The sequence below is a fragment of the Actinomadura monticuli genome (assembly GCF_041463655.1).
Lineage (GTDB): Bacteria > Actinomycetota > Actinomycetes > Streptosporangiales > Streptosporangiaceae > Spirillospora > Spirillospora monticuli.
In genome coordinates this window covers 167486-222581 of the sequence record NZ_JAXCEI010000006.1, presented here as the reverse complement: position 1 = coordinate 222581, position 55096 = coordinate 167486, and the positions used below count along the sequence as shown (strand labels likewise).

The window sequence follows — 55096 nt, the reverse complement described above, 5'->3', positions numbered from 1 at the left end:
CAGGCCGTCGGGTCGGTGTGGACGTCGCAGCCGTCGAAGGCGTCCACGCAGGACCGGATCGACGCGCTCGTGGACGAGGACGTCGCCGCGCAGGCCATCCGCACCGTGCAGACGTCGTTCTACTGGGTGCTGTTCGCGACGCAGCTCGTCCTGTACGGGGTCGCCGTGCTCGCGCTGCGGCGCCTCGGCGGCGACCGCCGGTCGCGGGCGCGGATACTGGGCGGCACCCGCGTGATAGCGCTGCTGGGCGGGGCGGCGCCGGGCGCGTCGTTCCTCGCCGGGCTGCTGCCGTGGTGGCGGGCCGAGCACCCGACACCGGTGCTGATCTGCACCGTGCTGGGCTTCGCGGGGCTGCTGACCGGTGTGGCGCTGGCGGGTCCGTGGCGGCGCTCCGTGGTCGTCCCCGGGCTGGTGATCACCGGGGTGACGGGCACCGTCCTCGCGCTGGACGTGATGACCGGCTCCAACCTCCAGCTCAACACCCTGATGGGGTACACGGCGCTGGTCGCCGGCCGCTTCTACGGCTTCGGCAACCAGGCGTTCTCGCTGTTCGCGGTCGCCGCGATCCTGACGGCGGCATGGCTGACGGAGTATCCGCTGCGGCGGCGCCGCAAGGCGATCGCGGTCGGGATCGTCGCGGTGATCGGCGTGTTCGCCGTCGTCGTGGACGGCCTGCCCGCGTTCGGCAGCGACTTCGGCGGCGTGCTGGCGATCGTCCCGGCGTTCGCGATGCTCGGCCTGATGGTCGCCGGGCAGCGCGTCTCCGCGCTCCGGCTCGGGATCTTCTTCGCCGCCGGCGCGGCGATCGTGCTGTTCATCTCCTACCTGAACGCGCGCAGCGCCAACCCGACGCACCTCGGCCGGTTCTGGCAGGACCTCATGGACGGGGACGCCTGGGGCATCGTCACCCGCAAGTTCAACGCGATGCTGAACAGCCTCGGGTACTGGCCGTACACCCTCGCGGTCGCCGCGGCCGTCGTGTTCCTGTTCTTCGTCCTGGCGCGGCCGACGCGGTGGCGGGTGTCGCTGCTGCAGGGCGCCTACAAGCACAGCCTGTCGATGCGCCCGGCGCTGATCTGCGCGCTGGCCGTCGGCGTCATCGGAACGCTGGTGAACGACTCCGGCGTGGTGATCCTGTCGGTGGCGTTCAGCCTGGCGACCCCGCTGATGCTCGCGGCCGGGCTCCGGTCGCTGGAGATCGACCTGAGGAACGCAGACACGCCGCCACCAGGGCGGTCAGAATCGCGAGAAGCGTCCACGGGATCACCGTCGGCCTGACGACGGTGAACAGCCACTCCAGGTCGTCCGGGAGCCGGATGCGGGCGGGGGCGCGGGCCGGCAGGTAGGCGAGGCTGAGCGCCGCGGTGTGGGCGAGCAGGATCCAGTCGATCCGCGTCCAGGGCAGCAGCGCCAGCAGCGCCCAGCCGAACCCGTCGTACCAGGGCAGCGCGTAGGGCGCGACGAGGAGCCAGGCGAGGGCGAGCGCGGCGGCCACGCGGCGGTGCTCGCCCGCGTCGCCTCCCGTCCCGTCCCCCGCGGGCGGGTCCTCTCTGGGCAGGTCCTCTTTGGGGAGGGCCCGGATGAGCAGCAGGAACAGCACCAGCCCGAGCAGCAGCGCGCCCGTCTTGATGATGTCGCGCTGCGAGCCCTTGCCGAGCGACTCGTCCAGCAGGTGCCAGGGGGTCGCGAACGACACCATGTTGCTCGCCTCGCGGACCTGGTCGAGCGCGTGCGGCCCGGCGAGCGCGTACGAGGCCGCGATGACGGCCAGGGCGCCGCCGGCCAGCGCGACCAGGCCGCCGAGCGAGCGCCGGCTCCGCGCCCGGACCAGCGTCCAGGCGGGGCCGCCCGCGACGAGCACGGCCGGCAGCTTGATCGCGGCGCCGACGCCGGCGAGGGCTCCGGCGGCCAGGGCGCGCACCCAGCCGGCCCGGTGCCCGAAGACGGCGAGCGCCGCCACCATCGGCGCGATCGCGAGGACGTCGTTGTGCGCGCCCGCGACCAGGTGGAAGAGCACGAGCGGGTTGCACGTCCACAGCAGCGCGGTGCGGAGCCGCCGCTCCTCGCTCCGGGACGTCCGGTAGAGGATCAGCGCCGTCACCGCGAACGCGAGGACGTTCACCACCGACATGACGAACACGGTCAGCCGGACGGAGCCGTCACCCGCCCAGGCGGCGACCGCCTGCACGCCCGTCGCGATCGGCCCGTACACCGACGGCGTCGTCCGCCACTCCTCGGGCGCCCCGGCGACCGGGTCCCTGGGCAGGTCGTCGGCGCTGGTGGCGTACGGGTCGTGGCCCGTCGCCGCCATCCGTCCGTAGGAGGCGTAGTTCAGGTGGTCGGTGGACCCGACCGGCGGCATGCACATGAACGCGACCGCCGCCAGCAGCCCGGCCGCGACCAGCGCCCGCGCCGGGACGCGCCAGCCCTTCCGGACGGCGGCGAAGCACAGCCCGAGGCCCGCGGTGCTCGCGACGATCCCCGCGACGACCAGCCCGATCACCAGGTACGGCGACGGGTGGACGGCCAGCGCGTACGGCGGGTGGGCGCGCGATCCCTCCAGTTCGGGCTGGAACACCGACGGACCGAGGAGGGCGGTGCCGAGGAAGCAGGCGATGCCGGTCCCGAGGCCCCACAGCCCGCCCGTCCCGAGACGGGTCACGGGCGGCTGCCACGCGCCCGGCCGAGCCGCCGCGCCACCGCCGGCTCGCGGACGGCGAGCGCCCGCGCCACGTCCCGGAACTGGCGGCCGCGATGCAGCTGGGCCCGCCAGTCGGTACCGGTGGCGCGGTGCGCCAGCGGCACCTCGACCTCCCGCACCCGGAACCCCTGCCGCAGCAGGTCGATGGTGAGGGCGGTCTCGACGCCGAACCCGGCGGCGAGCGGCAGCGCCGCGTCGAACGCGGCCCGGGTGAGGCAGCGCTGGCCGTTGAGCGGGGCGTCCGGCTCCCAGCCGGTGGCGCGGCGGATGCCCTCGCGGGACAGCCGCACGACGAAGCCGTGCCCGCCGAGCTTCACCGTCGTGGTGAACACCGCGATCGTCATGTCGGCGTCGCCGGCCCGGACGGGTTCGACGAGCGGCGCCGCCTCGCGGGCGGTCTCGGCGAGGTCGGCGTCGAGGAAGAGCAGGTGGCGGGGCTGGTCGCGGCCGTCCGCGTCGATCCCGTCGAGCAGCCGCACGGCCTCGGCGCCGCTCTCCATCGCGGCGCCCTTGCCGCGGTTGCGGCTGTGCCGCACGACCCTGGCCCCGGCCTCGCGGGCCACCCGGCCGGTCGCGTCGGACGAGCCGTCGTCGACCACCACCACGAGGGCGGCGCCGGGCAGCTCCTGCGCGGCCTTGACCGTGGCCGCGATGCGGTCGGCTTCGTCCTTGGCCGGGATGATCACCGCTACGTCCTGCATATCGGCGATGGTAGTCGGGGACGGGCGCGCGGCGCGGCTCGGCACGGCATGCGGCGGCGAACCGTTACCGGCGCGCCGACGCGGCGACCCCCGGGGTTCATCCCGCGGGCCGCCCCAGTTCGGCGGGACGGATGTCCGGCGGTCAGCCGGCGTCCAGGACGGGCGCCGCCTTGGTCACGGTGAACACGGTGTCGAGCCCGGTGACCTGCAGGATCCGCCGCACGGCGGGACGCGGGGCGGCCAGCTCCAGCGAGCCGCCCTGCTCCTTGAGCCGCTTCATGGCGGAGAGCAGCACGTTCATTCCCGTCGAGTCGCAGAACTCGACGCCGCTCATGTCGACCACGATGCGGGTGGCCTGCTCGCGAAGCAGCCCCGCGAGGGCCGCCTGCAGCCTGGGCGCGGTGTACAGGTCCAGCTCGCCGGTCGCCGTGACGACGGCGTGACCCCCTTGAGACGCGGTCGAGACGTTTAGCTCCACGTTCGGCACACTATCTCGGGAACGGCACGGGAGCCAGGCGGTTCGCCAAGTCCCCTGTGGCGTGGGCGTTTCCGGGGCGTGTCGCCGCCTTGCCAGTCCCGCACGCTTTGATAACTACGTATGGTGATGACCCGGTTTCGGGTGCGGCGCCGCCTCGGCGCCGGTCGCGCGATCTCCCCGGTTCCCCTCTCACGGGGCCCGGGAGTGAGAGAGGCTGAGCACGTGCAACAGAAGGCCGATCCGAGAGAGACGCGGCTGCGCGAGCGCCTGGAGGCGATCCGGGCGCGGTCGGCGAAGTCGAGCTCGTGGCGGACGTCCACCCAGGTGCTGTCCCGGCTGGTGAACCGCAGCGGCTTCGTCCCCGTCCGGACGCGGCTGTCCCGCGAGGACCTCGCCTTCCTCGCCGGCGCCCGGGAGGAGGTCCTCGCGTTCGCCGACCTCGGCGTCCGGCTGCTCGACCTGCACCGCCCGCAGGAGGCCGGCGGCATCACCAGCGATCCCGAACGCCCCATCCGGCGCTGCCGGGCCTGCATGTCCCGCTGGCCCTGCCCCACCTTCCGCGCGATCGCCGAGTCCGTCGACCCCTGAGCGGCCGGGCGGCCCGCGCCCTCAGGCGGTGAGCGGCAGGCGGACCTCGAAGCGGCAGCCGGGGCCGTCGTTCGCGACGCCGATGCGTCCGGCGTGCGCCTCGACGATGCCGCGGGCGATGGCGAGGCCGAGGCCGGCGCCGCCGCCCGGGGTGCGGGCCGCCTCGCCGCGGAACGCCACGTCGAACACGCGCGGCAGGTCGTCCTCGGGGATGCCGCCGCAGGCGTCGGCCACCGTCACCCGCGCCTCCCCGCCGCGCACCTCGCCGATGATCTCGACGGCGCCGTCGCTCGGCGTGTGCCGGATCGCGTTGACGACGAGGTTGCGGAGCGCGCGGCCCAGCTCGCCCGCGTCCACCTGGACGGGCAGGCCCTCGCGGACGTCGCCGCGCAGCCGCACGCCCTTCGCGCGGGCGAGCGCCTCGGTGCCCGCGACCGCCTCCGCGACCAGGTCGGCGAGGCCGACCCGCGCGCGGGACAGGCGCAGCGCCCCCGCGTGGATCCGGGACAGCTCGAACAGGTCGTCCACCATCTCCGTGAGCCGCTCCACCTCGACCCGGATGCGCCCGTGGTAGCGCCGGACGGTCCGCTCGTCGGCGACGACCTCGTCCTCCAGGGCCTCGGCCATCGCGCGCAGGCCGGCCAGCGGGGTGCGCAGGTCGTGGCTCACCCAGGCGACCAGCTCGCGGCGGCTCGCCTCCAGGGCCTGCTCGCGCTCGTGGGACGCGGCCAGCCGGTCGTAGGCGGCCTCCAGCTCCCGCGACAGCTCGGCCAGCTCGGCGGGCAGCCGCGCGGCCGGCGGCCGGAACCGATCGGCGCGGACGGCCTCCACGAGCGTCCGGTTCGCGGCCACCAGGCGGCGCCCGAGCAGCACCGACACGGCCATCGCGACCAGGCCCGCGGACGTCACCACCGCGAGGACGACCGACCGGTCATGGTCGTTCAGCACCATCATGAACGAGATCACGAGGATGCCGGAGATCGTCGCCAGCACCGTCGCCACGCCCACCACGGTCAGCTGCGTGGCGACCGAGCGCCCGCGCAGCCCGTACAGGGCGGCGAGCGCCACGGCCGCGACGGTGAACGCGGCCAGCACCGCGTAGAAGACGACCCAGAGGAGATCTTCAAAGGGGATCATTCGTCGCCTTCTCGACTGGTTCGTAGCGGTAGCCGACGCCCCACACGGTGACGATGCGGCGCGGCGCCGTCGGATCGTCCTCGATCTTCTCGCGCAGCCGGCGCACGTGGACGGTCACCGTGGACGAGTCGCCGAACGTCCAGTCCCAGACGCGTTCGAGCAGCTCGTCGCGGGTGAACGCCTGCCTCGGGTGGCGCAGCAGGAACGCCAGCAGATCGAACTCGCGGGACGTGAGCGCGAGCCGCGCGCCGTTCAGCCCCGCCTCGTGCGCGCCGACGTCCACGACGAGGCCGCCGTCGCGCAGCGGCCCGGACGGCCCGGCCGGGACCAGCGCGCCGCGCGCCCGGCGCAGCACCGACCGCACGCGCAGCGCCAGCTCGCGCGGGCTGAACGGCTTGGTCACGTAGTCGTCGGCGCCGGTCTCCAGCCCGACGAGCCGGTCGGTCTCCGTGCCGAGCGCCGTCAGCATCACGATCGGGACGGCCGAGGTCTCGCGGAGCCTGCGGCACACCTCCAGGCCGTCCATGCCGGGCAGCATCAGGTCGAGGACGACGAGGTCCGGAGGGTGGTCGAGCGCCCTGCGCAGCGCGGCGGGGCCGTCGGCGACGCAGATCACCTCGTGCCCGTCGCGGGCCAAGTAGCGGGCGACGACCTCCGCCACGGTCGGGTCGTCGTCGACCACCAGGACGCGGCCGGCGGGGCTCACGGATTTCACTCCCTCACGCTAGGCGGCGGCCGGCGTTCCCGCGCGTCCCGTCACCACCTCGTAAGAAGTCGTGCCGGCGCCCGTCCCTGAAACGGGTCAGGGTGCGCCCTCGGGGTGCGTCAGGGTCGGGCTCCGCCGGACGGCGGGGACGAGCGCGTCCAGGGTCGTCCCCAAGGGTGATGCCCTCGGCGGGGACGCCGCATACGGTGGAGGCATGGGTAAGACGATTCTGACCATCATCGGTGTTGTGCTCGCGGTGTGGCTGGCCATGACGGTGGTCGGCGCCATCATCTCGATGCTGAAGTTCTTCTTCTTCATCGGACTCGTCGCCGTCATCGTGGTACTCGCCGTGACCGCCGTGTCCAAGATGTCCAAAAGCCACTGACAAGCAGCTCATTCCCCTTGCGGGGCGTCGCCGGTGACCGCATGATGCCGGAATAACCAGGCGGTCATCGGCGAAGGGACACACCGTGCCGGGTCTGACAGAGGTTCTGCGCGAACGCGCGCGCTCACATCCCGATCGCATCGCGTACGTCGCGGGCGACGCACAGATCACGTTCGGAGACTTCGACCGGCGCGCCGACCAGGTCGCCAACGCGCTCTCGGCCGCGGGCGTGGGGTACGGCGACCGGGTCGCGATCCTCGACAAGAACTCCCTCGAATACGCCGAGCAGCTGTTCGGCGCGGCGCGCATCGGCGCCGTCCAGGTCCCGGTGAACTACCGGCTGGCCCCCGACGAGGTCGCCTACATCGTCAACAACGCGCAGGCGAAGGTCGTCATCGTCGGGCCCGAGTTCGTCCCCGTCCTGGACGCGGTCGCCGGCAAGCTCGAACACACCACCCACATGGTGGTCATCGGCGGCTCCGGACACGCCTACGAGGACTACGCCGCCTGGATCGACGGGGCGCCCGACACCCCGCCCGACCACGAGCCCGAGACCTCGGACGTGTTCGTCCAGCTGTACTCGTCCGGCACGACGGGCCTGCCCAAGGGCGTCATGCTCACGCACGACAACTTCTTCGCGTCGCTGAGCGTGACCACCGACGTGTGGGACATCGACGACACGTCGGTGCTGATGGTCGCGATGCCGATGTACCACGTCGCGGGCAACGTCCTCACCGTGTCCGCCGTCTACAACACGATCACGGGCGTCATCGCGCGCGAGCCCGACCCGACCCTGATCGCCCACGCCATCGAGCGGAACCGGGTCACGCACATCTTCCTCGTCCCGGTCCTGCTGCAGTTCATGCAGCTGATCCCCGAGGTCGCCGAGTGCGACCTGTCGAGCCTGCGGCTCATGCTGTACGGCGCGTCCCCGATCAGCGAGGACGTGCTGCGCGGCGCCATGCGGATGCTGCCGAACACGCGGTTCATGCAGGTGTACGGGCTGACGGAGGTCACCGGCGCGATCACGATGCTGCCCGCCGACGACCACGACCCGGACGGCCCCAACCCGCACCGGCTGCGCAGCGCGGGGCTCGCCAACTCCACCACCACTCTCAAGATCGTCGACCCGGCGACGCAGGAGGAGGTGCCCCCCGGGCGGGTCGGCGAGATCCTCTGCCGGACCCCGCAGAACATGAAGGGGTACTGGGGGATGCCGGAGGCGACCGCCGCCGCGCTGTCCGAGGACAACTGGTTCCGCACCGGCGACGCCGGCTACCTCGACGAGGACGGCTACCTCTACATCCACGACCGGGTCAAGGACATGATCATCTCGGGCGGGGAGAACATCTACCCGGCGGAGGTCGAGAACGTCCTGATGAGCCACCCGGACATCTCCGACTGCGCCGTCATCGGCGTCCCGTCCGAGCGCTGGGGCGAGACCCCGAAGGCCATCGTCGTGCTGACGTCGGACGTCTCCGAGAAGGAGATCATCGACTACTGCCGCGAGCACCTGGCCCACTTCAAGTGCCCGACCTCCGTCGAACGCCGCGACGAGATCCCCCGCAACCCCACCGGCAAGATCCTCAAGCGCGAGCTCCGCGCCCCCTACTGGCAGGACGAGGACCGCGGGGTGCACTAGAGGGGTTCACCGGGACCGCGCACGGGGCCGCCGGGCCGGGTACGCCCCGGCGCCGGCGGCCTCGCCGGTTCAGTTGAAGCGGACCTCGGCGGACATGGGGCGGTGGTCGGACGCCTTGGTGGGGTTCGCGGGGACGCTGCAGGAGGCGGTGGCCGACTTCGTGATGAACAGGTAGTCGGTCTTCTCCACGGCGGTGCCCTGCCAGTTCTGCCGGGTCATCGCGCCGGTGCGGGACGAGCCGGACTGGTCGCACTCGGCGTAGGCGCCGTAGAGCGGGTCGAGGGCGGGGCTGTCGGGGCTGTCGGCGAAGTCGCCGCCGAGAAGGACGCGGCCGCCGCCGGCGAGGGTCGCGAGCGCGCGGGCCTCCTTCAGCCGCCAGTCGCCGCCCTCGGACGGGCTGAGCTGCGTGACGCACACGCGGGTCGTCCAGGAGGGGACCTCGCCGCACAGGGCGACGCGGGCCCGGCCGGCGGGCGCGGGGAGCTTGGCCTGGCGGGGCTCGGTGAGCGGGGCTTCGGTGCCGATGGCGACGCCGGACCGGCCCTGGCCCTGCGCGCAGGCCGCGCCGCCGGGGGACGCGGCGAACGCCCACGTCCAGGTGGCCATGGTCTTCTTGAAGGCGCGCACGTGGCCCTCGCAGACCTCCTGCAGGAGGACGGCGTTGGTCTTGACCTTGCGCCCGCCGACCTCGGTGGCGCGCGTCCGCTGCACGACCTGCTTGGTGAGCTTCGCGGGCGCGGCGCCGGACGGGCAGCCGGGGACGCCGCACACGTTCCAGGTGACCGCGTTGACCGTCACGGCGGCCGGGGGCTCGGCCGCCCCGTCGGCGTGGGCGGAGTCGCCGCCGCCCGGTAGGCCCTCGATGGTCGCGCCGGTGGCGGCCGCGGCGACGACCGCGGCGGCGGCGCAGACCGAGAGCAGAGGGATCAGGGCGCGGGGGGATCGCACACGTTCTCCAGAAAGGGGCTATCTGCGGGGGTAATGCCGGAATCCCACCACATCAAGATCGCATTCGCCAGTGCTTCGCGACCATGCGGTCACTCATGATGGGACTTTTCCGGCGTCCTCAAGGCTAGGGGGCCCGGCGGATGCCTCCGCCGGGCCCCCGCCCCGCGGCCGATCGGGCCGCTAGCCGATCAGCTCGGTGACCGTGCCGGCGCCGACCGTCCGGCCGCCCTCGCGGATCGCGAAGCCGAGCCCCTCGGTCATCGCGACCGGGCGGCCCAGCTCGACGGCCATCTCGACGGTGTCGCCGGGCAGCGCCATGCCGCCGTCGCCGCCGAGGTCGACGCCGCCGACCACGTCCGTCGTGCGGAAGTGGAACTGCGGCCGGTAGCCGTGGAAGAACGGCCTGGACCGTCCGCCCTCGCCGGCGGTCAGCACCCGGACCCGCGCCCGGAACCGCAGGTGCGGCCGGATCGCGCCCGGCGTGCTGATCACCTGCCCGCGCCGGACCTGGTCCCGCTTGACGCCGCGCAGCAGCATCGCCGTGTCGTCGCCGGCCTCGGCGCGGTCCATCGTCTGCCCGAACGTCTCCAGCCCCGTCGCGACGGAGCCGAACGTGTCGCCGAGCCCGACGACCTCGACCGCGTCCCCGACCCGGATCGAGCCCTGCGCCACGACCCCGGTCACGACGGTGCCGCGCCCGGTGATCGTGAGGACGCTCTCGACCGGCAGGAGGAACGGCTCGTCCAGCACCCGTCGCGGGACGGGCACGTAGCCGTCGATCGCGTCGAGCAGGTCGCCGATCCGCGCCGTCCAGTACGGGTCGCCCTCCAGCGCCCGCAGCCCGGACACGCGCACGATCGGCACCTCCTCGCCGGGGAACCCGTACTCGGACAGCAGGTCCCTGACCTCCAGCTCGACGAGGTCGAGGAGCTCGGTGTCCTCGACCATGTCGGCCTTGTTCAGCGCCACCACGATGTGCTCGACGCCGACCTGCCGCGCGAGGACGACGTGCTCCCGCGTCTGCGGCATGGCCCCGTCCTGCGCGGACACCACGAGGACGGCCCCGTCCACCTGCGCGGCACCGGAGATCATGTTCTTCATGTAGTCGGCATGGCCTGGCATGTCGACGTGGGCGTAGTGCCTGGTCGCGGTCGCGTACTGGACGTGCGCGGCGTTGATCGTGATGCCCCGGTCGCGCTCCTCGGGGGCGCGGTCGATGCGCTCGAACGGCACCGCGGACGCCAGCCCGCGCTCGGCGAGCACCTTCGTGATCGCCGCGGTCAGCGTCGTCTTGCCGTGGTCGACGTGCCCCATCGTCCCGATGTTGATGTGGGGCTTGTCGCGCTCGTAGACCTGCTTCGCCATCGTCGTCGTCCTCACTGGTGGATCCGGTGAGAACCCGTGCTTGCGACACCCCCCTCCGCTGGTTCTCCGGAGGGGCTGGACGGAGAGGGGTCAGCTTCGGACGAGCGCAGCGAACCGGGGGGTGTGGGGGGTCGTCCCACCACAGGCGACCCGCAGGCCGCCGGCGACGACCGCGTCCGCTGCGGCTGCCGAGAAGGCAGCCGGCACCGCGCTCAGCGGGCTGATGCCCGCGAGCGTCCTGGTGCCGGCTGCGAAGAACATGCTCCGCACCCTACGGACCGCCGCGCGCCGAGTCGACCGGTTTTCCACCGCGGCTATCCGCGCGGGCCGGCGCTCGACTCGTCCGGCGGAACGCGCAGAAGGAGGAAACCGGCCGCCGCGCCCGCGAACTGAAAGGCGGCGATCGCCAGGACCAGGCCGACGGGGCCGATCGCGTCCGCCGCGGCGGCCGTCAGCGCGGCGCCCACCGCCGACGCGCCGATCTTGAGGCTGCCTCCCGTCGTGTTGACCTGGCCGAGCCGGTCCGGCGGCGACTCGCGCTGCCGGAGCATCAGCGTCGCCGCGAACACCGGCCCCTCCGAGATCCCCGCCGCGACGAACGCCGCCGTCGCCCACGGCATCGACGGCGCCACGGCCAGCGCGGCGAGCGACGCCCCGAACGCGACCAGCCCGGCGAGCATGACCGGCTCCGCGTGCTTCGGCGTGAGCCACCGGCTGGACGCGAGCGACCCGATCAGCGACCCGACCGCCAGCGCCACGAGCAGCCGCCCGCCCGCGCTCGGCGCGGCCCCGATGTGCTCGGCGAGCAGCACGGCCGTCACCGCGACCCCGCCGAATCCCATCCAGGCGAGGGTGGTGGCCACGGTCAGCGCCCGCAGCACCCGCCCCTCGGCCAGCACGACGAGCCCGCCGGTGATCACCGAGAACCACGGGCCGGCCCGCGGCGTCCCCGCCTCCGCCTGGGCGGACGAGGCCATCTCCGCCGTGCTGCCCGCGTCCGCCCCGGCGACGCCGACCGCGCTCGCGGCCTTCGGGGGCTCCTCGTCCGGGGTGACGTCCGGGCCGGGGAAGGGGAGGAGCGGCAGTGCCAGCAGGCCCAGCACCCCGGCGGCGACCACGGCCGTGCCCGCGTACTGTCCCCCGGCCGCCCCGGCGAGCGCGGCGGCCAGACCCGGGCCCGCGATCCCGGCGAGGTTGTAGCTGGACGCCTCCAGGCCGTAAGCCCGCGACAGACGTCCGGCCGGGACGAACCGGGGCAGCAGACTGGTCAGCGCCACGACGATCGGCTCGGTGCAGCCGATCACGGCGGCGACGCAGAGCGCGAGGACCAGGGGCGAGCTTCCCGCCATCGCCAGCAGCACGCCGGTCGCGAGGGCGTAGCAGGCGGCGAGGGCCACCGCGACGGTACGCGGTCGCGCCACCCGGTCCAGCGCGTTGCCGATGATCGGGCCGCTGAGCACGTACGGCAGCGTCATGGCGGTCTGCAGGTATCCGGCGGTGGCGGCGTCGCCCGTCCGCGCCTGGACGGTCAGGACCAGCGCCGTCGCGACGCCCTCCGCCGACACGCGCAGCAGCGTCGCCGACGTGAGGTGAAGCGGCAGCGCCGCCGTCCTCCCGATCACTCCCGCATGGTGGCACACGCTTAGACTGCGAAGCGTGACGGCAGCGAAGGCAGTGCACGAGCACCGGGTCACCAGCGAGGTCGGACGGCTGCGGACCGTCCTGCTGCACCGTCCCGGCGCGGAGCTCAAGCGGCTCACCCCGCGCAACAGCGACAAGCTGCTGTTCGACGCGATCCCGTGGGCCGGCCGCGCCCAGGAGGAGCACGACGCGTTCGCTGAGGCCCTGCGCTCGCGCGGCGTCGAGGTCCTCTACCTGACCGAACTGCTGCAGGACGCGCTGGAGTACGAGGCGGCGCGCGATCAGGCGATCGCCGACGCCATCGTGGACCTCCGCCTCGGCGACCAGCTCCGCCGCATCGTCGAGGACCACCTGCGCGACCTCGACCCGGAGAACCTCACCCAGACGCTCATCGGCGGCCTGGCCCACGAGGAGCTGAAAGCCGGGCACGGGCTCGTCTACCGCCTCATGGACACGCTCGACTTCATCGTCGACCCCCTGCCCGGCCTGCTGTTCACCCGCGACAACAGCACCTGGATCGGCGACCGCGTGGCGGTGACGAGCCTCGCCATGGAGGCCCGGCGCCGCGAGTCGGCCCTGACCGGCCTCGTCTACGCCCACCACCCGCGCTTCGCCGGGGTCGAGCCGGTGTACTCGCCGTCCCTGGAACACGTCGAGGGCGGGGACGTCCTCCTCCTGGCCCCCGGCGTGATCGCGGTGGGAACCGGCGAGCGGACGACCCCCGCCGGCGTGGAGCGCCTGGCGCGCCAGGTCTTCGCCGCCGACCTGGCGCACACCGTCCTGGCGGTCCCGATCGCCCAGGAACGCGCGACCATGCATCTGGACACGGTCTGCACCATGGTCGACGTGGACACCGTCGTCATGTACCCGCCGGTCGCGCACTCCCTGATGGCCCACAAGGTCACCCTCGCCGACGGCGACCTGCGCGTCTCCGAACCACGCCCCTTCCTGGAGGCCGCCGCAGAGGCGATGCGAGTCGACCGCCTGAAGGTCATCGACACCGGCCTGGACCCGGTGACCGCCGAACGCGAGCAATGGGACGACGGCAACAACACCCTCGCCGTAGCCCCCCGCCTATGCGTCGCCTACGAACGCAACATCGAGACGAACGCCCAACTGGAGGCGTCCGGCATCGAGGTCATCCGCATCAGCGGCAGCGAACTGGGCACCGGCCGAGGCGGCCCCCGCTGCATGTCCTGCCCCACCCTCCGCGACGACATCTGACCCGCCGGTTCGCACACCCATAACGCGGTACAGAAGGACGCGGCAGCCGGTGCGGGCGCGCTGACATCGACCGGCGGCCGAACACCCGCAAGCCGCGAGGTGATCGTCCGTAAGCCGAGGTCGCGGGGAGCGGGACGTTGCGATCGCGTCCGAAGGCAGGTTTCGAGCCTGCGAGAAACCTGATCGCGCAGTGAGCCGCAAGGCGAGCCGAAGCGATGCAGCGATCGCACTTTGCTCGTTGAAGGAGGCCCCCCGGGCCGACGCCGAGAGCAAAGAAATATAAACAGCTCGGGCGGTGTCGACGGGGGCACGACAGCGCCCGAGCTTGGGAGGACCATACAAGGTAGGGCGGGGTTCCTTCCAGGCGGGGTCCTCTTACGCCGGATATGCCCTACTTGTAGCCGTTTCATTCCTGGTTTCGCGGCACAGATCTTCGTCCGTGTCGTCCAGGAGGTCCGGGAATTCGGCCAGATCGGGGACGACGGCGTGCATCCCGGCGGGGGCGGTACGTCCGGTGTCGCCCGATGACCTGGGAGTGCGCAGGACGGCCCAGACCGTCGTGGCGCCTTCCTCGTGGCGCACGCCCCAGCCGTCGGACAGGGCCTCGACGATGCCGAGCCCGCGCCCGCCGAGCGAGGAGAGCGTGCTCGGGCCGCGCCGCGGCTCGGTCATGGCGCCGCCGTCGCTGACCTCGAGTTCGAGGACGTCGCCGCGCCGCAGCCAGCAGACCCTGACCTGGCCGCACGGCAGCGGCCTGGCATGCCGGAGGGCGTTGCTGATGAGCTCGCTGACGATGACGCTCGCATCGTCCACGACGGACTCGTAGACGCCCGAGTCGACCAGCTCCGAGCTGAGGCGCCTGCGGGCGACCGCGACGCTGGACGGCGCGTGTGGCAGCAGTACGACGCTCGACGCCCTCACCTCCCCGTGGTTCCGTTTACTCGGACGAGTCCCGTCACCGCTCTTCCGGTACGACCGAAATGCCCTGATGGCCGTGACCGGAAACCCGGCCGATTCAGTTCATCACCAGCACAACGAGTCACCGGCCGTCCGGTCACGGTGATCACCCCCGGAGCGGAATCTCGTCGCCAACGGCAACCATCAAAGGATCTATCCAGCCAACGGCGGACTTACTCCTCACGCACGCGTTTCGTCCGTCACACGCCGCGGTCACCGTACTTTCTCGCACCAGCCCAGGTTGCCACCCGTTGAGACCGCAAAACGCCCAGGTCACAACGGTCTCACCCGGTCGCACCCGAGGCAGTGTCGTCACGGTGAGTGACCACGGCGGGTCATTCGGCGCTCCGCAGCACGAGGCGCATGCAGGTTCCGTCGCCCGCACGCGCGCCACCTGCGGGTCCGCGGCCGGCCGCGGACTGGAGAAGCGTGTTCGGACGGTGAGTGGCCCGTTCCATTTCGGCTCCTTCACGGCCTATCGAAGCCTTGCCGATGTGAGTGTGATATCTCTCACGTTCTGCGGAATGGGCTGAGATTCTCCCGCCTTGTGCTTCTGTGAGCCGTTTGACGATGTACAGGCCGAGCCCGATGCCGCCGAAACGCCGGCGGTCGCCGGACTCGCCCTGGACGAACCGCTCGAAGATCCGCTCATGGTCGCCGGCGGGGATGCCGATCCCCTCGTCCTCGACCGTCACGACGATGTCGGCGCCCTCGCACTGGGCGCGGACGCTGACCGTCCCGCCGTCCGGTGAGTACTTGAACGCGTTCTCCAGGAGCTGCCCGAGAACGATGTCGGTCGCCATCGCGTCCCCCCGGCAGGACGGCAGGCCGGGCGCGATCTCCAGCTCCACGCGGTGCAGGGGCGACAGGGACCGGAACCCCGCGACGACCCCTTCCAGAACCCGGGTCAGGTCGAACGACTCGATCGTCACGGCCAGCTCGTCGGCGCCCGCGCGCGAGCCGAGGAGGAGGTGCTCGACGAGGCGGCCGAGGGACTGGGCGCGCTCGGCGATCGTGGCGACGGCCGCGCGGCGGTCGCCGTCGACCATCTCGTCCCACCGGTTGACCAGCGTGGACGCGAAGCCCTGCACGACCGTGATGGGCGTGCGCAGCTCGTGGCTGGTGGTGGCGAGGAACAGGTCCTTGGCCTCCTCCAGGGCCTTCGCCTCGGACACGTCGCGGAAGTCGACGACCAGCTCGCCGGTCTCCTCGATCTCTGCGGCCAGCACGTTCAGCCACGTCCCGGACTCCAGCCGGAACGTGAGCATCTCGCCGAGCGCGGGCATGCCGAACGCCAGCGGGCGGCCGATCGCGTCCTGCGGCGGGATGCCGGTGAGGGCGTGCGCCGCCGGGTTCCACTGCCGGACGACGAGGTCCTGGTCGAGCACCGCGATGCCGTCGGCGCTGGAGTCGATCACCGCGCGCTCGTGCGCCCGCTGCCGGACGACCTCCGCGTACGCGACGGCGTTGCCGACCGCGACCCCGGCGTGCCCGGCGAGCAGTTCCAGCAGTTCGAGCTCGGTGTGTCCGGCCTTGCTGCCGGAGAAGAGCGCGTAGAGCGCGCCGTACGGCCGGTTCTGCAGGTAGGACAGGCCCAGCGCGATCGTGTGCAGACCGGGCAGTTCAGACCAGATCAGGTCGCTGAGCCGCTGCTCTCCGGTCGCGAGCTTGACCGTCTTGCCGGACCGCAGCAGTTCGCCGACCAGGCTCGTCCGCAGCTCCGCCGCCCGTCCGCGCATGTGCTCGGGCAGCCCGGACATGCTGACCAGCCGCAGCCGGTCGCCCTCGATCCGGACGAACCCGGCCGCGTCGGCGCCGGTCAGCTCGATGAGCGCGGCGGTGATCCGGTCGAGGACGACGCCGAGGTCGAGCTCGGCGTTCAGGTCGGCGATGATGTCGTTCAGCCGCCGGACGAGCCGGGCCCGCTCGGCCATGTGGTGCTGGACGATCTCGTCCTCCTCGACCGGGTGGTACACGCCCACCCAGCCGAGCAGCGTCCCGTTCGGGTCCTTCAGCAGGCTCGTGTCGATGCGCACGTCGATGAGGCGGCCGTCCCGGTGGAAGCGGCGGGTCGCGATCGAGATCTGGCCGCTCTCGCCCTCGCCGGCGGGCCGGGTGAGGAGCCGTTCCTGGACGGCGTTGTGCTCGGCCTTCAGCTCGTCCGGGACGATCGGCGGAACGCGCCCGGCCATCTCCGCGGCGCTCCAGCCGAACATGCGCTCGGCGGCCGGGTTCCACACGGTCACGCGATGCCGCTGGTCGACGGCCACGATGGCGTCGGCGGCGCTCTCGATGACGGCCCGCGCGATCGGATCGTGGACGTGCTGGTACACGCCTGTCATCGTGCCACCGGACTCCGGCACGCCGCCGGGTAACTTGCATCGAAAGTTGCCACGTGAACCTTACCTTTTGGTAAGGCTACCGCCTGGTAATCCGCCCGATGAGGAGGGCCGCGACCGCGGCGACCAGGAACGACAGCAGCGAGGCGCTCATCCAGCTCTGCGGAGCGAAGTGCAGCACGTCCCGCACGTCCCGCCAGAACCCCGCCCAGCGCGCGACCGTGCCCGGGTTGATCAGCTGGTAGACGACGAACCCGACCGCCCAGGCCGCGATCATCCCCCACCGCGACGGCGCCCGCCGCGACACGTCCCACCCGTCCAGCCGTGCCGCGGCCTCCCGCCCGGACGGGGATTCCGCGTCCGCGCCGGACGGGGCGGCGGCGCGTGCGCGGCGGCCGAGGAAGAAGTCGGCCGCCAGGACGCCCAGCATCGGGACGAAGACCGAGCCGATCAGGGTGAGGAAGCCCGCGTAGTCGCCGATGTCCAGGACCAGCGCGAGGACGGTGATGCCGGCGCCGAGCAGGACGCTCAGCACGCGGCGGTCGGCGCGCGGGAACAGGTTCTGGATGGACACGGCGGTCGAGTAGGTGTCGGCGAACGACTGGTCCGCCTCCCGCAGCACGAAGATCGCGAAGAAGACCACGCCGAGCGTGGCGCCGAGGAAGGGGTCGAAGATCCGGGTGCTGTCGCCCGCCACCAGCGCGAGCGCCAGCAGGCCGAGGACGTAGGCGACGATCTGCGTGACCGAGTAGCCGACGGACGCGGCGCCGAACGCCGCCCGTTCCGTCCGGGAATGCCGGGTGTAGTCGGCGGCGACCGGCACCCAGGAGATCGACACCGCCAGCGCCGCGTCCGCCCCGATCCAGAAGCCGCCCCACGACCCCTGCGTCAGGTCGGGCAGCGGCTGCCGGACGAGTTCGACATAGAAGTAGACGAGCGCGATCGCCACCGCGACCGTCACGTAGCGGCGCAGCAGGCGGACCGAGCCGAGCGGCCAGATGGTCAGCACCGTGGTGATCGCCCCGGCGGCGACCACGTAGCCCCAGCGCGGCACCCCGTCCCACAGCTCGCGGGCCGCGTCCGCGATGACGATCAGCTCGAACGTCCCCCAGCCGACGAGCTGCGCGACGTTCAGGACCGTCGGCGCGTACGACAGCCGCGCGCCGAACAGGCCGCGCAGCAGCACCATGGCAGGCTGGCCGGTGCGCGCGCCGGGGACGGCGGCGAGACCGAGCATCAGCCCGCCGATGGCCGTCCCGACGGCCATCGCGACGATGCCCGCCGTGATCGAGATGGTCGGCCGCCCGTCCGCGCCCGGCGCGAGGACGGTGTAGGCCCCGGAGAAGGCCAGAAGGCTGACCCCGAGGTTGGCCCAGAACGCGCTCTGGTCCCAGAACCCGAGGACCTTGGGGGCGGGTTCGTCGAGGGTGAAGGGGGCCTCGTTGCTCGGGCGATCGCCCGCAGGGCGCTTCTCGACATCGGACGTCACGGGACGCACACTCCCTACGCCGGCATTACCCGGACAGGTTCCTGCGGTCGGCGACGCCCTGGAGGCCGCCCTCTCAGCCCGGCTTGTGGCCCGAGCTCCCGCGGTTATCGGTCGGTCCCGATCGTACAACCGCCCGTCATCCCTCAAAAGAGGGCATACAGGGTGAGGTCAGGCGACGAACGGCGGGCCGTCGCCGGCGCCCTCCATCGGCCGCCCGGCCTGAGCCCAGCCCTGCATCCCGCCGTCGACGTTCCGCGCCAGCCAGCCCGCCTGGTTGAGCGCGACCGTCACCTGCGCGGACCGCGCGCCCGACCGGCAGATCACGTAGACCTCCCGGTCGCGGGGGATCTCACCGGCGCGGTCGCCCAGCTGCCGCATCGGGATGTGGACGGCCTCGGGCGCGTGGCCCGCGTCCCACTCGTCCTGCTCCCGGACGTCCAGCAGGTAGCCGTCCTGCGGGACGTCCGCCGCGACCACGGCCGGTACGTCTTCCCCGAAATTCATCACACCCCCATGGAACCGCGCGAACCCGCCCCGCGTCGAATCACGCATGCGGTATCGGACGCTCCTTTTCGCAGCGCCCGGGCTGGCCATGCTCCTGAGCCTGGCGGCCTGCGGCGACGAACAGGCCAACGGAAACCCCGCCGCGGAGCCCTCGGGCACCACGTCCGTGCAGCCCTCCGGCACCTCGGCGGAATCGCTCACCATCACCGTCAGGGCCTCCGCGGAGGCCCCCGCCACGTCCTGGAAGCTGACCTGCGATCCTCCAGGCGGCACCCATCCGAAGGCCGCCGACGCGTGCGCGGCCCTGACCAAGGCCAAGGAACCCTTCAAGCCCGTCCCCAAGGACGCGATGTGCACCAAGATCTACGGCGGTCCTGAGATCGCCACGGTCAAGGGCACCTGGCAGGGCAAGGACGTCGACACGAAGTTCACCCGCCAGGACGGCTGCCAGCTCCACCGCTGGACGCAGGTCGCTCCCGTCTTCGGCGAGGTCCCGAAGGTCCGCTGAACGAGCCATCCCCGTTCCGGCTCCGTTCACCGCCACAGGCCCCGGCTTCCCGGCCGGGGCCTGTGGCGTTCACGGCCTCCGGGTGCCGGGGGGCACCGGGTGACGGCGCCGAGGGGCCTTGGCGGCGCCGCCATCCGATGCGGTCTCCATGGGGCCGCCTAGAGCCAGCCGCCGATGCTGCGGTTCTGGGAGACGGCGGTGTCGAAGGCCAGCGGGCAGGCCAGCAGCAGCGTGCGCATCGGTTCCGCCTGCTGGGCGTACATCCGCAGGACGTAGCGGTCGGCGCCGGTGAACATCTGGGAGAGCAGCTCGCCCATGCCGTCGAAGCCGCGCTGGATGCGGGCGATCTCCTGCTGCTGCCAGTCGGTGACCCGGCCGCTCAGCAACTCGTAGTAGCCGATCTGCTGCTCCTGGGCGGTGAGGATCTCCCAGCCGCGCATCGCGCGCTTGCGCAGGTGGCCGATGAGGCCGCCCTGCGCGGTGAGCACCTGCATCCTGGGCGTGCCCATGAACCCGTACGGCTTGTAGAAGTGGAAGTACGGCATGCCGTCGGGACGGTAGATCGTCAGCTTGCGCTCGGCCTTGGTCTGGCTGGCCTGGTTGATGACCCGGAACGCCTTCTTGGCGCCGCTCACGCCTTCTTCCCGGACGTGGGCGGCGGGCTGCCCCTGCGGGCTCCAGATCGTGTAGTTGGCCTCGGTCGAGAAGAACTGCGCCGGCTGGTCGTAGACGAGGATCGGCGAGGCGTAGATGTCGGGGGCGGCATGCTGGGGCACCTGCTGCTGCGGGTAGCCCGCCTGCTGGGGCGGGTACCCCTGCTGCTGCGCATACCCCTGGGGCGGATATGCCTGCTGCTGCGGATATGCCTGCTGCGGTGGCGGGTAGCCGCCCTGCTGCGGCGGAGGCCCGTACCCGGGAGCGGGACGTCCGGGCGCGTACGGCTGCGCGGGCGGGGCGCCGTGCTGGTATCCGCCGTAGCCGGGGGGCGGTGGGCCGTAGCCGGGGCCGCCGGGAGCGGCGGGTGGGGGTGGGGGGTATCCCATGACGGCTCCTGAGCGAGGCGATCACCGGGGTTGTCTCGCGACACGATACGCCGCCTCCCCGCGCCGTCCCGGCCGGGCGGGCCCTTCACCCGGGGCGGCTCACTTGAGCAGCCGGGACATGCGGCGGTCGGCGAGGGGCTTGCCGCCAGTCTGGCATGTCGGGCAGTACTGCAACGCCGAATCCGCGAACGACACCTCCCGGATCGTGTCGCCGCAGACCGGGCATTTCTGGCCGGCCTTCCCGTGCACGCGGAGCCCGGTCTTCTTCTCGCCCTTGAGGTCCTGGGCCTCCAGGCCACGCGAGCGCTCCACCGCGTCCCGGAGGGTGGTGACGATCGCCTCGTGCAGGACGGCGACGTCCTCCTCGGTCAGCGACACGGCGATCTTGAAGGGGGACATCTTCGCCGCGTGCAGCACCTCGTCGGAGTAGGCGTTGCCGATGCCGGCGATCACCTTCTGGTCGCGCAGCAGCCCCTTGATCTGGGTGCGCTTGCCGCCCACGATCCCGCCCAGGGCCGCGGCGGTGAACGTGTCGTCCAGCGGGTCGGGGCCGAGGGTGGCGACGCCGGGCACGTCCGACGGGTCGCGGACGACGTAGACCGCGAGGCCCTTCTTCGTCCCGGCCTCGGTGAGGTCGAAGCCCGAGCCGTCGTCCAGGTGGACGCGCAGGGCGAGGGGGTTCTTGCCCCCGGGCCGGACGGGCCGGGACGGGATCTCCTCCCGCCAGCGCAGCCAGCCGGCGCGGGCCAGGTGGATCACGAGGTGGAGCCCGTCGACGTCCAGGTCGAGGAACTTGCCGTGCCGGGCGGCGCCGGTGACGGTGAGCCCGCCGAGCGCGGTCACCGGCGGGTCGTAGGTCTTCAGGGCGGAGATGGCGAGAACATCGACGCGCGCGATGACGTGGCCGACCACGCGCTCCCGCAGGAACCCCGCCAGCGCCTCGACCTCAGGTAGCTCAGGCATGCCACCAGTATCGGCGAAACGGGCGACAGGTCGTCCACAGGGCTGTGGACGCCTGTGGAAAACCCTGGCGAGCGTGTGACCGGGATCTCGAAATAACCCATAGGGGGTACCGGTTGCCAGAGGCGAAGCGTTATGACAGCATGAGGATCGTCAGATACCCCCCAGGGGTAACAGCGAAGGAGACGCCGATGAGCACCGCCACCTACACCGTCACCGGGATGACCTGCGGCCACTGCGTGAGCTCGGTCACCGAGGAGGTCGAGCAGATCGCCGGCGTGACCGCCGTCGACGTCGACCTGAAGACCGGGAGGGTCACCGTCACCAGCGAGACGCCCCTCGACGACGCCCGGGTCAAGGACGCCGTCGAAGAGGCCGGCTACCAGCTGCAGTCATGACCGGCGCGCGCCCCCGCACCCAGGGGGCGCGCCCGGACGCGCATCGAGTGGAGTGAATCGGCATGAACAGCGCGACCAAGGTGGGGGCGTACGCCCTGGGCCTCGCGGTCGTCTTCGGCGGCGCCGCCGGGATCGGCAAGGCGGCCGGGCCCATCGGCGGCACCGCGGAGATGACGTCCCATGAGGGAGACGGCGGCGGGCACGACAGCGGCGGCGCCACGACGCGCACCCCGGGCGGCCTCCAGGTGTCCGAGGAGGGCTACACGCTGACCCCGCGCAAGACGACCTTGACCCCCGGCAAGAAGACCGACTTCCGGTTCACCATCGACGGACCGGACGGCAAGCCCGTCACCGGCTTCAAGCCCCTGCACGGCAAGCGCCTGCACCTGATCGTCGCGCAGCGCGACCTGTCCGGCTTCCAGCACCTGCACCCGACCGAGATCGGGGGCGGCGTGTGGACCGTCCCGATCGAGCTGCCGAAGCCCGGTGTGTACCGGTTCTTCACCGACATCCAGCCGGACGGCGCGACGCGGCAGCTCACCCTCGGCACCGACGTCATCGCCCCGGGCGACCTGCGGCGCACGCCGCTGCCGAAGCCCGAGCAGGTCGCGAAGGTGGACGGGTACGAGGTCGCGCTCGCCGGCGGCCTCACTCCCGGCAAGTCCAGCGAAATCACCCTCACGGTGAGCAAGGACGGCAAGCCGGTCACCGACCTGCAGCCGTACCTGGAGGCGTACGGGCACCTGGTCGCGCTGCGGCAGGGCGACCTCGCCTACCTCCACGTCCACCCGGACGGGGAGCCGGGCGACGGCAAGACGAAGCCGGGCCCCGGCATCACATTCTTCGTCGAAGCGCCCAGCACCGGCGCATACCGTCTGTACCTGGACTTCAAGCACGGTGGCGAGGTCCGCACGGCCGAGTTCACCGTCCACGCCGGCGGCGCCGTGCCACCGGCCGAAGAGCCGGAGCCCGGGCATGACGACCAGCCCCACACGCACTGACCGCACGATCGAGGCAGAGGAGGAGCGATGAGCACGGACACCGCGTCCGGGCATATCGAGCTGGCGATCGGCGGGATGACGTGCGCGTCGTGCGCCAACCGCATCGAGCGGAAGCTCAACAAGATGGACGGCGTGACCGCGACGGTCAACTACGCCACCGAGAAGGCCAGCGTCGAGTTCTCCCCGGCCGTGTCGCCGGACGAGCTGATCGCCACGGTCGAGAAGGCCGGCTACAGCGCCGAGCTGCCGGCGGCGCCCGCGGAGGGCTCGGAGGGCGCGGAACCGGAGCCGGACGACGGGCTGCGCCCGCTGCGTCAGCGGCTGATCACCTCGGTGGTCCTGTCGGTGCCGGTCATCGCGCTGGCGATGATCCCGGCGATCCAGTTCGACGCGTGGCAGTGGCTGTCGCTGACGCTCGCCGCGCCGGTCGTCGTGTACGCGGGCTGGCCGTTCCACCGGGCCGCGGCGATCAACCTGCGGCACGGCGCGGCGACCATGGACACGCTGATCTCGCTCGGCACGATCGCGGCGTTCGGCTGGTCGCTGTGGGCGCTGTTCTTCGGCACCGCCGGCGAGATCGGGATCAAGCACGGCTTCGAGTTCTCGATGACCCGCTCGGACGGGTCGATGAACATCTACCTCGAGGCCGCCGCCGGCGTGACCATGTTCATCCTGGCCGGACGCTACTTCGAGACCCGCTCCAAGCGCCGCGCCGGGGCCGCCCTGCGCGCCCTGCTCGACATGGGCGCGAAGGAGGTCTCGGTCGTCCGGGACGGGCGCGAGGAGCGCGTCCCGGTCGACTCCCTCTCGGCGGGGGACGTGTTCGTCGTCCGTCCCGGCGAGAAGATCGCCACGGACGGGACGGTCGAGGAGGGCTCGTCCGCGGTGGACGCGTCCATGCTGACGGGCGAGTCGGTCCCGGTCGAGGTCGGGCCGGGCGACACCGTGGTCGGCGCGACCGTCAACGCGGGCGGACGCCTGCTGGTCCGCGCGACCCGCGTCGGCGCCGAGACCCAGCTCGCGCAGATGGCGCGCCTGGTGGAGGAGGCGCAGACCGGCAAGGCGCAGGTGCAGCGGCTCGCCGACCGGATCTCCGGGATCTTCGTCCCGATCGTGATCGCGCTCGCGGTCGGCACGCTCGGCTTCTGGATCGGCACCGGCGAGCCCCTCGCGGGCGCGTTCACCGCCGCGGTCGCCGTGCTGATCATCGCCTGCCCGTGCGCGCTCGGCCTCGCCACCCCGACCGCCCTCCTGGTCGGGACGGGACGCGGCGCGCAGCTCGGCATCCTGATCAAGGGACCGGAGGTGCTGGAGTCGACCCGCGCCATCGACACGGTCGTCCTGGACAAGACCGGCACGGTCACCACCGGCCGCATGGCCCTGGTCGACGTCGTCACGGCGGACGGCGTGTCCGAGGCCGACGTGCTGCGCCTGGCGGGGGCGCTGGAGAACGCCTCCGAGCACCCGATCGCCCAGGCGATCGCCAAGGGCGCGCTGGAGCGGACCGGTGAGCTGGGCACGGTCGAGGACTTCGCGAACGTCGAGGGCCTCGGCGTCCAGGGGATGGTGGACGGCCACGGCGTGCTCGCCGGACGCCCGCAGCTCCTGGCGGAGTGGTCGCAGCACCTGACGCCCGCTCTGGAGGCCGCCATGCGGGAGGCGCAGTCGCTCGGCCGCACCGCCGTCGCGGTCGGCTGGGACGGCGCGGCCCGCGCGGTGATCACGGTCGCCGACCAGGTCAAGCCGACCTCGCGCGAGGCGATCGAGCGGCTGCGGGCGCTCGGGCTGCGTCCCGTCCTGCTGACCGGCGACAACGAGACGGTGGCCCGCACGGTCGCGGACGCGGTCGGCATCGACGAGGTGATCGCCGAGGTCCTGCCGCAGGACAAGGTGGACGTCGTCAAGCGCCTCCAGTCCGAGGGCCGGACGGTCGCGATGGTCGGCGACGGGGTCAACGACGCCGCCGCGCTCGCCCAGGCCGACCTCGGCCTGGCGATGGGCACCGGGACGGACGTGGCGATCGAGGCGTCCGACCTGACCCTGGTGCGCGGCGACCTGCGGGCGGCGGCGGACGCGATCCGGCTGTCGCGCCGCACGCTCGGCACGATCAAGGGCAACCTGTTCTGGGCGTTCGCCTACAACGTGGCGGCCCTGCCGCTGGCGGCGACCGGCCTGCTGACCCCGATGATCGCCGGCGGGGCGATGGCGTTCTCGTCGGTCTTCGTGGTCAGCAACAGCCTCCGCCTGCGTCGCTTCAAGGCGCTGACCGGCGCCCCGGACGGCTCCGCCCCGGCGACCGCCGAGCCGGGCCGCCGGGAGGTTCCGGCGGCGAGCTGACCCGCATGCGAGCGCGCGGCCCCCGGCGCGGGGGCCGCGCGCTCACGGGCGCAGGACGGTCAGCATCGGCGCGATCGCGGGGTCTCGCGCGGCCTCGTCGAGGGCTTCGGTGAGGGTTTCGGCGTAGGTGGGGGCGGCCTTCTCCTGGACGGCGCGCCCCTCCTCGGTGATGACGGTGTAGACGCCGCGGCGGTCCTTCGGGCACATGTCGCGGCGGGTGAGGCCCGCGGACTCCAGCCGGGCGACCAGCCGGCTGACGGAGCTCTGGTTGAGGCCGATGAGGTCGGCGAGCTCCTGCATGCGCAGCTCGCCGTCGTCGGCGCGGGACAGCCGGCACAGGGCCCGGAACTCCGACAGGCCCAGGCCGTGGCGGCTCTGCAGCGCCTTGGCGAGCCGATGCTCGACGCGGCCGTGCAGCGTCACGATGCCGTCCCAGAGCCGACCGTCGGTCTTCTCGCCAGCGCTCATTCCGCACCGCCTTCCGGTTGACACCAGCGTACATGCAATGCGAATATCTGCATGCACATACAAGACATGCATGTACATGCAATTTGGAGGTCGCCGTGATCGAACGCATCGCCACCGTCCCCGACTGGTACGAGCCGTACCGGATCTCGCAGGCGATCCGGGCCGTCGCGGTCGAGAGGTGAACACGATGACCGGCACGCTGCTGACCCCCTACGAAGGCACGCACCTCGCGCTGCCCAACCGGATCGTGATGGCGCCGATGACGCGCGGGCGCGCGGACGACGCGACCGGCGTCCCGCATCCGCTGACCGCCGCCTACTACGCGCAGCGCGCGACGGCCGGGCTGATCGTCACCGAGGGGCTGTGGCCGCACGTCCTCGGCAAGGGCGGGCCCGGCATCCCCGGACTGGTCACCGACGCGCAGGTCGCCGGGTGGCGCGAGGTCACCGCGGCCGTCCACGCGGCCGGCGGGACGGTCTTCGCCCAGCTCTGGCATGTGGGACGGATGACGCACCCGCTCAACCTGCCGGACGGCGCGACGCCCGTCGCCCCCTCGGCCGTCCGGATCGAGGGCGAGCCGATCTACACCCGCGCCGGCGACGTCGAGCACGTCACGCCGCGCCCCATGACCACCGCCGAGGCGGAGGGGGCGGTCGAGGACTTCGCGGCGGCGGCCCGCAACGCGATCCGCGCCGGGTTCGACGGCGTGGAGGTGCACGGCGCGAACGGCTACCTCGTCCAGCAGTTCCTGGCCGAGAACACCAACCGGCGCACCGACCGCTTCGGCGGCTCGCGCAACGGGCGGTTGCGGTTCGCCCTGGACGTGGTGGAGGCCGTGGCCGCCGAGGTGGGCACCGAGCGGGTCGGCCTGCGCGTCTCCCCGCACAACCCGGAGAACGAGATCGCCGAGGAGGACCCGCAGGGCACCTACCGGGCGCTGGTCGACGCCCTCGACCCGCTCGGCCTCGGCTACCTCCACGTGATCGAGCGGGGCGCCTACGGGGCGCTGGCCGATCTGCGACCGCGCTGGTCGGGCACCCTGATCGGGAACTTCAACGGGCCGGAGCCGACGACGCGGGAGGCCGGTGAGCAGGTCGTGGCGGTGGGGCTCGCCGACCTGTTCTCCTTCGGGCGGCTGTTCATCTCCAACCCCGACCTCCCGGCCCGCTTCGCCGCGGACGCGCCGCTCAACCGGCACGCCCCCGAGCTGGTCTACGGCGGTGGCGGGGAAGGCTACGTCGACTACCCGGCTCTGACCGCCGCGCACTGACCGCCAGGGGATGTAGGCGGCGTAGGCGGGGCCTAGAGCGGGACGTCCCAGAAGGCCAGTTCGTGGCGCATGCCCTCCAGGAAGAGACGTTCGGCGGTGCGGGGGTCGGCGCCGGACTCGTCGATCATCTGGGCTATGCGGGCGGTCAGCTCGGCGAAGCCGGGGTCGGCGTAGGTGTCGACCCAGCGGCGGTAGCGCGGCTCCGCCGGCGGGTTCTCGGCAAGGCGCTGCCCGAGCGTGGAGTAGCCCCACATGCAGGGGTAGAGGGCGGCGAGACCTTCGGAATAGACGGCGGCGCCGTCCAGGAGGAAGGACGTGTAGGCGGCGCAGGCCGGGCCCATCTTCGCGCCGTCCAGGTCGGCGCCGAACTCGGCGGACAGGGAGCGGTGCAGTTCCATCTCGTCGTGGAAGGTCGAGTAGGCGAGATCCACGAGGTCGCCCAGATGCGCGTCGGGGGCCTGCCAGGCGAGGCGGGAGAAGACGCGCACGTAGTCGTGCAGGTAGAGGTAGTCCTGTTCGAGCCAGGAGCGGAAGACCGCCTCGTCCAGGTTCCCTTGGGCGATGCCCGCCACGGTTGGGTGCCTGAGCTGTTCCTCGACGAGGGGGCGGCCGAGTTCTTCCAGATGCGCGGCGAGACTCATACCGGTCAGTCTGCCCCAGACACGACCAGACCCCGCCGAGTCATACGACCCGGCGGGGCCCTGGTCTTGCGGCCGGTGTGTGGGTCGCCTCTCGGCGAAAGGCACAACACGGCTCCAGCCGAACGGTATTCCGTGAAGGCGAAAGGTGAGGCCCGGGGACACCAGGCACACCGGCTGTCATGTGTAACCGACGGGTCCCCGGGATTGTTCCCGGGGTCCGGCGAACGTTCCCGTCCGGACGATGGTGTGCCAGCCCAGGCGCGACCCCAGCAGCGCGGTCACCACCGATTGGACGACCACCAGGTACATGAGCTGCCGGTAGACGAACTGCTGGAGCGGCAGCGCCCACAGCGGGCGGATGGGTTCGCCGTCCAGCCAGAGGGCGTAGGCGCCGGCGGCGGCCTGCGCGGCCACGAAGGCCGTCCAGGTGAGGACGGGCATGGCCGGGTCCAGGAAGAACAAGCCGAACAGGGCGAAGAGGTCCACGGCCGGGGCGAAGAGGGGAAGGAGCACCTGGAACACGGTCAGGTAGGGGAGGCAGCGGCGTCCGAAGCGTCCCGAGCCGCCCGTCTCGATGAGGGAGCGGCGGTGCTTCCACATCGCCTGCATCGTCCCGTAGCACCAGCGGTAGCGCTGCCTCCACAGCTGCCGCAGCGACGACGGCGTCTCCGTCCAGGCGAGGGCCTTCTCCTCGTAGACGACGCGCGCCCCGGTGCGGCAGATCGCCATGGTGAGGTCGGTGTCCTCGGCCAGGGTGTCGCCCGGCACGCCGCCCACCTCGGCTAGGACCGACCTCCGGAACGCGCCGATCGCGCCGGGAACGGTCGGCATGCATTGCAGGATGTCGAACATCCGCCGGTCGAGGTTGAATCCGATGACGTACTCGATGTGCTGCCAGCGTCCGAGGATGCCGCCCCGGTTGGCGACCTTGGTGTTGCCGCTGACCGCGCCCACCGACGGGTCCGCGAACGGCGCGACGAGGTTCCGGAGGGTGTCGCGCTGGAAGACGGTGTCGCCGTCCACCAGCACGAGGATCTCGGCACGGGCCGCGAACATCCCGGCGTTGAGCGCGCTGGGCTTGCCGCCGTTCGGCTTGCGGAGCAGATGCACGCCCGGCAGGCGGATGCCCTCGACGATGGCGGCGGTGGCGTCGGTGGAGCCGTCGTCCACCACGATCACTTCGACGGTGCCCGGGTAGTCGGTGTCGAGGAGGGACGCGATCGTCGCCGCGATGCCCACCTCCTCGTTGTAGGCGGGGACGACCACCGACACGGGCGGGAACGGATCGGGCGGCAGCTCCCCGACCTCCGTCATCTCCGGCATGACGGGCGGCCTCGGGCGGCGGACGCGGCGCATGTGCACGTGCGCGAACAGCAACAGCAGCACGAGCCGCAGCACGTACAGCATCCCGGCGACGGCGAACAGGGCGCCCATCGTCCCGGTGAGCGCGGACGCGGCGCGCTGGGCGGCGACCAGCGTCCAGCCGACGGCCCGCTCGGGCGCGGCCACCGGGACCTCGGCCGGGGGCGTCCCGAGAGCCCGCGTGAGCGTGGTGAACCGGTACCCCTGCGGCTGGAGCCGCTCGATGATCTGCTCGACGGCCGCGACCGTCGCGGCCCGGTCGCCGCCCGAGTCGTGCAGCATCACGACCGCGCCCTCGTTGCGCCGGCCCGCCGCCAGCGCCTCCTGGACGATCTTCGCGGTGCCGGGGCGGGACCAGTCCTCGGTGTCGCGGTCGGTGAGGACGACGATGTACCCGGCCGCCCCGGCCCGCTCGGCCGCGCGCCACTCCGGCGCCGTCAGGCCGTCCGGACGGGACGAGTACGGCATCCGCATCAGCCGCGTGTGGACGCCCGCCGCGCCCGCCAGCGCCCGCTGCGTGAGGTCCATTTCGAGGCGGCCCCGCCATGCGGGCGCGGCGGCCAGGTCGACGTGCGTGTAGGTGTGCGAACCGATGTCGTGGCCCTCGTCGAGGACGCGGCGGGTCAGCCCCGGGTTCTCGGCCACGTGCGCGCCGACGGTGAAGAACGTGGCGTGCGCGCCGTGCCGGCGCAGGACGTCCAGGATCCGCGGCGTCCATTCGGGGTCGGGGCCGTCGTCGAACGTCAGCGCGATCGTCTTCGCCGGCATGCGGCGGCTGCCCACCGTGCCGTCCGCGAGGTTGAGGACGGGTCCGCCGGAGCGAACCTGCGACGGAGCCGGCACGGGACGCTTCGGGACGTCCCTGGCCGCCTCACCGACGGCGCCGTGCGCGAAGCCGTCCAGCAGAAGGAGCACGGTGAGCGCCAGCCCGCCGAGCAGGAGCAGGACCCAGTGTCCGCGTGGCTCGCTGCGTCGCACGGTCAGGGGCTCTTCTTCTTGCGTCCCCAAGCGGGCGGTTCCGCTGTGGAGTTGCCCGGATGGCCCGTGGACGCGACCCCAGTCGGCGCTGACGTGGGTGTAGACGCCGGTGTGGGCGCCGCAGAGGGCGCGGGAGCCACGCCCTCTCTGCTGGGCAGCGGCCTAGTGGCGGAGGGAGCTTCGGACGATCTGGTCGGCGTGACTTGGGGATGGCTCACTTTCACACGTGGATGCGGGGACGGCTCGCTCCACGGCGTCAACGGCATGTCCGGGCCCGTCGTCATGCCAAGGCCCAACGCCCCCAGGAACACGATGAGAAGCGCTCCGGCGAGCAGGCCGAGCCGCCGTCCGAGCCGCGCCCGCCATCCGGACGCGTCGACGAAGACGGGCGGTGCCTCTGTCAACGGCCGCGTCTCGGTGAGGGGCTCGGACAGCGGCCCCGCGACCGGCGGTATGCCGGTGACGAGGAGCCGATCCCGGTCTTGCGAGGAGTTACCGATCATCTTCGTCCAGTAATCGGAGCGGGGAGGCGACGTCCCGGCGAGGGGGACGTCATTCGTTCAGCGCGAACCCGGGCGTACGTGTCACACCACGGGGAGAATTTCTGCACAATGGCGCGATGGACGAGGACGCACTCGGTCGTGCGCTGCGAGCGGCGCAGGACGGCGACGAGGAGTCCTTCCGCATGCTCTACCGCGATGTCCAGCCCCGCCTGATCCGGTTCGCGGGGGCGCTCGTCGGCGCCGATGCCGAGGACGTGACGTCGGAGGCGTGGCTGCAGATCGCCCGCGACCTGCGCTCCTTCCGCGGCGACCTCGACGGCTTCCGCGGCTGGACCGCGACGATCACCCGGCATCGCGCGCTGGACCACCTGCGCCGCAAGTCCCGCCGCCCCAACTCCGACCTGCCCGTCGAGGAACTGGTCACGATGGCCGCGGCCGGCGACACCGAGATCGACGCCCTGGAGGGCATCGCCACCGAGGAGGCACTGCGGCTGATCTCCGAACTCCCCCGAGACCAGGCCGAGGCGGTGCTGCTGCGCGTTGTCGTCGGCCTGAACGCCAAGTCGGCCGGGAAGGTCCTCGGCAAGCGCTCGGGCGCCGTCCGCACCGCCGCCTATCGCGGTCTGCGCCGCCTCGCCGTCCGGCTGTCGGAGGCCGGCGCCGACCGCCCGGCCGAGACCGGCACAGCCCGTGCGGCGGAGGCCGGCAGCGTGCCGATGCCGGACGCGGGCGCCGCACGACCGCTGGTACGCGGTGACAAAAGCGGCGGTACCGGCGCTGAAGGGGTGATATGAGCGACCACACCGAGGCCGGACGGCTCGATCGGCGCGCCGCAGACCGACTGCTCGACGGCGCCGGCGGGCCCGCCCCGCCGGGCACCCCGCCGGACGGCCAGCTGCGCGCCCTGCTCGCGTCCGCCGCCGCGCCCGGCCGTGCCGGTGAACTCGCGGGCGAGGACGCCGCCGTCGCCGCCTTCCGCGCCGCCCCGGCGCCCGCCCGGACGTCCCGGCTCGCCGTCCTCCGCCGGTTCCTGACCGCCAAGGTCATCGCGCTGGTCGGCGGCTCGATCCTGCTGACCGGCGGCGTCGCCTACGCGACGGGGCACTTCCCCGGCCAGAGCCCGGCGCCCGCCCCGGCCCCGACGCACGGCCGGCACGGCGGCGGCGGCGACAGCAGCCCGGCGACGGAGTACCCGCCGCCGCGACGGTCCGGCTCACCGCCGTCCCCGTCCCCGACGGCGAGCGGGCAGCACGGCAAGTCGAGCGCGCCCGGCCAGCAGAAGAAGCAGAGGCCGAGCCCGAACCCGCGCGGCACGAACACGCCCCCGCGCGGCCCCGGGAGCAACAACGGCAACGTCGGCACGCCGACCGCCAAGCCCACTAAGGGGAACGGCGTGGGTACGAACAAAAGCTCCCCGATCGGCGGGAACTCCGGGAACGGCCTGGTGGACGGCAACGGCCTGGTGAACGGAAACGCGAAGCACTAGGGGCCGGCGCACGGCGCGGCGCCAAGGGGTCAGAGGCAGCCTTCGAACTGGGGGATCTCGACGTCCGACAGGTCGAGTCCGGACGCGCCGAACCACGTGCGCATGAACTTCGCCATCGTCCCGTCCTGGTACATCTGGGTGATGGCCCGGTTGAGCGCCTCGCACCCGTCGGGGTCGCCCCTGCGGATCGCGATGCCCGTCCGCCGCTCGCCGAACCTGGAGTTCAGCAGCCGGAACCCGGCGCCCGCGCGCGTCTTCAGCCCGGCCAGGATCGTGTCGTTCGTCGTGATCGCGTCGATCCGGCCGTCCCGCAGCATGGTCACGCAGTCGTCGTAGGACCGCGCCGCGACCGGCACCGCCGGCACCTCCCGCTCCACGATCACGGCGTCGGCCGCGCCCGACCCGGTGACGGCGCAGATGTTGCGCCGCGCGAGGTCCTTCACGTCCTCGACGTCCTTCTCACCGTCCCGGATGAGGATGTCCTGGTACGACAGGACGTACGGGCCCGCGAACGCGAGGCGCTGCTTCCACTCGGGCTCCAGCCAGAACGTCAGGACCATGTCGACCTGGCCCTCCTGGAGGAGGCGCTCGCGATCCTGCGCCAGCGCCGGGACGAACCGGACCTTCTTCCCCATGCGCTGGGCCAGGTAGCGGGACACGTCCACGTCGAGGCCCTCGAACGTCCCGTCCGGACGCTTGATCCCGATGCCCGGCAGGTCCGGCCGGACGCCCGCGACCAGGGTGTCCTTATCGAGGATGGACGTCTCCTCCCCGCCGCCGCATCCGCTCAGGAGGGCACCGGCGAGCGCGGTGCAGGCCGTCAGCCCCACCGCGATCGGTCGCCGCATCCTCCGGCCCCTCCGAAACCCGTAGCGCGGCCCTGGTCCCAACGAGCAGGGAGCACTCGGGGATAACGTCGCAGCCAACCGATCGCCCCTCCACCCCTTGACCGCATCCGGCCCGTTCCCCGTGCGGGACGCGCGCCGGCCCGCACGGGGAACGGCCGGACTCCGCACTGAGCTACGGGCGGGACGCCCTCCGGCGCTCATTCGCGGCCGGGACGGCCGGTGACCAGGGCGGCGAGGGCCGCGGCGAAGCGGTCGGGGGCGATGTCGGCCGGCGGGCGGCCGAAGAAGCCGCGGGACAGCTCGTATCCGGTCAGGGCGGACACCACGACCGCGAGCAGGGCGTGCGGGTCGTCATGGGCGGGTTCCCCCGGCAGGTCGCGGCCGAGGTGCTCGGCCTCCTCGGCGATGCCCTGGTCCACGAGGACGCTGCGGATACGGCGCGTCAGGTCGGGGAAGCGGCCGTGCTCCCGCGCCAGCAGGTTCATCAGCGGCCTGACCTTGGTGAGGTAGTCGAGCTGCTGGACGAGGCGGCGCGTCAGCGCCTCCTGCGGATCGGCGACCGGGCCCCGCTCGAAGTCCCGCCGGTGCTCCCGCGCCCGCGCCAGCTCACGCTCGAGGACCTCCCGGAAGACCTGCTCCTTCGAGCGGAAGTGCCGGTAGAAGCTGCCGCTGCCCGGCGACAGCCCGGCCAGTTCCTCGATGTCGGTGACGGTGGTGCCGCCGAATCCCTGCTGCTGGATCAGCTCCAGGGCGGCGTCGAGAATGCGCTCGCGCGTGGTGGATGGCACGGATGCAAGATAGTTCTTGCAGATGCAAGAAGGTTCTTGCAGACTGCTGGGCAAGAGCCCCCGGAAAGGCCCCCGCCATGCGCGCTTCGTCCGCCCGTCTCCGCCGATTCCTGCTCGCCGTCTCAATGGCCGCCACCGGCGCGGCGGTCCTCCCCGCGCCCGCCGCGAGCGCGGACGTCACCATCTCTCCGGATTCGGTACTCCGGGACGCCGCGGGCCGGGAAGTCACGCTACGCGGCTTCAACGTCTCGGGGAGTACGAAGCTCTACGAGAACGGCCTCCTGCCATTCCGCAGCACGGCCGACGCCGCGAAGTCGGCGCAGGCGATGCGCGATCTGACCGGCGCCAACGCGGTCCGTTTCCTGATCAGCTGGGAGGGCGTCCAGCCCGCCCCCGACCGGATCGACCACGCGTATCTCGACCGGGCCGTCGCGCAGATCAGGGCGTTCACCGACCGGGGAATCCGCGTCCTGCTCGACTACCACCAGGACCTGTACTCCTGCCACCTGTTCAACTCCGGGAGCTGGTACACCGGGGACGGGGCTCCGAAATGGGTCGTCGACGCGGGCGGCTACCCGAAGGAATCGTGCGGCATCTGCATCATGTGGGGCCAGAACATGCAGACGAACGCCGCCGTCCGGGGCGCCGCCTACGACTTCTGGCGCAACCGCGTCCTCTCCACTCCGGCGGGGCCCATCGGCGTCCAGGACGCCTATCTCGCGCAGGCCAAAGCGACGATGGCGTACCTCAAGCAGCACCTTCCCCAGGCGGCCTTCGAAAGCATCGTCGGCCTCGACCCGTTCAACGAGCCGTTCGACGGCGGCCTCGACGGCAAGAGCGGCGTGGACTGGGAGAAGACCTGGCTGATGCCGTTCTACCAGCGGGTCCGCACCGCCATGGACGAGGCCGGCTGGACGGCGAAGCCCGTCTTCGCCGAGCCGCTCGTCTTCTGGAACACCGGCTTCTTCGAACAGGGCGGAATGACGACGGTCGGGCGGCTCGGCACCCGGACGGTGTTCAACACCCACTATTACGACGGTGCCCGCATGACGCTGGACCCGTCCGCCGCGTCCGACGGAACCTATGACGCCGCGATGAACGAGATCCGGCAGCGCGCCGCCGACCTCGGAACGGCGCCGATGGTCTCCGAGTTCGGCAACAAGATGTCGGACGGCCGGACTCCCTGGATGGTCCGCGCCATGTACCAGGCGATGGACTACGGCGTTCCCGGCAAGAACTGGTGGACCGCGCCCGCGTCCGGCGGCACCGTCCTGTCCGCGCTGCAATGGCACTGGGACGTCTACAGCGGCCGGCACCACGAACTGATGAACGGCAATCCCGAGAAGGTGCAGACCAGCGGTGACGGCTGGAACGACGAGGACCATTCCGTCGTGGCCGCCGACGACGCGGGCAACGCGACGCTCCGCCTGGACGGGCGCGTCCTCGACCGCCTCTACCCGTCGGCGGTCAACGGCGAGACCCTGGCCTTCGCCTACGAGGACCTCGCCCGTTCCGGATATGGCGGCGCCGGGCAGCAGAAGGCGTGGCTGACCGTCCCGGCGTCGATGCCGCAGCTCGCGGCACTCGTCAAGGACCGGCAGTACGGCATTCTCGTCTGGCGCTCATCGGGCACGGACGTCCCGACCGAACTGCACCTGCCGAACTCCTTCGCGCCGGCCGGCACCGCCATTGTGAGCGACATCTCCACGCTGAACGGCGTCCCGCCGGCCGGGCCGATCGCGGCGACCGCCGAGACGGGCTCCACCACGGCCAAGCGCCTGCGGATCACCGCGCGGGACGACGCCGTCCACGTCGCGCTGGTGGTCAACACCGCGACCGGCGCCCGGCCCACCGAGACCGAGCTGGCCGCCGCCCGCACGGCCCTCGCCGCCTGGCTGGCGCAGGAGTTCCCCGCCGCTACTCGCTGAGGTGGCGCAGCGTGTCGGGGCCGGTCACCGAGCGGTAGTAGCAGGTGGGGCGGGCCTCACCGGACGCGTCCTTGGTGTGGCAGGCGCCGCCGGTGGTGCGGTTGACCAGGTAGAGGAGGGAGTTCTGCTCGCAGTTGACGCGCACGTCGACCAGTTCGAGGACGTCCCCGGAGGTCGCGCCCTTGCGCCACAGCTCGTTGCGGGACGTCGACCACAGCACGGCGATCTTCTCGTCCAGTGAGGCCCTGAGGGCCTGGTCGTTCGCGTAGCCGATGAACAGGACGTCGCCGCCGGTCGCGTCCTGCAGGACGACGGGGACGACCCGCGCGCCGGTCGCCGCGACGCCGGCGAGCTTGTCGAAGTCGAGGGTGAGCCGCGTGCCTTCTTCTAGTTCGTTCACCCCGCCATCCTGCCCGGCGTACCGGCCGGCGTCCCACCTGACACCCGGCCCGCGCCCGACGGCGGCGGCCCGGCCCGTCAGGCGGCCAGGATGGACTGGACGGTGGCGATCACGATCCGGCCGGTCTCCTCGGGCTTGAGGCGACCGCCGCGGTTCTCCTCCGCGGCGCCGTGCAGGACGTAGTGCACGACGTTGACCAGCCACTCGATCGGCATGTCGGTGCGGAAGGCCCCCTCGTCCTGGCCCCGGCGGACGAGTTCCTCGACGCGCAGCGCGGACGCGGCGTGCATCTCGCGGATGGTCGCGGCGGGCAGGACGCCCTCGGCCGCCGACAGCAGCGCGGTCGACTCGGCCACGAGCGACCAGCTGGAGTCGAGCAGCCTGCTCAGGACGTCGCGTGCGGGCCCGCTGAGATCGACGTCCGACAGCACCTCCTCACCGGTGCCCAGCGCGTCGGCCAGGGCGGCCTCGACCAGTTCCCTCCGGTTGCGGAAGTGGCCGTAGAGCGTCATCCGTCCCACGCCGGCGGCCTTGGCGATGTCGTCGATGCTCGCGTTCGGATCCCGGCTGAGGCAGTCGCGGGCCGCGGAGACGATGCGGGCGATGCTGCGCTCGGCGTCCGCGCGGCGGCGGCGGCCGGTGCTGGCAGGAGGCATGCCCGCAGCTTAACTCGTACGCGGATGTACGTGTTACTCTCCAAGAAGTCGTACAGTGAAGTACGAGTTAGGAGATGATCTGTGATGACGCACGATCCGGCCGCGCGGCAGGACGCCGCGCACCCCCTGCGATGGCGCATCCTGGGCGTCCTCGGCGTGGCCCAGCTCATGCTGATCCTCGACGTCACCGTCGTGGCCATCGCGCTGCCGAACATCGAGACCGACCTGGACCTCGGCCGCCAGGCCGTCACCTGGACGGTCAGCGCCTACACCCTGACCTTCGGCGGGCTGATGCTGATCGGCGGCCGGGCCGCCGACCTCGTCGGCGCGAAACGGGTCGTCCTCGCCGGCCTGCTGATCTTCACGGCCGCGTCCCTGGCGACCGGGCTCGCCGGCTCGGCCGCCGTGCTGCTGGGCGGCCGCGTCGCCCAGGGCCTCGGCGCGGCACTGCTCTCCCCGGCCGCCCTGTCCCTGGTCGTGAGCCTGTTCGACGGCGACGAGCGGAACAAGGCGCTCGGCGTCTGGTCCGCGCTCGGCGGCGGCGGCGCCGCGCTGGGCGTCCTGCTCGGCGGGGCGCTGACCGCCGGACCAGGCTGGCCGTGGGTGTTCTACGTCAACGTCCCCATCGGCGTGGTGATCATCGCGGCGCTCGCCCGCATGCTGCCGGACCGGCGGGCCGCCGCGCCCCGGCCCAGTCTGGACGTGCTGGGCGCGCTCCTGGTCACGGCCTCGTCCGGCTCGCTGATCTACGCGTTCGTCCGGGCCGGCGACGGCGGCTGGCTCACCGCCGCGACCGGCGTCCTGATCCTGCTGGCCGCGCTCGGCTACCTGGCGTTCGTCGTCCGGCAGCGGACCGCCCGCTCGCCGATGATGGACCTCTCGCTCCTGGTCAGGCGGCCGGTCGCGACCGGCACCTTCCTGATCCTCATGGCGACCGCCCTGATGATCGCGGTGTTCTTCCTGGGCACGTTCTACTTCCAGCACGCGGAGGACTACGGCGCCCTGCGCACCGGCCTGCTGTTCCTGCCCGTCGCCGTCGCGACGATGTTCGGCGCCGACCTCACGGGACGGACGATCGCCAAGGCCGGGCCGCGGCTGCTCGCCGTGTCCGGCCTGCTCACCGCGGCCGTCGGCATGGCCCTCCCCGCCCTCGTCCTGAACCCGGTGACCGCCGTGATCGGCACCGCGATCGCGGGCGCCGGAACCGGCGCGATGTTCGTCGTCGCGTCGGCGACGGCACTGGGCCAGGTGGCACCGCACGAATCGGGCATCGCGTCCGGCATCGTGAGCACGTTCCACGAGTTCGGCGCGTCCATCGGGGCCGCGGTCATCTCCAGCGTCGCCGCCGCGAGCATCACCGGCGACACCCTCGACGGCTTCACCGACGGCTTCGTCCTGGCCGCGATCGCCGCCGCCGTCGGCGCCCTGGCGGCCGCCGCCCTGACCCCGCCCCGGCGCCCCGCGGCGCTTGACTCTGACGTGCGGGTCAACGGTTAGCGTCGCGGCGCGCTTCCGGGTGCCGTGCCCGGAACCTCACCCATGAGGAGTGCCCGATGCCGTCCCGCATGTCCCGAGTGGTCCGTCTCACCGCCGTGCCGGACGGACTGCCGAGGCCGGAGCACTTCGCCGTCGTCCGGGAGCCCGTCCCGGTACCGGGCGACGGCGAGGTGCTCGTCCGCAACCGCTTCTTCCAGGTCTTTCCCTCGCTGCGCACCCTGATCGGCGGCGGGGTGAAGGGCACCCCCTTCCCGCCGCTGCGTCCGGGCGACGCGCTGTTCGGCGCGGCGGTCGGCGAGGTCGTCACCGCACCGCACGACTCCGGCCTGGTCGCCGGTGACCTTGTGCGGCACTGGCTCGGCTGGCGCGAACACGCCGTCATGCCGGCCGCCGAGTGCACACCGCTGGACGGCGCGCTGCCCGACCCGGCCGCGCACCTCGGCCAGGCGGGCGTCGCGTACGCGGCGCTGACGCGGGACGCGCGGCTCCGCCAGGGCGAGACCGTGTTCGTGTCCGGCGGCTCCGGCGGGGTCGGTTCACTGGCCGGTCAGTTCGCCCGCCGGCTCGGCGCGGGCCGGGTGATCGGCAGCACCGGTTCCCGGGACAAGGCCGACCGCATGGTGGCCGAACTGGGCTACGACGCGGCCCTGGTCCGCGGCGAAGGCCCCATCTCGGCGCAACTGGCGGACGCCGCACCGGAGGGCATCGACGTCCTGGTGGACAACGTCGGCGGCGAGCAGCTGCGGGCCGCGATCGCCGCCGCCCGGCCGGGCGCACGATTCGTCCTGGTCGGCACCCTCTCCGGACAGCTCGCCCCGGACCGCACCGGCACCACCGCCCCCGTCGAGATCGACACGTTCCAGCTGATCGCCAAGCGCATCGAGATGCGCGGCTTCGGCGGTCTCGACGCCGCGGTCCCCTGGGCGGAACACTTCGGCGACTGGCTGCGCTCGGGCGACGTCACCTTCCCGCATGCACGCGTCACGGGCATCGACCACGCCCCGCAGGCGTTGCACGATCTGATCGCCGGACGACACGTGGGCGCCGTCATCGTGGAACCGTAGGCGGCCGGAGGAGGACCCATGCGGATCAGCGACGCCGCGGCGGCGGCCGGGACGACCCCGCGCGCGCTGCGCTTCTACGAGCAGCGCGGCCTGCTGCCGCCGCCGTCGCGAACGTCCAGCGGGCAGCGCCGGTACGGCCCGGCCGACGTCGCCCGCGTCCGGACGATCCGCCGCCTACTGTCCCTGGGCCTCACCATCGAGGACGTCCGCGGCTGCGCCGACCGGCTCCACCTCCTGGACGGCGACGAACTCCCGCCCTACGACGGACCGGCCTGCTCGCAGGGCACCGGCACCGCCAGGCGCCGCCTCGCCGCCCTCGACAACGAGATCACCCGCCTGACCGATCTCCGCAACCGCCTGGCCGCCCAGATCGGCGTCCCGCCACGCGAAGCCCCGGCCGGCGAGCCCGCCACCTGACCACCGAGGTCATCTCCGTCATCCGTCCGGGAAACACGCGCTCCATCGCGGTAGCCGAACGCATCGGCCACCGCCTCCTCCGCGAGACCACCTACAAGAACGCCCCCGCCCTCATCTACGGCCAGCGGAGACCGTCCGCCTTAAACGGCCGTCACGCAGTGAACGCGCGGGCTGCGCTACGCCGTGATCGGACGGGGACAAGCGGTCGCTGCCAGCAGTCTCCCCTCAGGCGAGGGCGTTGGCCGTGTTGGGTAGGTAGCGTTACCGCACCCGGTTTGCGGTCAGGTCAGCCGTCTGGCGTATGAGCGCGGCTGCGCGTGCGGTGTCGCCGATGATCTGGAGCAGCTGGGCAAGGCCGGCGCACTCGCGTTGCCTGATCAGCGGGTGCTGCTTGAGCCGCCCCCGCCGTCGATGATGCGTGAGCTAGTACAGTGTACTAGCAACGGTGTGGGTTCAAAGGAGTTCGCTGTGAGGGATGCGCTGGGCTTTGCATGGGACCGCGAGGCCATCGCTGATTCACTCGTGGCGATCCCGGAACACTCGATCGAGCGAGCCGTGTGGCGGTATCGCAGGGCGCTGCCCGAGTTCGTTTGGGACGCAGCCCAACTGGAGGGCAACCCGTTCACCTATCCAGAAGTGCAGACGCTCATGGAGGGCGTGACGGTCGGAGGACGGAAGGTCAGCGACGAGCAGCAGGTCCTGGCTCTGGCGGACTCCTCCCGAGAACTGCTCGACCTCGTCACCAACGGCGACTTCGTGCTGAACAAGCCAACCTCAGACCGTCTACACGCGATCATCGCGCGAGACGAGGCGCTGGAGTCCGGAACGTTCCGAGGCGAGGGGACGGTCATGTTGACTCCGGGCGTGAGCCTTGGCGAACACGGCCGGTATCTGCCACCGGAGACCGAGCCTGGTGGAGACAACCTGCGCAGGCTCCACACTGAGGGAGTGGCCTGGCTTACGGAGAAGCTCACGAATGTGACAGAACAGGCCATGGCCTATTTTCTTTTCGCCGCTCTCCAGGCGTTCTACTTCGACGGAAACAAGAGAACCGGGCGATCGATGATGAACGGTCACCTGATGATGCACGGCATCGATGCGATCAGTGTTCCGGCGGCGCGTCGGCAGGAATTCAACTCGGAGATGGTCCACTTCTACCTGGAACGTGATGCAACCCGGATGCTCACCTTCCTACTGTCGTGCCACCCCGAGAACGCCGGATACTGAGATGCCCCCCGCCAGGCGCCGCAAGGACGTCGACGGCCGGCCCGTGGACAGTCTCGGCCGACACAGGTACCCCATCGCCATCGACAGCGAGCGAGAGTATCTCCCGGCAATGGAACGCGCCCAGCGGGAGCGCGTGACGATGCAGTGGGTGGTGCAGTCTCTCACCCGCGCGTATGGAGCGGGATTGGTGGACTTGGGACCACCTTCGTCAGGACCACCGGGCCGAGCGGGCAGGCCGTTCGCCCAGACCCGTCAGTTCTGGCTGCACCGAGAAACCGAGTACGCCGCCGCCAGGCGCCGCGCCTCCGACCAGGACGGCATTGGGTTCGGCTCGGCGGTACGGCGGCTGATGCGCGCCTATGGCGAAGGCCAAATCGACCTGCACGTCCTGGTAGTGGACAAACGCAGTGAGCGGTCCGCCTGATAAGCCCGTTTGTCCCGCCGCACCACATGATCCACGGACGCTGCGGGGATCACCGCGACACCGAGACAGAGATCCACGGGATGCCGCCTAGAGCGCATCACCCTTCAGCTTGACGAGCAACGCACTCCACCCCTCTCCACTCAGGGCGATATGCGGGCCGTCCGGATCGGTCGAGTCTCGAAGACCCACCACACCGTCCCGCCCAAACACCAGGCGGGCACACTCAACACAGTTCTGCGACTGACTGCCACTGTGGCTGCTTTTGCGCCAGTGATTCATCTGCCGCTCCTCTCGGCTGGGGATCTGAAGCTCGCGGATGACCTGCTCGATGCGGTGGCGGGTCTCAGTCTCGGATAGAGCGACCCTGCATAGCGCTGCCTGTATTTCTCGGTACGCTGCGACGTCGTCCTCCTCCTCGACGAAGATCGTCCGCCGGAGTGCGTCCACAATCGCGATGGGGAAACTCCCCGCTTCAACGTCCAGGATCGTGAACGATCCGTCAACACCTGGGTTCTCGGGGGCGGTGAACGGGAGAAGTTGCAGGCGGACGTTCGGCCACTCCATGAGTTCGAGCAGGTACCGGAGCTGGTCGATCATGACCGGACGTCCGCCCATGCATTGGCGGACCGCGGCCTCACCGACCACGACTTTGATCACCAACGGGTCTGGGCGGGTGAGGGCCTCCTTACGGGCCATGCGGTACGCGACGCCTTCATCGAGGTCGCTCAGGCCGCTGCTGGGAACGGAGGCCATGACGGCGCGCGCGTACTCCGGAGTCTGGAGGAGCCCCGGGATGAGGTCGGCGTGGTACGCGAAGAGCTCCGAGGAGTCCTGTTCGAGCATCACGTACTCGCCGTAGTTCGGGCCTTTACCTGGGAGTTTGTGCCGCCGGATCCAGTCGCGGGAGGGACCGGCGGTGGCGAGGCCGATCAGCGCGGTCCTGAGGTCGTCGTCCTCCTGGACGCCGTACATCATCAGGATGTAGTTGATCTCGTGGACACGTGCCACGATCTGGGCGTTCTCCATCCGGCTGAGGGCGGACTTGGAGATCTTGAGGAAGGCCGCGGCCTCGTCGAGGGTGAGGCCGCGCTCTTCGCGGAGCTTGCGTAGTTGGACGCCGAGTCGCCTGCGGCGAACGGTCGGGGGTCGTGTCGCCATGACACCGATTGTCATGGACTCAACACGGACTGTCACGTGATTTCCAACAAGCGGGAAATCCCGCTTTACGCTTCTCCCGCCGGACGATCCTCCCTCTCTCAATGAAGACGGTTGTGCGCTCTCACCTGGGCATTCATGCTTGCGGGCGTCGATTACCGGAGGGAGTGAGGCAATGACGCCTTGTGAGGCGGAGTCCGGAGACCTGCGGTTCCTCGGGACGATCACGATGCCCGGCGAGCCGAGGTCCGCGCGGGTCGCGCGGGCCTTCGTGAGCGGGGTCGCGACCCATGTGGACGGCGAGGCGCTGGCCGACGTCGTCCTCTGCGTGGACGAGCTGGTCGCCAACGCGTGCGAGCACACCGCGTCCGGGACGGGCGGGCAGGTCACCGTCGTGGTGAGCGCCCGCGAGGACGTGCTGCGCGTGACCGTCCTCGACCAGGGCGGTGCTCGGAAGCAGCCGCGCGTCCGCACCGACCCGTTCGCGGACGACGGCCGCGGGCTGTTCCTCGTCGACGCGCTCTCCAAGAGCTGGGGGTCGCATCCGTCGTTGAACGGCACCGCCGTATGGGCGGAGTTCCACGCGGCGCCGGCCGGGGACGTCAGCGATGGGTGATGTGGGCGAGGACGTTCTCCCGTCCCCAGGCGCCGAGCGGGGCCAGGGCCTCGTTGAGCGAGACGCCGAGCGGTGTCAGCGAGTACTCGACGCGGGGCGGCACCTCGGCGTACGCCTCGCGGTGGACGATGCCGTCCTGCTCCATCTCGCGCAGCTGGGCGGCGAGCACCTTCTCGGTCACGCCGGGCAGCTCCCTGCGCAGCTCCCCGAAGCGGTGGGGCCGCTCGTCCAGCGCCCAGAGGATCAGCCCCTTCCACTTGCCGCTGATCACGTCCATCGCCGCGTCGATCCCGCAGATGTACGACCCCGGCCGCATCGTCCCGCCCCCTGACCTCGTCACTGAAGTCAGGGTAACCACGCACCTCGAAGTGCGTACTTGATCATGTGCGCGACCGGGGCCGAGCCTGGACGGCATGGGACATGACTCCAAGCAGATCAGCGTGCTCGGCCTTGGTGCGATGGGTGCCGCGATCACCCGCGCGTGGCTGGCCGCGGGATACGACACGACCGTCTGGAACCGGACGGCGAGCCGCGCCGAGCCGCTCGTCGCCGAGGGGGCGAAAGCGGCGGCGACGGCCGCTGAAGCCGTCGCCGCGAGCGGCCTGGTGATCGTTTGCCTGCTCGATGACGCGTCCGTCGGCGAAGCCCTCGCGGACGCCGGCCTCGCGGGCAAGGACCTGGTCAACATCACCACCGGGACGCCTGGCGAGGCGCGCGAGCGCGCGGGATGGGCGGCCGGGCGCGGAGCCCGCTACCTGGACGGCGGGATGATGGCCGTGCCGCCGATGATCGGCGTCCCCGAGTCGGGTGCCTACGTCTTCTACAGCGGGTCGCGGGAATCGTTCGCCGAGCACCACGACGCGCTGAGCGTCCCGGCGTCCGCCAGGTACGTCGGGGAGGACGCCGGTTCGGCCGCCCTGCACGACGTGGCGCTGCTGAGCGGGATGACCGGCATGTTCGCCGGGATGGCACATGCGTTCGCGCTCATGCGCGGCGCGACGTCGCCGAGTGGGTTCGCCCCGCTGCTCGTCGAATGGCTCACCGCCATGGCCGGGGCGGCGGACGGCATGGCGGCGCACCTGGAGAGCGGCGACTACACCTTGGGCGTGGCGTCCAACCTCGCCATGATGGTGCAGGGCAACAGGACGCTGCTGCGCACGGCCGAGGAGCAGGGGGTCAGTCCCGAACTCCTCGCCCCGTTAATGGCGCTGATGGAACGCCGCCTCGCCGACGGCCACCCCGACGAGGGCACCACCGGCGTGGTCGACCTACTGGCCACCTCAGGAAGGGGACGATGATGATCGTGAGACCGGCCGAGCCCGCCGATCTGCCGACGCTGGCGCCGCTGTGGCGGGCGGCCTGGCTCGACGGGCACGCGGGCCACGTCCCCGCCGCGCTGATGGACGCGCGCGGCCCCGAGCACTTCGCCGTCCACGCCGACAAGTACGCGGGCTCGACCCTCGTCGCCACCGGGGGCGAGGGCCGGATCCTCGGCCTGGTCATCCTCGGTGACGACGACGGCGAAGTGGTCCAGCTGGCCGTCGACCAGTCCGCACGCGGCGAGGGCGTCGGCGGGGCGCTGCTGCGGGCCGCCGAAGACCGGTTCCGGGGACGGCACCGCCAGGCGTGGCTCGCGGTCGTCCCCGGCAACACGCGGGCCCGGCGCATGTACGAGTTCCACGGATGGCGCGACACCGGCCCCATCACCTACCAGGCCCCTACCGCGACGGGCACCGTCGACGTGCCCGTCCACCGCTACGTCAAGGACCTGGACGCCGGCGGCACGGACGTCAGATCTCCTTGAGGAAACCGGAGTCGACCGCGACGTCGGCGCCGGTCGTGCTCGCCGAGCGCGGCGACGCCAGCAGCACGACCATGTCCGCGACCTCCTGCGGCGTGGCGAGCCTGCCCGTCGTGAGGGCCATCATCTCCGCGGCGCCGCCGTCCAGCACGGCGTCGCGGTCGGAGCCGGTCGCCCCGGCGATGATGTCGGCGGCGCCGCCCTCGTCCGTCCACCAGGGTGTCCGGACCGGTCCCGGCGAGACCGAGTTGACCCGGACGCCCTGCGGCGCGTACTCCTCCGACAGGCCCTTCGTCAGGTTGTTCAGCGCCGCCTTCGCCGCGTTGTAGTCGAAGTTCATCGGCCCGGGGCGCCGCCCGTTCCCCGACGAGACGTTCACGACCGACGCCGCGTCGCTCCGCAGCAGGTGCGGGATCGCCGCCCGCACCGCCCGGACCACCGCGAACAGGTTGAACTCGAACATGTCGCGCCAGTCGTCGTCCGACGGGGTCAGGAAGCCGAAGCGCGGCAGGGACGCCCCGGGCGGCGGGCCTCCGGCGTTGTTGACCAGCACGTCGAGCCGCCCGAACGCCTCCACCGCCCGCTCCACGGCCGCCGCCGGGGCGTCCGGGTCCATGAGGTCGGACGGCACGTGCAGCAGGTCAGGCCCGGCGAGCGCGTCCAGTTCCGCCCCCGCCTTGCGCGACACCGCCGCCACCCGCGCGCCCTCGTCCAGCAGCGTCCGCGTGACCGCGAGCCCGATCCCCTTCGACGCCCCGGTGACGACCGCGACGCGTCCGGTGAGCCGCAAGTCCATGAGTTTCCCCTCTCAGCGAGCGTGCACGCCCGGCTGGGCGTGCACGCTCCCTGAACCCCGCTCCCGCTCGGACGGTTGCGGGTTCGGGGCGGAAAGGATCAGCCCCGCGGGACGAGGCACCCCGGACGGTTGAAGTCGATGACGCTTCCGGGGGCGATGCAGGCGGCCAGGATGTACGTCTCCTGCGCGTAGCCGATGTGCGGGCGCACCGTGATGTTGCCCGCCTCGTCCACCTCGCACGGGTTGTTCAGCGTGCAGCGGCCGCCGTCCTCGTTGATGGTGTTGTTCACCGCGATGACCTTGCCGGACGACGCGTCGATGACCGGCGATCCGGACGTCCCGCCGATGACATCGCAGGAGGACGTGTAGCGCACCGAGTCCTTCCACGTCCAGGAGCTCTCGCGGAGCCGGTAGGCGAACCCGTCGAGGGTGCAGGAGTACGTCCGCCGCCAGTAGCCGGACACGACGCGCAGGTCGGTCCCGGCGGTCGGATGGGCGAGGGACAGCTCCAGCGCGGTCGTCCCATACGCCTGCTGGATGCTCGCGTAGCTCCGGTTGAGCCGGTACAGGGTCACGTCGGTGTCCGTCATCGTCGCGTACAGCATCCTGCTTGCGCGCAGCGTGCCGAGCGACCCCTGGCCGCTCGGGTTCAGCAGCGTGAACGAGCGGCTGGACGCCCGGTTCGTGATCACCTGTCCGGCGGACGGCATGCCGCCCTCGTAGCAGTGGCCGTTGGTCAGGACGAGCGCCGGGTCGGTGCTCGCGGCGGTCGGGGTGCGCACCAGCGAGCCGGAGCAGTTGCTCAGCGCGACGATCCCGGTGTAGTCGACGGCGGCCCTGGGCGGCGCCGGCGCGGCGGTGGCCGCGGGCGGGGCAGTCAGGGTCGCGGTCCCGAGGCAGGCGGCGGCGAGCACGCCGAGAATGCTTCTTCGCACGGCGGGGGTCCTCTCGGGGTGAGGTCGGCGGGGACGGACCGGCGCACTGAGGAAGGGAGCGGCGCCGGACGCGCAGCGCGATGGTAACCAGGCGCCCCGCCCGGCGGAAGCAGCCGATTCCAGCAACCTGCAAGAACCCGGCAAATCAGGCAGGCATTGCAAAATCGGCCACACGTGCGGCGCGTCCGAAATCCAGGGAGGATGTCGCACGGGACGGAAGGCGTCCTCCGCGTGGGTGGTGCATGATCTGCCCCTGAGCCCGGCGCGCGCCTAGACTGCGCGGCATGGACCTCAGGGACGCCACGCGCATGATCCTTTCCGAGTCGGCGGCGCACCCGGAGCTGCTCCGGGTGACCCGGGAGGCGCACGACCGCCTCGGCCGCGGCGAGCGGGTGGCCCACACCGACCTGAGCTGGATGCTCAAGGAAGCCGCCCGCAAGAACGTCTACCCGGCGCTGCACGCCCGCTACGGCAGCGCCGCGTTCAACGAGATGGTCCTCGTCATGGGCCGCCAGATCGACCGGCAGGCGCCCCTCGCCACCCGCTGAAAGTGCGGCGGTAGGCGGAGGGGGACGTCCTCATCGCCCGCGCGAAGTGGTGGCGGAAGGTCGCCGGGCTCTCGAAGCCGACGGCGGCGCCGATCTCTTCGACGGGCGCGGTAGTCCCTTCCAGGAGCGGCAGGGCGGCCAGGACGCGCTGGGTGATGACCCAGCGGAGGGGGCTCGTGCCCGTCCGCCGGTTGAAGTGCCTGATGTACGTGCGGGGTGAGAGGCACGCCTCGCGCGCCAGGCGGGCGATCGTGATGGGCTCGGCCAGGTGGGCCAGCGCCCACGCCATGCTGCGCGCGACCGGGTCGTCCTCGGCCGGGCGGGTCACGGCGGCCTCGACGAACTGCGCCTGCCCGCCCTCCCGGTGCGGCGGGACGACCAGCCGGCGCGCGACCATGTTGGCGATCCGGGCGCCGTGGTCCTTGCGGACGAGGTGCAGGCACATGTCGAGGCCCGCCGCGCTGCCCGCGCCCGTCAGGACGTCGTCGCCGTCCACGTAGAGGACGTCCGGGGTAACGCGGACGGCCGGGTAGCGGCGGCGCAGCAGGTCGGCGTACTGCCAGTGGGTGGTGGCCTCGCGTCCGTCCAGGAGGCCGGCGGCGGCGAGCGCGAACGCGCCCGAGCAGATGGAGACGACGCGGGCGCCTCGCGCGTGCGCGTCCCGCAACGCCGCGACGACCTCGGGCGGCGGGTCGCGCCGGACGTCGGGGACGGCGACGACCATCACGGTGTCCGCCGACGCGAACGCGTCCAGCCCGTGCTCGGCCGTCATCGTGAAGCCGCCGACCGCCCGCATCGGGCCGGGCGCCGGGGAGCAGACCCGCAGGTCGTACCAGGGGACGTCCAGCTCGGGCCGGGCCAGCCCGAACACCTCGACGACGGAGCCCAGCTCGAACGGCGCCATGCCGTCGAAGGCCAGCACCGAGACCGTGTGCCGCCGTACCGGAACCAGCATGGCGAAATCCTAGCGATGCCGGGCGTTCACGCCACTGCCGCGACCGCACCCGGACGCCGAGGATCGTTCACGACACCGGAAGGAGCCCTCCATGAACGCCATCACGCCTGCCGCGCCCGCCCACGAGGCGTACCGGCACTTCGCCGCCCGTCTGGCCTTCGAGACCGATGTGTCCGACGTCGCCGCCGCTCTCGCCGCGGACACGCCCGGCATCGTCGTCGTCGACACGCGCAGCACCGAGAGCTGGGCGCAGGGCCACGTCCACGGGGCGGTCCACATCCCCACCGCCGAGATCGCGGAGCGCGCCGCGGTACTGGTGCCGGACGGCGCGACCGTCGTCGTCTACTGCTGGGGACCCGGCTGCAACGGCGCCCAGAAGGCGGCGCTGGAGTTCGCGAGGCTCGGCCGTCCCGTCAAGGAGATGATCGGCGGGTTCGAGTACTGGGCGCGCGAAGGGTTCCCCGTCGAGACCGGCGGCGGCGCCGTCACGCGCCGCCCCGCCGACCCTCTGACGGCCCCCGTGGCGGGCGTCTCCTGTGCCTGCTGAGGCAGGGTCGGCGCATGGTTCCACGGGGACGGGGCATAAGTAGGTTCCCCGGCGACGTTAGACTATTCGAATCACTCTTCGACGCCCCCATGGCGTCAGGCTCGTCCTTGCAGGCCGCGCACATCGTGGTGCCTCCCGAGACGTGCCCCCCTCTCGGAAGGTAATGCGTGACCACAGCTGCCGCTGAACAGAACCCGTCCATGCCCGCCACCGCGGACGAGGGACAGGTTCCCACCTTCGCCGAGCTCGGCATCCCGCCGGTGCTGGTGAACGCCCTGGAGCGCCAGGGCATCGAGGCCCCGTTCCCCATCCAGGCCGCCGCGATCCCCGACATCATGGCGGGACGCGACGTCCTCGGGCGCGGCAAGACCGGCTCCGGCAAGACCCTGGCGTTCGGCCTGCCGCTCCTCTCCCGCCTCTCCGGCCGCAAGGCCGCCCCGAAGCGTCCGCTGGCGCTGATCCTCGTGCCGACCCGCGAGCTGGCCCAGCAGGTGCAGACCAACCTGGAGCCGCTCGGCCGCGGCCTCGGGCTGCGCTTCAAGACCGTCATCGGCCAGACGTCCATGTTCAAGCAGATCGACGCGCTGCGCCGAGGCGTCGAGGTCCTCGTCGCCACGCCCGGCCGGCTGAAGGACCTGATGCGGCAGGGCGCCTGCGACCTGTCCGACATCGAGATCGCCGTGCTGGACGAGGCCGACCACATGGCCGACATGGGCTTCCTGCCCGACGTCACCGACATCCTGGACGCCGCCAAGCGGGACGGCCAGCGCCTCCTCTTCTCCGCCACCCTCGACAAGGACGTCGACGTCCTCGTCAAGCGGTACCTGAGCAACCCGGTCACGCACGCGATCGGCCCGGTGGACGAGTCCGTCGACACGATGGACCACCACCTCCTGCTCGTGGCGCCGAAGGAGAAGAGCGCCGTCACCGCCGAGATCGCCAACCGCGAGGGGCGGACGATCCTGTTCGCCCGCACCAAGCACGGCGTCGACCGGCTCGCCAAGCAGCTCGTCCAGGCCGGCGTCCGCGCGGCGGGCCTGCACGGCGGCAAGAGCCAGGGCCTGCGCACCCGGACGCTCGCCGAGTTCCGCGAGGGCTCGATCAGCGTGCTGGTCGCCACCGACGTCGCCGCCCGCGGCATCCACGTCGACGACGTGACTTTGGTCATGCACGTCGACCCGCCCGCCGACCACAAGGACTACATGCACCGCGCGGGACGCACCGCCCGCGCCGGCGAGCGCGGCACCGTCGTCACGCTCGTCCTGCCGCACCAGGTGCGCTCCACGTCCGCGATGACGCGCCGCGCCGGGATCAACGCGCCCCGCACCCGCGTCACCACCGGCGACGCGGAGCTGGTCAAGCTGACCGGCGCCCGGCCGCCGTCCGGCATCCCGATCGAGGAGCCGCTCATCCCCGAGCGTCCGCGCCGCGAGGGCGGCCGGGGCCGGCAGGGCGGCGGCGGACGCCGCCGGGGCCCGCGCTCCTTCGACCGCCAGGACGGCGGGCGCCGCCGCGACGGCGAGCCCGCCCGCGGCGAGCACCGCGCCTACTCCGGCGGCGAGCGCCGGGGCGGCGGCCCGCGCACCGGCGGCGGCTCCCACGGCGCACGCCGCGGGGCCCCCTACAACGGCGGCGAGCGCCGCGCCGCCCGCTACAACTGACCGACGCGCAGAAGCCCCGTCCGGCACACCCGGGCGGGGCTTCTCGCATCTTCGTTGACCTGCGGCGAGTTGTTGTTATGGACGCCCCCGAACCAACAACACGCCGCAGATCAACGTCGTTCAGCCGGCCTCTTCCTGGAGGGTGCCGTCCTCGGCGCGTGCCTTGGACTCCTCGCGGAGCTTGTCCTGGAGGATCTGGAGGCCCTCCAGGCCGTTCACGGAGAGGGCGGCGAGCTCGTCCAGGGACATCAGCGGGTCGTTGCGGAGCGGCGGCTGCCAGCCGTTCTCCTTGTCGTGGCTGCGCAGGATCTTCGCGGGGACGCCGCCGATGACCGAATGGTCGGGGAACTCGCCGCGGACGACCGCGCCGCCCGCGACGGCGACGTTCCGGCCCAGCCGGGTGCCCGGCAGGATGATCGCGCCGGTGCCGATCCAGCAGCCGTCGCCGATCACGACCGGGTTGTTCTCCGGCCACTGCCGCCCGATCGGCACGTGGACGTCGCCGTAGGTGTGGTTCTGGTCGGTGATGTAGACGTTCGGGCCCGTGAAGACGTCGTCGCCGATGTCGATGGACTGGTGCCCGACGATGTGGGTGCCGCGCCCCAGGGAGCAGCTCGCGCCGATCCGGACGATGACGTCCGGGCCCAGGTCGAGGCCGGGGACGAAGCCGGCGGAGATCGTGACGTGCGTGCCGACGAGGGTGTGGTCGCCGATCGATATCCACGGCTCGCCGTAGATGGAGCCGACCGGGAAGCCGATGCAGGCGCCCTCGCCGAGGTAGGCGAACTTGCGCCGGCCCGGAGTGTGCGGCGTGATCTCGCCGTGCCGCTGGACCCATTGCCAGGCGTGGTGCACGGCCGTGTGCACGCCCTGGCGCGCCCGCCGCCCAGCGCGGGCCGCCAGCACCTGCCCGAGGGAGCGCTTCGGCGACATGGCGTTACCGTACCGGTTGGTAGCCCCGCTCGTGCACCGCGGTGGGCCCCTCGCACGGCGAAGGGCCCGGCCGTCACCGGCCAGGCCCTCCGATGTGCGCGCGCTAGTGCGGCGAATGCACCTGACCGTCGACATCGGCGCCGGAGACCGTCATGGAGTCGGCCGAAGTGGCGTCCTCCGCATGCTCACCGGAACCCTTGGTCATGTCGCGGATGACGCCGCGCCGCGTCGCGACCACACCGGCCGCGCCGACGGCGGCGACGACGCCCATCATCGCCATGAGCGTGCCGCGTCCGGGTCCGGACCGCTTGGGCGGCTCGACCTTTCCGGCGACATCGCTCAGGAACGTGCTCACCCGCGGGGCGAGCCCGGACTCCACGTACCGGGCCGCCCGCCGGAGCCTCGGTGCGCTCCAGCCGCGGACGACCATGAGCCGATCCTCCGCGACGGGCGCGATCCGCCCCGCCGCGTTGGAGGCGCTCTGCCGGCACACCTCGGCGCCCTGGCGGGCCGCCTCCTGGACGCGGTCGAACCGCGAGAGGACTTCCTCCTGCGGCTTCCGGCGGATACTGATCATTAGGGACACGCTAACCTCCCTGTTTGCGAGGTCCTGTCATGCAGCCTTCCCAGGGATCGGGAGGTAAACCCTGCGGGCGTGACCACCCGTGCACGCCCGGTAGTCGATTTGCGCATGACCGAGACCGTAACGTGCAGAGCTCAGACATCCACCTCACGAGGAGGCGGCCAGCGTGGCCAACGAGATCTTCGCGACGCTCAACACGTCGCTCGGCAAGATCGTGATCCAGCTCTACCCGGAGCACGCGCCCGAGACCGTGGCGAACTTCGTCGAGCTGGCGGAGGGCACCCGGACCTGGACCGACCCGCGCACCGGGCAGAAGTCCGACGCCCCGCTCTACAACGGGACGATCTTCCACCGCGTCATCGACCAGTTCATGCTGCAGGGCGGCGACCCGCTCGGCACCGGCACCGGCGGCCCCGGCTACCAGTTCAAGGACGAGTTCCACCCGGACCTCAAGTTCAACCGCCCGTACCTGCTGGCGATGGCGAACGCGGGGCCCGGCACCAACGGCTCCCAGTTCTTCATCACGCTCGACGTCGGCCACACCCAGCACCTGACCGGACGCCACACCATCTTCGGCAAGGTCATCGAGGGGACGGACGTCGTCGACCGCATCGGCAAGGTCGAGACCGGCCGCAACGACCGTCCTAAGCAGGACGTCGTCCTGCAGACGGTGACGATCGAGCGCCGTTAGACGTTCCTACGGTGAGAGCACGCGACGGGCGACCGCCCGCATCGGGCGCCGCCCCCGCCGGGTGACGCCCGCACCGTCCACACGGAGCCTGAGATGAGCACAGACCACAGTCCCGCTCCCGAGACCTCGGTGCCGACCTGCTACCGGCATCCGGGGCGCGAGACGTATGTGCGCTGCACCAGGTGCGACCGCTACATCTGCCCGGACTGCATGCGGGACGCGGCGGTCGGGCACCAGTGCGTGGAGTGCGTCGCCGACGGCAACCGGGGCGTCCGCAGGGCGGTCCCCCGGACGCCCGTGGGCGGGCGGGCCCCCGCGTCCGCCGTGCCGGTCGTCACGTACTCGCTGATCGGCCTGTGCGTGGCGGCCTACCTCGCCGAGCTGGCGTCCCAGCGGGTCGTGTGGGAGTTCATGATGCTCGGCCGCGCCCTGCTGCCCGACGGCAGCGTCGGCGGGGTCGCCGAGGGCGAGTGGTACCGGCTGTTCACCACGATGTTCCTGCACCAGCGCGGCGGGACGTTCGGCATCACCCACATCCTGTTCAACATGTGGGCGCTGTGGGCCGTCGGCCCCGCGCTGGAGCAGATGCTCGGACGGTGGCGCTTCCTGGCGCTCTACCTGCTGTCCGGCCTCGGTGGGTCGGTCCTGCTGTACCTGGTCGGCGCTCCGGGCTCCTCGGCGGTCGGTGCGTCCGGCGCCATCTTCGGGCTGTTCGGCGCGTACTTCGTGATCGGCCGCAGGCTGGGCGGGCCGGTCGGGCCCATCGTGGTGCTGCTGGTGATCAACCTGGTGATCACCTTCTCGGTGCCGGGGATCTCCTGGCAGGGCCACGTCGGCGGGCTCGTGGTCGGCGCGGTGCTCGCGGCGGCGTACGCGTACGCTCCCGCCGCGCGGCGGCGGCTGTTCCACATCGGGGCGCCGCTGCTCATGCTCGTGCTGCTGGCGGCGCTCGTGGTGGTCAGGACGGCGGAGCTGAGCCCGTCGGTGTAGCAGCGCCGGCGCGGACGCCGTCCACCCGCGACGGCGTCCGCGTCGCCGACGCGCCAACTGTGGAAAAGACCTGTGGAAAACCTGGGGAAAGCCGGGGTCCGAGATCCCCGACCTGTGGATAACCGGCCGTCAGCGCCAGCGGGTCGACAGCACCACGCCGAGGATGATCGCCGCGAAGCCGATGCCCAGGTTCCAGTTGTGCAGGTCGGTCATGTACGGCACGTCGGTGCCGGTGCTTGCCGTCACGTAGAAGACGGCGATCCAGATCAGGCCGATGAGCCACAGACCGACCATCGTGGGCACCAGCCAGCGGGGACTGACCTCGGGCGCCTTGGACTTCTGCGGCGGCGTGTAGACGGCCTTCTTGCGCACTTTGGACTTGGCCACGGTGGGATCGTTCTCCTCGTGCGTCCGGCGGCCGGAGCGCCGGACCGCGCATGGGTGTTTTGTCGGTTAGCGTAGTCGCTGGTGACCACTGTCTGATGAGCAGATTCTCGATGAGCAGCGTACGGCGTTCGGCGTGGGGAAGCATCATCCCAGCTCTCACGCTCCTCGCGGGGACCCTGTTCGCGGCGAGCGCGAGCACGGCGCGCGGCACGAGCCTGCGCGAGGAGGGCCGCACCAGGATCACCGAGCTCATCACCGCCGAACAGCGTCGCGGCCACGAGGAGCGCGCCGAGTACCGGCGCCTCCGCGACCAGGTCGACCGTATCTCCCGGGAGGCCGGACGTCACGACGCGCGCGTGAAAACCGCGCGGGCGGAGGCCGACCGGCTCGCCGCCGGCGCCGGGTTCACCCCGCTGACCGGCCCCGCCGTCAGCGTCATGCTGGACGACGCGCCGCTGCCGAAATCGGACGATCCGCCGCACGGCGTCCGCCCCGACGACCTCGTCGTCCACCAGGCGGACGTCCAGGCCGTCGTCAACGCGCTCTGGGCGGGCGGCGCCCGCGCGATGCAGATCATGGATCAGCGGGTCATCTCGACGAGCGCGGTCCGGTGCGTGGGCAATACCCTGATCCTCCAGGGCGTCGTGTACTCCCCGCCGTACCGGATCACCGCCGTGGGCGACCCGGTCCGGCTCCGCGCGGCGCTCGGCGCGTCCCCCGAGATCGCCGTCTACCGCAAGTACGTCCGCGCGTACGGGCTCGGCTACTCGGTGCGGACCCTGGAACGGGCCGCGCTGCCGCCCTACACCGGCAACGTGACCATGAAGCACGCCACGGTGCCGCCCGCGGCGCGACGAGGGCCGGGCGGCTGACCCCGGCGAGTGAGGAGGACGCGCGTGCGGACGGTGCTCCGTGGCGTGGGCGAGCTGTGCATCACCGCCGGCCTGATCGTCATGCTGTTCGTCACCTACGAACTGTGGGGCACCGGCCGGTACACCCAGGGCCAGCAGGACCGCCTCCAGGACGAGATGCTGAACGGCTGGCGCGCCGCGAAGGTCACCACCGAGAAGGTGAAGCTCGGCGAGGGGCTCGCGATGATCCGCATCCCCCGGTTCGGCAAGGACTACCGCTTCGTCGTGGTGGAGGGCGTCACCCGCGCCGACCTGCGCAAGGGCCCCGGCCACTACCCGGGGACCGCGCTGCCCGGCCAACTCGGCAACTTCGTCGTCTCCGGCCACCGGACGACCTACTCCGCCCCCTTCAACCGGCTCGGCGAACTCGACCGCGGCGACCGGATCCTCATCGACACCCGCGATCGGCAGTACGTCTACCAGGTCACCGATCGCACGATCGTGAAGCCGTCCGCGACCGACGTGGCCGCGCCCGTCCCCTTCCACCCGAAGCGGCGGCCGACCGAACGGCTCATCACCCTCACCACCTGCCACCCCAAGTACTCCGCCGCCGAACGAATGATCATCTTCGGTGAGCT

Annotated in this window: 57 protein-coding genes and 1 pseudogene (2 of these 58 cut by a window edge); 28 read left to right on the top strand and 30 right to left on the bottom strand. The window is 72.0% G+C overall.

Annotated elements, in window-relative coordinates:
- Positions 1–1278 carry the 3' portion of a hypothetical protein gene (locus tag SM611_RS15600; RefSeq protein ID WP_371950252.1) on the top strand. The gene continues 942 nt to the left of window position 1, outside the view, so only the last 1278 of its 2220 coding nucleotides appear in the window; its start codon lies beyond the left edge, outside the window; it ends in the stop codon at positions 1276–1278.
- A 454-nt stretch (positions 1279–1732) separates the two neighbouring features.
- On the opposite strand, the pseudogene mptB reads toward SM611_RS15600, so the two are convergent.
- The 3 genes and pseudogenes from mptB to SM611_RS15585 all read right to left on the bottom strand — a co-directional run.
- Positions 1733–2578 (bottom strand): annotated as a pseudogene (gene mptB / locus SM611_RS15595) (polyprenol phosphomannose-dependent alpha 1,6 mannosyltransferase MptB); the annotation flags it as partial.
- Positions 2579–2658: 80 nt separating this feature from the next.
- The gene (locus SM611_RS15590) at positions 2659–3402 is read right to left on the bottom strand and encodes a glycosyltransferase family 2 protein (protein ID WP_371950251.1); all 744 of its coding nucleotides are present in this window, start codon (positions 3400–3402) and stop codon (positions 2659–2661) included.
- Positions 3403–3544: 142 nt separating this feature from the next.
- Entirely contained in the window at positions 3545–3880 is a 336-nt protein-coding gene (locus SM611_RS15585) for an STAS domain-containing protein (protein ID WP_371950250.1), read from the bottom strand.
- 222 nt (positions 3881–4102) lie between these two features.
- On the opposite strand from SM611_RS15585, the gene SM611_RS15580 reads away from it, so the two are divergent.
- Positions 4103–4468: a hypothetical protein gene (locus tag SM611_RS15580; RefSeq protein WP_371950249.1), complete on the top strand. Its 366-nt coding sequence runs from the start codon at positions 4103–4105 to the stop codon at positions 4466–4468.
- 21 nt (positions 4469–4489) lie between these two features.
- Here the strand turns inward: SM611_RS15580 and SM611_RS15575 are convergent, their stop codons facing one another.
- Both SM611_RS15575 and SM611_RS15570 read right to left on the bottom strand, forming a co-directional pair.
- Positions 4490–5605 (bottom strand): sensor histidine kinase, encoded by a 1116-nt coding sequence (locus tag SM611_RS15575; RefSeq protein ID WP_371950248.1) that lies wholly within the window; start codon positions 5603–5605, stop codon positions 4490–4492.
- Positions 5592–6311 carry a response regulator gene (locus SM611_RS15570; protein ID WP_371950247.1) on the bottom strand — a complete coding sequence of 240 codons (720 nt, stop codon included), beginning with the start codon at positions 6309–6311 and terminating at the stop codon, positions 5592–5594. Before SM611_RS15570 ends, SM611_RS15575 begins: the two co-directional genes overlap by 14 nt.
- A 214-nt stretch (positions 6312–6525) precedes the next feature.
- Between SM611_RS15570 and SM611_RS15565 the strand changes: the two genes are divergently transcribed.
- Both SM611_RS15565 and SM611_RS15560 read left to right on the top strand, forming a co-directional pair.
- A complete protein-coding gene (locus SM611_RS15565) occupies positions 6526–6696 on the top strand; it encodes a hypothetical protein (protein ID WP_371950246.1) in 171 nt (56 codons plus the stop codon).
- Positions 6697–6781: 85 nt separating this feature from the next.
- Entirely contained in the window at positions 6782–8338 is a 1557-nt protein-coding gene (locus SM611_RS15560; RefSeq protein WP_371950245.1) for a long-chain-fatty-acid--CoA ligase, read from the top strand.
- A gap of 69 nt (positions 8339–8407) precedes the next feature.
- On the opposite strand, the gene SM611_RS15555 is transcribed toward SM611_RS15560, so the two are convergent.
- From SM611_RS15555 to SM611_RS15540, 4 genes are all read right to left on the bottom strand, one after another.
- Positions 8408–9286 (bottom strand): endonuclease/exonuclease/phosphatase family protein, encoded by an 879-nt coding sequence (locus SM611_RS15555; protein WP_371950244.1) that lies wholly within the window; start codon positions 9284–9286, stop codon positions 8408–8410.
- 180 nt (positions 9287–9466) lie between these two features.
- On the bottom strand, positions 9467–10651 hold the full coding sequence (gene tuf, locus SM611_RS15550) for an elongation factor Tu (RefSeq protein WP_371950243.1): 1185 nt from the start codon (positions 10649–10651) through the stop codon (positions 9467–9469).
- Between the two features lie 90 nt (positions 10652–10741).
- A complete protein-coding gene (locus SM611_RS15545) occupies positions 10742–10912 on the bottom strand; it encodes a hypothetical protein (RefSeq protein ID WP_371950242.1) in 171 nt (56 codons plus the stop codon).
- 53 nt (positions 10913–10965) lie between these two features.
- Positions 10966–12273, bottom strand: a complete 1308-nt coding sequence (locus SM611_RS15540; protein WP_371950241.1) for an MFS transporter — start codon at positions 12271–12273, stop codon at positions 10966–10968.
- A gap of 34 nt (positions 12274–12307) precedes the next feature.
- Here SM611_RS15540 and SM611_RS15535 point away from each other — a divergent pair, with 34 nt between their 5' ends.
- On the top strand, positions 12308–13516 hold the full coding sequence (locus SM611_RS15535; RefSeq protein WP_371950240.1) for an arginine deiminase: 1209 nt from the start codon (positions 12308–12310) through the stop codon (positions 13514–13516).
- Positions 13517–13891: 375 nt separating this feature from the next.
- On the opposite strand, the gene SM611_RS15530 is transcribed toward SM611_RS15535, so the two are convergent.
- The 4 genes from SM611_RS15530 to SM611_RS15515 all read right to left on the bottom strand — a co-directional run bounded on the left by SM611_RS15530 (position 13892) and on the right by SM611_RS15515 (position 18805).
- Positions 13892–14437 (bottom strand): ATP-binding protein, encoded by a 546-nt coding sequence (locus SM611_RS15530; RefSeq protein ID WP_371950239.1) that lies wholly within the window; start codon positions 14435–14437, stop codon positions 13892–13894.
- A gap of 371 nt (positions 14438–14808) precedes the next feature.
- Positions 14809–16806, bottom strand: a complete 1998-nt coding sequence (locus SM611_RS15525; RefSeq protein WP_371950238.1) for a PAS domain S-box protein — start codon at positions 16804–16806, stop codon at positions 14809–14811.
- Between the two features lie 85 nt (positions 16807–16891).
- Positions 16892–18301 (bottom strand): purine-cytosine permease family protein, encoded by a 1410-nt coding sequence (locus SM611_RS15520; protein WP_371950237.1) that lies wholly within the window; start codon positions 18299–18301, stop codon positions 16892–16894.
- 168 nt (positions 18302–18469) lie between these two features.
- Complete coding sequence (locus SM611_RS15515) at positions 18470–18805, bottom strand: rhodanese-like domain-containing protein (protein WP_371950236.1); 336 nt, start codon at positions 18803–18805, stop codon at positions 18470–18472.
- A gap of 88 nt (positions 18806–18893) precedes the next feature.
- Here SM611_RS15515 and SM611_RS15510 point away from each other — a divergent pair, with 88 nt between their 5' ends.
- Positions 18894–19313, top strand: a complete 420-nt coding sequence (locus SM611_RS15510) for an SSI family serine proteinase inhibitor (RefSeq protein WP_371950235.1) — start codon at positions 18894–18896, stop codon at positions 19311–19313.
- A gap of 158 nt (positions 19314–19471) precedes the next feature.
- Here the strand turns inward: SM611_RS15510 and SM611_RS15505 are convergent, their stop codons facing one another.
- Entirely contained in the window at positions 19472–20356 is an 885-nt protein-coding gene (locus SM611_RS15505; protein ID WP_371950234.1) for an LURP-one-related/scramblase family protein, read from the bottom strand.
- 99 nt (positions 20357–20455) lie between these two features.
- The gene (locus tag SM611_RS15500; RefSeq protein WP_371950233.1) at positions 20456–21319 is read right to left on the bottom strand and encodes an Fpg/Nei family DNA glycosylase; all 864 of its coding nucleotides are present in this window, start codon (positions 21317–21319) and stop codon (positions 20456–20458) included.
- A gap of 188 nt (positions 21320–21507) precedes the next feature.
- On the opposite strand from SM611_RS15500, the gene SM611_RS15495 reads away from it, so the two are divergent.
- From SM611_RS15495 to SM611_RS15485, 3 genes are all read left to right on the top strand, one after another.
- The gene (locus SM611_RS15495; RefSeq protein WP_371950232.1) at positions 21508–21714 is read left to right on the top strand and encodes a heavy-metal-associated domain-containing protein; all 207 of its coding nucleotides are present in this window, start codon (positions 21508–21510) and stop codon (positions 21712–21714) included.
- Between the two features lie 62 nt (positions 21715–21776).
- Positions 21777–22715: a DUF8832 domain-containing protein gene (locus SM611_RS15490; RefSeq protein ID WP_371950231.1), complete on the top strand. Its 939-nt coding sequence runs from the start codon at positions 21777–21779 to the stop codon at positions 22713–22715.
- Positions 22716–22742: 27 nt separating this feature from the next.
- The gene (locus tag SM611_RS15485; RefSeq protein WP_371950230.1) at positions 22743–25052 is read left to right on the top strand and encodes a heavy metal translocating P-type ATPase; all 2310 of its coding nucleotides are present in this window, start codon (positions 22743–22745) and stop codon (positions 25050–25052) included.
- Between the two features lie 42 nt (positions 25053–25094).
- Here SM611_RS15485 and SM611_RS15480 read toward each other — a convergent pair whose 3' ends face one another.
- On the bottom strand, positions 25095–25520 hold the full coding sequence (locus SM611_RS15480) for a MarR family winged helix-turn-helix transcriptional regulator (RefSeq protein WP_371950229.1): 426 nt from the start codon (positions 25518–25520) through the stop codon (positions 25095–25097).
- A gap of 187 nt (positions 25521–25707) precedes the next feature.
- Between SM611_RS15480 and SM611_RS15475 the strand changes: the two genes are divergently transcribed.
- Positions 25708–26790 carry an alkene reductase gene (locus SM611_RS15475; protein WP_371950228.1) on the top strand — a complete coding sequence of 361 codons (1083 nt, stop codon included), beginning with the start codon at positions 25708–25710 and terminating at the stop codon, positions 26788–26790.
- Between the two features lie 32 nt (positions 26791–26822).
- Here SM611_RS15475 and SM611_RS15470 read toward each other — a convergent pair whose 3' ends face one another.
- Entirely contained in the window at positions 26823–27431 is a 609-nt protein-coding gene (locus SM611_RS15470) for a TenA family protein (RefSeq protein ID WP_371950227.1), read from the bottom strand.
- A gap of 177 nt (positions 27432–27608) precedes the next feature.
- The gene (locus SM611_RS15465; protein ID WP_371950226.1) at positions 27609–29771 is read right to left on the bottom strand and encodes a bifunctional polysaccharide deacetylase/glycosyltransferase family 2 protein; all 2163 of its coding nucleotides are present in this window, start codon (positions 29769–29771) and stop codon (positions 27609–27611) included.
- Between the two features lie 619 nt (positions 29772–30390).
- On the opposite strand from SM611_RS15465, the gene SM611_RS15460 reads away from it, so the two are divergent.
- Together SM611_RS15460 and SM611_RS15455 are read left to right on the top strand one after the other, a co-directional pair.
- Positions 30391–31068: an RNA polymerase sigma factor gene (locus SM611_RS15460; RefSeq protein WP_371950225.1), complete on the top strand. Its 678-nt coding sequence runs from the start codon at positions 30391–30393 to the stop codon at positions 31066–31068.
- Positions 31065–31760 (top strand): hypothetical protein, encoded by a 696-nt coding sequence (locus tag SM611_RS15455; protein ID WP_371950224.1) that lies wholly within the window; start codon positions 31065–31067, stop codon positions 31758–31760. Before SM611_RS15460 ends, SM611_RS15455 begins: the two co-directional genes overlap by 4 nt.
- 29 nt (positions 31761–31789) lie before the next feature.
- Here the strand turns inward: SM611_RS15455 and SM611_RS15450 are convergent, their stop codons facing one another.
- Together SM611_RS15450 and SM611_RS15445 are read right to left on the bottom strand one after the other, a co-directional pair.
- Positions 31790–32608, bottom strand: a complete 819-nt coding sequence (locus SM611_RS15450; RefSeq protein WP_371950223.1) for a transporter substrate-binding domain-containing protein — start codon at positions 32606–32608, stop codon at positions 31790–31792.
- 197 nt (positions 32609–32805) lie between these two features.
- A complete protein-coding gene (locus SM611_RS15445) occupies positions 32806–33396 on the bottom strand; it encodes a TetR/AcrR family transcriptional regulator (RefSeq protein ID WP_371950222.1) in 591 nt (196 codons plus the stop codon).
- A gap of 77 nt (positions 33397–33473) precedes the next feature.
- On the opposite strand from SM611_RS15445, the gene SM611_RS15440 reads away from it, so the two are divergent.
- Entirely contained in the window at positions 33474–35324 is a 1851-nt protein-coding gene (locus SM611_RS15440) for a cellulase family glycosylhydrolase (protein ID WP_371950221.1), read from the top strand.
- Here the strand turns inward: SM611_RS15440 and SM611_RS15435 are convergent.
- Both SM611_RS15435 and SM611_RS15430 read right to left on the bottom strand, forming a co-directional pair.
- On the bottom strand, positions 35314–35724 hold the full coding sequence (locus tag SM611_RS15435; RefSeq protein ID WP_371950220.1) for a phosphoribosyl-AMP cyclohydrolase: 411 nt from the start codon (positions 35722–35724) through the stop codon (positions 35314–35316). The two genes, SM611_RS15440 and SM611_RS15435, sit on opposite strands and share 11 nt — an antisense overlap.
- Positions 35725–35801: 77 nt before the next feature.
- Positions 35802–36380, bottom strand: a complete 579-nt coding sequence (locus SM611_RS15430; protein ID WP_371950219.1) for a TetR/AcrR family transcriptional regulator — start codon at positions 36378–36380, stop codon at positions 35802–35804.
- A gap of 84 nt (positions 36381–36464) precedes the next feature.
- Here SM611_RS15430 and SM611_RS15425 point away from each other — a divergent pair, with 84 nt between their 5' ends.
- From SM611_RS15425 to SM611_RS15405, 5 genes are all read left to right on the top strand, one after another.
- A complete protein-coding gene (locus SM611_RS15425; RefSeq protein WP_371950218.1) occupies positions 36465–37877 on the top strand; it encodes an MFS transporter in 1413 nt (470 codons plus the stop codon).
- Between the two features lie 68 nt (positions 37878–37945).
- Entirely contained in the window at positions 37946–38941 is a 996-nt protein-coding gene (locus tag SM611_RS15420; protein WP_371950217.1) for an MDR family NADP-dependent oxidoreductase, read from the top strand.
- 18 nt (positions 38942–38959) lie between these two features.
- The gene (locus SM611_RS15415) at positions 38960–39358 is read left to right on the top strand and encodes a MerR family transcriptional regulator (RefSeq protein WP_371950216.1); all 399 of its coding nucleotides are present in this window, start codon (positions 38960–38962) and stop codon (positions 39356–39358) included.
- Positions 39359–39826: 468 nt separating this feature from the next.
- Positions 39827–40585 (top strand): Fic family protein, encoded by a 759-nt coding sequence (locus tag SM611_RS15410; protein ID WP_371950215.1) that lies wholly within the window; start codon positions 39827–39829, stop codon positions 40583–40585.
- A gap of 109 nt (positions 40586–40694) precedes the next feature.
- Entirely contained in the window at positions 40695–41009 is a 315-nt protein-coding gene (locus SM611_RS15405; protein WP_371950214.1) for a hypothetical protein, read from the top strand.
- Positions 41010–41096: 87 nt separating this feature from the next.
- Here SM611_RS15405 and SM611_RS15400 read toward each other — a convergent pair whose 3' ends face one another.
- Positions 41097–42167 carry a Scr1 family TA system antitoxin-like transcriptional regulator gene (locus tag SM611_RS15400; RefSeq protein ID WP_371950213.1) on the bottom strand — a complete coding sequence of 357 codons (1071 nt, stop codon included), beginning with the start codon at positions 42165–42167 and terminating at the stop codon, positions 41097–41099.
- Between the two features lie 172 nt (positions 42168–42339).
- Between SM611_RS15400 and SM611_RS15395 the strand changes: the two genes are divergently transcribed.
- The gene (locus SM611_RS15395; protein ID WP_371950212.1) at positions 42340–42780 is read left to right on the top strand and encodes an ATP-binding protein; all 441 of its coding nucleotides are present in this window, start codon (positions 42340–42342) and stop codon (positions 42778–42780) included.
- Here SM611_RS15395 and SM611_RS15390 read toward each other — a convergent pair.
- Entirely contained in the window at positions 42767–43096 is a 330-nt protein-coding gene (locus tag SM611_RS15390; RefSeq protein WP_371950496.1) for a winged helix-turn-helix transcriptional regulator, read from the bottom strand. The two genes, SM611_RS15395 and SM611_RS15390, sit on opposite strands and share 14 nt — an antisense overlap.
- Before the next feature lie 97 nt (positions 43097–43193).
- Between SM611_RS15390 and SM611_RS15385 the strand changes: the two genes are divergently transcribed.
- Both SM611_RS15385 and SM611_RS15380 read left to right on the top strand, forming a co-directional pair.
- Positions 43194–44078, top strand: a complete 885-nt coding sequence (locus SM611_RS15385; RefSeq protein WP_371950211.1) for an NAD(P)-dependent oxidoreductase — start codon at positions 43194–43196, stop codon at positions 44076–44078.
- Positions 44075–44584 carry a GNAT family N-acetyltransferase gene (locus SM611_RS15380; RefSeq protein ID WP_371950210.1) on the top strand — a complete coding sequence of 170 codons (510 nt, stop codon included), beginning with the start codon at positions 44075–44077 and terminating at the stop codon, positions 44582–44584. The genes SM611_RS15385 and SM611_RS15380 overlap by 4 nt, the downstream gene beginning before the upstream one ends.
- Here the strand turns inward: SM611_RS15380 and SM611_RS15375 are convergent.
- Positions 44571–45377, bottom strand: coding sequence for an SDR family NAD(P)-dependent oxidoreductase (locus tag SM611_RS15375; protein ID WP_371950209.1), 807 nt, complete (start codon positions 45375–45377; stop codon positions 44571–44573). The genes SM611_RS15380 and SM611_RS15375 overlap by 14 nt on opposite strands.
- Before the next feature lie 98 nt (positions 45378–45475).
- A complete protein-coding gene (locus SM611_RS15370; RefSeq protein ID WP_371950208.1) occupies positions 45476–46312 on the bottom strand; it encodes a S1 family peptidase in 837 nt (278 codons plus the stop codon).
- A gap of 284 nt (positions 46313–46596) precedes the next feature.
- Between SM611_RS15370 and SM611_RS15365 the strand changes: the two genes are divergently transcribed.
- Entirely contained in the window at positions 46597–46860 is a 264-nt protein-coding gene (locus SM611_RS15365; RefSeq protein WP_371950207.1) for a hypothetical protein, read from the top strand.
- Here the strand turns inward: SM611_RS15365 and SM611_RS15360 are convergent.
- Entirely contained in the window at positions 46814–47815 is a 1002-nt protein-coding gene (locus SM611_RS15360; protein ID WP_371950206.1) for a helix-turn-helix domain-containing protein, read from the bottom strand. The two genes, SM611_RS15365 and SM611_RS15360, sit on opposite strands and share 47 nt — an antisense overlap.
- A gap of 91 nt (positions 47816–47906) precedes the next feature.
- Between SM611_RS15360 and SM611_RS15355 the strand changes: the two genes are divergently transcribed.
- Positions 47907–48362: a rhodanese-like domain-containing protein gene (locus SM611_RS15355; protein WP_371950205.1), complete on the top strand. Its 456-nt coding sequence runs from the start codon at positions 47907–47909 to the stop codon at positions 48360–48362.
- A 167-nt stretch (positions 48363–48529) separates the two neighbouring features.
- A complete protein-coding gene (locus SM611_RS15350; RefSeq protein ID WP_371950204.1) occupies positions 48530–50023 on the top strand; it encodes a DEAD/DEAH box helicase in 1494 nt (497 codons plus the stop codon).
- A 120-nt stretch (positions 50024–50143) separates the two neighbouring features.
- Here the strand turns inward: SM611_RS15350 and SM611_RS15345 are convergent, their stop codons facing one another.
- The gene (locus SM611_RS15345; RefSeq protein WP_371950203.1) at positions 50144–50956 is read right to left on the bottom strand and encodes an acyltransferase; all 813 of its coding nucleotides are present in this window, start codon (positions 50954–50956) and stop codon (positions 50144–50146) included.
- 103 nt (positions 50957–51059) lie between these two features.
- Positions 51060–51533 carry a hypothetical protein gene (locus SM611_RS15340; RefSeq protein WP_371950202.1) on the bottom strand — a complete coding sequence of 158 codons (474 nt, stop codon included), beginning with the start codon at positions 51531–51533 and terminating at the stop codon, positions 51060–51062.
- A gap of 172 nt (positions 51534–51705) precedes the next feature.
- On the opposite strand from SM611_RS15340, the gene SM611_RS15335 reads away from it, so the two are divergent.
- Together SM611_RS15335 and SM611_RS15330 are read left to right on the top strand one after the other, a co-directional pair.
- Positions 51706–52230, top strand: a complete 525-nt coding sequence (locus SM611_RS15335) for a peptidylprolyl isomerase (protein ID WP_371950201.1) — start codon at positions 51706–51708, stop codon at positions 52228–52230.
- Positions 52231–52323: 93 nt separating this feature from the next.
- Complete coding sequence (locus SM611_RS15330; protein WP_371950200.1) at positions 52324–53220, top strand: rhomboid family intramembrane serine protease; 897 nt, start codon at positions 52324–52326, stop codon at positions 53218–53220.
- A gap of 129 nt (positions 53221–53349) precedes the next feature.
- Here the strand turns inward: SM611_RS15330 and SM611_RS15325 are convergent, their stop codons facing one another.
- Positions 53350–53607, bottom strand: a complete 258-nt coding sequence (locus tag SM611_RS15325; protein ID WP_328360073.1) for a cell division protein CrgA — start codon at positions 53605–53607, stop codon at positions 53350–53352.
- Positions 53608–53717: 110 nt separating this feature from the next.
- Here SM611_RS15325 and SM611_RS15320 point away from each other — a divergent pair, with 110 nt between their 5' ends.
- Both SM611_RS15320 and SM611_RS15315 read left to right on the top strand, forming a co-directional pair.
- On the top strand, positions 53718–54479 hold the full coding sequence (locus SM611_RS15320) for a DUF881 domain-containing protein (RefSeq protein WP_371950199.1): 762 nt from the start codon (positions 53718–53720) through the stop codon (positions 54477–54479).
- Between the two features lie 24 nt (positions 54480–54503).
- Positions 54504–55096, top strand: the 5' portion of a protein-coding gene (locus tag SM611_RS15315) for a class E sortase (RefSeq protein ID WP_371950198.1). The gene runs 43 nt beyond the window's last position; the window shows 593 of its 636 coding nt (coding positions 1–593); the start codon lies at positions 54504–54506; its stop codon lies beyond the right edge, outside the window.

What these genes read in the sequence shown, in the direction of transcription:
- SM611_RS15460 (WP_371950225.1), top strand. Translation starts at nt 30,391, where the DNA reads ATGGACGAGGACGCACTCGGTCGTGCGCTGCGAGCGGCGCAGGACGGC.
- SM611_RS15590 (WP_371950251.1), bottom strand. Translation starts at nt 3,402, where the DNA reads ATGCAGGACGTAGCGGTGATCATCCCGGCCAAGGACGAAGCCGACCGC.
- SM611_RS15450 (WP_371950223.1), bottom strand. Translation starts at nt 32,608, where the DNA reads ATGCGGCGACCGATCGCGGTGGGGCTGACGGCCTGCACCGCGCTCGCC.
- SM611_RS15360 (WP_371950206.1), bottom strand. Translation starts at nt 47,815, where the DNA reads ATGCTGGTTCCGGTACGGCGGCACACGGTCTCGGTGCTGGCCTTCGAC.
- SM611_RS15505 (WP_371950234.1), bottom strand. Translation starts at nt 20,356, where the DNA reads ATGGGATACCCCCCACCCCCACCCGCCGCTCCCGGCGGCCCCGGCTAC.
- SM611_RS15380 (WP_371950210.1), top strand. Translation starts at nt 44,075, where the DNA reads ATGATGATCGTGAGACCGGCCGAGCCCGCCGATCTGCCGACGCTGGCG.
- SM611_RS15485 (WP_371950230.1), top strand. Translation starts at nt 22,743, where the DNA reads ATGAGCACGGACACCGCGTCCGGGCATATCGAGCTGGCGATCGGCGGG.
- SM611_RS15420 (WP_371950217.1), top strand. Translation starts at nt 37,946, where the DNA reads ATGTCCCGAGTGGTCCGTCTCACCGCCGTGCCGGACGGACTGCCGAGG.
- SM611_RS15345 (WP_371950203.1), bottom strand. Translation starts at nt 50,956, where the DNA reads ATGTCGCCGAAGCGCTCCCTCGGGCAGGTGCTGGCGGCCCGCGCTGGG.
- SM611_RS15470 (WP_371950227.1), bottom strand. Translation starts at nt 27,431, where the DNA reads ATGAGTCTCGCCGCGCATCTGGAAGAACTCGGCCGCCCCCTCGTCGAG.
- SM611_RS15375 (WP_371950209.1), bottom strand. Translation starts at nt 45,377, where the DNA reads ATGGACTTGCGGCTCACCGGACGCGTCGCGGTCGTCACCGGGGCGTCG.
- tuf (WP_371950243.1), bottom strand. Translation starts at nt 10,651, where the DNA reads ATGGCGAAGCAGGTCTACGAGCGCGACAAGCCCCACATCAACATCGGG.
- SM611_RS15565 (WP_371950246.1), top strand. Translation starts at nt 6,526, where the DNA reads ATGGGTAAGACGATTCTGACCATCATCGGTGTTGTGCTCGCGGTGTGG.
- SM611_RS15340 (WP_371950202.1), bottom strand. Translation starts at nt 51,533, where the DNA reads ATGATCAGTATCCGCCGGAAGCCGCAGGAGGAAGTCCTCTCGCGGTTC.
- SM611_RS15395 (WP_371950212.1), top strand. Translation starts at nt 42,340, where the DNA reads ATGACGCCTTGTGAGGCGGAGTCCGGAGACCTGCGGTTCCTCGGGACG.
- SM611_RS15475 (WP_371950228.1), top strand. Translation starts at nt 25,708, where the DNA reads ATGACCGGCACGCTGCTGACCCCCTACGAAGGCACGCACCTCGCGCTG.
- SM611_RS15510 (WP_371950235.1), top strand. Translation starts at nt 18,894, where the DNA reads ATGCTCCTGAGCCTGGCGGCCTGCGGCGACGAACAGGCCAACGGAAAC.
- SM611_RS15330 (WP_371950200.1), top strand. Translation starts at nt 52,324, where the DNA reads ATGAGCACAGACCACAGTCCCGCTCCCGAGACCTCGGTGCCGACCTGC.
- SM611_RS15490 (WP_371950231.1), top strand. Translation starts at nt 21,777, where the DNA reads ATGAACAGCGCGACCAAGGTGGGGGCGTACGCCCTGGGCCTCGCGGTC.
- SM611_RS15390 (WP_371950496.1), bottom strand. Translation starts at nt 43,096, where the DNA reads ATGCGGCCGGGGTCGTACATCTGCGGGATCGACGCGGCGATGGACGTG.
- SM611_RS15365 (WP_371950207.1), top strand. Translation starts at nt 46,597, where the DNA reads ATGGACCTCAGGGACGCCACGCGCATGATCCTTTCCGAGTCGGCGGCG.
- SM611_RS15495 (WP_371950232.1), top strand. Translation starts at nt 21,508, where the DNA reads ATGAGCACCGCCACCTACACCGTCACCGGGATGACCTGCGGCCACTGC.
- SM611_RS15320 (WP_371950199.1), top strand. Translation starts at nt 53,718, where the DNA reads ATGAGCAGCGTACGGCGTTCGGCGTGGGGAAGCATCATCCCAGCTCTC.
- SM611_RS15405 (WP_371950214.1), top strand. Translation starts at nt 40,695, where the DNA reads ATGGAACGCGCCCAGCGGGAGCGCGTGACGATGCAGTGGGTGGTGCAG.
- SM611_RS15415 (WP_371950216.1), top strand. Translation starts at nt 38,960, where the DNA reads ATGCGGATCAGCGACGCCGCGGCGGCGGCCGGGACGACCCCGCGCGCG.
- SM611_RS15400 (WP_371950213.1), bottom strand. Translation starts at nt 42,167, where the DNA reads ATGGCGACACGACCCCCGACCGTTCGCCGCAGGCGACTCGGCGTCCAA.
- SM611_RS15480 (WP_371950229.1), bottom strand. Translation starts at nt 25,520, where the DNA reads ATGAGCGCTGGCGAGAAGACCGACGGTCGGCTCTGGGACGGCATCGTG.
- SM611_RS15500 (WP_371950233.1), bottom strand. Translation starts at nt 21,319, where the DNA reads ATGCCTGAGCTACCTGAGGTCGAGGCGCTGGCGGGGTTCCTGCGGGAG.
- SM611_RS15515 (WP_371950236.1), bottom strand. Translation starts at nt 18,805, where the DNA reads ATGAATTTCGGGGAAGACGTACCGGCCGTGGTCGCGGCGGACGTCCCG.
- SM611_RS15440 (WP_371950221.1), top strand. Translation starts at nt 33,474, where the DNA reads ATGCGCGCTTCGTCCGCCCGTCTCCGCCGATTCCTGCTCGCCGTCTCA.
- SM611_RS15355 (WP_371950205.1), top strand. Translation starts at nt 47,907, where the DNA reads ATGAACGCCATCACGCCTGCCGCGCCCGCCCACGAGGCGTACCGGCAC.
- SM611_RS15385 (WP_371950211.1), top strand. Translation starts at nt 43,194, where the DNA reads ATGGGACATGACTCCAAGCAGATCAGCGTGCTCGGCCTTGGTGCGATG.
- SM611_RS15430 (WP_371950219.1), bottom strand. Translation starts at nt 36,380, where the DNA reads ATGCCTCCTGCCAGCACCGGCCGCCGCCGCCGCGCGGACGCCGAGCGC.
- SM611_RS15455 (WP_371950224.1), top strand. Translation starts at nt 31,065, where the DNA reads ATGAGCGACCACACCGAGGCCGGACGGCTCGATCGGCGCGCCGCAGAC.
- SM611_RS15425 (WP_371950218.1), top strand. Translation starts at nt 36,465, where the DNA reads ATGACGCACGATCCGGCCGCGCGGCAGGACGCCGCGCACCCCCTGCGA.
- SM611_RS15575 (WP_371950248.1), bottom strand. Translation starts at nt 5,605, where the DNA reads ATGATCCCCTTTGAAGATCTCCTCTGGGTCGTCTTCTACGCGGTGCTG.
- SM611_RS15545 (WP_371950242.1), bottom strand. Translation starts at nt 10,912, where the DNA reads ATGTTCTTCGCAGCCGGCACCAGGACGCTCGCGGGCATCAGCCCGCTG.